The following is a 56,863-nucleotide window of genomic DNA, read 5'->3' as shown; positions in this document are numbered from 1 at the left end:
GTGGCGTCGGCGATCTCCGGGTCGGTCATGATCGTGGCCGGGTTGGAGTTGACCAGGATGACCCGCAGGCCCTCGGCCCGCAGGACACGGCAGGCCTGGGTGCCCGAGTAGTCGAACTCGGCCGCCTGCCCGATCACGATCGGGCCGGAGCCGATCACGAGGACGGATGAAAGGTCACTACGGCGCGGCATGCTCTGTTCCTCTTACTACTTGGCAGCCGGTGCGGGCTGGGCGGACATCAGGTCGACGAACTCGTCGAAGAGCTCGGCGGCGTCGTGGGGGCCCGCGGCGGCCTCCGGGTGGAACTGGACGCTGAACACGGGCCGGTCCAGCAGCCGCAGGCCCTCGACGACCTGGTCGTTGAGGCCGATGTGGCTGACCTCGGCCCGGCCGTAGGGGGTGTCGAAGGGCGCGTCGAGCGGGGCGTCCACGGCGAAGCCGTGGTTCTGGCTGGTGATCGCCACCTTCTTGGTGCGGGTGTCGATGACCGGCTGGTTGACGCCCCGGTGGCCGAAGGGCAGCTTGTAGGTGCCCAGGCCCAGGGAGCGGCCCAGGATCTGGTTGCCGAAGCAGATGCCGAAGAGCGGCTTCCCGGCGTCCAGCACCCCGCGCATGGCGTCGACCGAGCGGTCGGCGGTGGCGGGGTCGCCGGGGCCGTTGCTGAAGAAGACGCCGTCCGGGTCCAGCGCGAGGATGTCCTCGGCGGTGGCCGTGGCGGGCAGGACGGTGACCCTGCACCCGCGCTCCGCCAGCCGCTGGGGGGTCATGGCCTTGATGCCGAGGTCGACGGCGGCCACGTGGTAGCGGGTCTCGACGCCCTGGGGCGGCAGGACCTCGTAGGCGGTGTCGGTGCTGACCTCGACGGCCAGGTCGGAACCGGCCATGCGGGGCTGCTCCAGGATCCGGGCGTGCAGCGCCTTGGGGTCGGTCTCCACGCTGCTGACCGCCGCGCGCATGGCGCCCCGGTCGCGCAGGTGGCGGGTGAGGGCCCGGGTGCCGGTCAGCGCGATGCCGACCACGCCCTGGCGGCGCAGTTCCTCGTCGAGGGTGCGCCGGGCCCGCCAGTTGGAGGGGATGCGCGCGGGCTCGCGGACGACGTAGCCCGCGACCCAGATGCGGCCGGACTCGGGGTCGTCGTCGTTGACCCCGGTGTTGCCGATGTGCGGTGCGGTCATCACCACGATCTGGCGGTGGTACGAGGGGTCGGTGAGGGTCTCCTGGTAACCGGTCATACCGGTGTTGAAGACGGCCTCCCCGAAGGTCTCGCCGGTGGCGCCGAAGGAGCGGCCGTGGAACACACGACCGTCCTCAAGCACCAGGATCGCCGGACCGCCGGTCTCCTCGGACACGTTTTCCCCCTCTGCCGCACCAGGCGTGGCCTGCGCGTTCACTGCGTTCTGTGTGCTCAATTGATCTTCCCCTCCAGGACGGTGGGCACGCCGCGCAGGAACGTGGCGCGGACCTCGCCGGGCAGGGTCATGCCCCGGAAGGGGGTGTTGTCGCTCTTGGTCACCATGGCCGCGCCGTCGACGCCCACCGGCGACGCGGGGTCGTAGAGGACGACGTTGGCGGGCTCGCCCACGGCCAGCTCACGGCCGTGTCCGCTGACCCGGCCGATACGGGCGGGCGCGGTGGACATGCGGTCGGCGACCTCGGCCCAGGTGAGCAGGCCGGTGTCGACCATGGTGCGCTGCACGACGGCCAACGCGGTCTCCAGTCCGACCATTCCCATGGCGGCGTTGGACCACTCGGTCTCCTTCGCCTCCGCCGGGTGCGGGGCGTGGTCGGTGGCGACGATGTCGATCGTGCCGTCGGCCAGTCCCTCGCGCAGCGCCTCGACGTCCTCGGCGGTGCGCAGGGGCGGGTTGACCTTGTAGATCGGGTCGTAGCCCTCGACCAGGTCGTCGGTGAGGAGCAGGTGGTGCGGGGTGACCTCGGCGGTGACGTCGCAGCCGCGCGCCTTGGCCCAGCGGATGATGTCCACCGAGCCCTTGGTGGAGACGTGGCACACGTGCAGTCGCGAGCCGACGTGCTGGGCGAGCAGGCAGTCGCGGGCGATGATCGCCTCCTCCGCGACCGCGGGCCAGCCGGTCAGGCCGAGGCGGTCGGAGACGCACCCCTCGTTCATCTGCGCGCCCTCGGTCAGGCGCGGCTCCTGGGCGTGCTGGGCGATGACGCCGTCGAAGGCCTTGACGTACTCCAGCGCGCGCCGCATGAGCAGGGCGTCGGAGACGCAGATGCCGTCGTCGGAGAAGACCCGCACCCGCGCGGCGGAGTCGGCCATGGCGCCGATCTCGGAGAGCTGCTGTCCCGCGAGGCCGACGGTGACGGCTCCGACGGGGCGCACGTCGCAGTACCCGGCCTCGCGGCCCAGGCGCCAGACCTGCTCGACCACACCGGCGGTGTCGGCCACGGGGTCGGTGTTGGCCATGGCGTGCACGGACGTGTAGCCGCCCATGGCGGCCGAGCGGGAGCCCGAGGCGACGGTCTCGGCGTCCTCCCGGCCGGGTTCGCGCAGGTGGGTGTGGAGGTCCACGAGTCCGGGCAGGGCGACCAGGCCGGTGGCGTCCACGACCCGGGCGCCCTCGGGGGCCTCCAGGTCCGGGCCGATCGCGGCGATCTGGCCGTCGACGAACAGCAGGTCGACGGGCTCGCCGCCGAGCGGGCGGGCGCCCCTGATCAGGTGCGGTCCGGTGTTTTCGGGCATGAAGGTGTCGGCTTTCTCGTGTTTCGTGAAGTTCGTGGGCGGCCCGGGGCGCTTCTCGCACCGCGGGCCCGCTCCGGCTGCTCTCGCGTGTCCGGGCGTCCGGGCGCCGGTGGGGTTCCGCCCTTCCGGGCGGTCGGCCGCGGGCCGGGCGGAGCGGAGGCCGGGAGCGGGCACAGCGCTCCTAGGAGCCGCCGAGCAGCAGGTAGAGCACGGCCATGCGCAGGCTGACACCGTTGGCGACCTGCTCGGTGACGGTGCAGCGCGGGGAGTCCGCGACCTCGGCGGAGATCTCCATGCCCCGGACCATCGGACCGGGGTGCATGACGATCGCGTCGGAGGGCATCCGGCCCAGGCGCTCGCCGTCGAGCCCGTAGTTGCGGCTGTACTCGCGGACGGAGGGGAAGAAGGAGTCGCGCATGCGCTCCGCCTGGACCCTCAGCATCATGACCACGTCGGACTTGGGCAGGACGTCGTCGAGGTCGTAGGAGACCTCGCACGGCCAGGTGTGCACCGAGACCGGCAGCAGGGTGGGCGGCGCGACCAGGGTGACGTGCGCGCCCAGGGTGGTGAGCAGCAGCACGTTGGAGCGGGCGACCCGGCTGTGCAGGATGTCCCCGACCACAGCCACGCGCAGGCCGTCGAGACGGCCCAGGCGGTCGCGCATGGTGTAGGCGTCCAGCAGTGCCTGGGTGGGGTGTTCGTGGGTGCCGTCGCCCGCGTTGAGGACGGAGCCGTCCACCCAGTGGGCCAGGCGGTGGGCGGCGCCGGAGGCACCGTGCCTGATGACGACGGCGTCGGCGCCCATGGCCTGGAGGGTGAGCGCGGTGTCCTTGAGGCTCTCACCCTTGGAGACGCTGGAGCCCTTGGCCGAGAAGTTGATGACGTCGGCGGACAGGCGCTTGGCGGCCAGCTCGAAGGAGGTGCGGGTGCGGGTGGAGTCCTCGTAGAAGAGGTTGACCACGGTGCGTCCGCGCAGGGTGGGGAGCTTCTTGACGGAGCGGTCCCCGACCTGGGCCAGTTCGGCCGCGGTGTCCAGGATGAGCGTGGCCTCGTCGCGGCTGAGGTCGCCGGTGGAGAGCAGGTGGCGCATCAGGCGTCCCCTTCCTTGGTGTCGGCCGTGGTCGGGGCACCGGGGCGCGCGGGGGAACCGGGCCGCAGGCCTCCCTTGAGGGTGGTGGAGGGTGACGCGTCGGGAGAACCGGGCCGCAGGCCTCCCTTGAGGGTGGTGGAGGGTGACGCGTCGGAGGAACCGGGCCGCAGGCCTCCCTTGAGGGTGGTGGAGGGCGACGGGCGGGCGGGGCCGAGGAGCACGCCGTCCTGGCCGTCGGTCTCGGACAGCTGGACCGTGACGCTCTCGCGCAGGGAGGTGGGCAGGTTCTTGCCCACGTAGTCGGCGCGGATGGGGAGTTCGCGGTGGCCCCGGTCGACGAGGACGGCGAGCTGGACCGCGCGGGGGCGGCCGAGGTCTCCGAGGGCGTCGAGGGCGGCGCGGACGGTGCGGCCGGAGAAGAGGACGTCGTCGACGAGGACGACCACGCGGTCGTCGAGGCCCCCGGCGGGGATCGCGGTGCGGCCCAGGGCACGCGCCGGCGCCAGGTGCAGGTCGTCGCGGTACATCGTGATGTCGAGCGAGCCGTGGGGGACGCTGAGGTCCTCGACCCGCTCGATCCGGCGGGCCAGGCGCTCCGCGAGCGGTACGCCGCGTGAGGGGATGCCCAGGAGGGTGACGTTCTCGCCGCCCTTGGTGCGTTCGAGCACCTCGTGGGCGATGCGGGTCAGGGCCCGGTTGATCTCGTTGCCGTCGAGGACGGCTCTGGTGCCTTCGGGTACCTCGGGTGTCTCCGGTACCTCGGGTGAGGGGACACCAACATCCTCACCGCTGGTTGGTTTTCGCGCACGCAAAGTAGTGACCCCTTCCCTGCCTCACAGAACAGGTCGTTAAAGGATGTCGATCGGGGCCACGCTACCAGCGGGGACAGCGGGGCCCTCGGGCACGTTCCACGCTCCGAGACCAGCGATGTGATGCTGATCACAAAGACCGTCGAAGATTGCCCAGCTAAGAGTATCCGTATCATGACACTCCGGATTTGCACACCATTCGGGCGAAACGCGAAATTCCCTGTAGGAGCGGGCTTTCCGACCTCCAAACCCGCACCACTCGCCCCCACTCCTCCCAAAATGAGAGGCGTCTCACCTACGCACGGTTTGGCCACTGATTAGTCGCGTTTCACACCAACGGCTTGACCTGGACACCAGCACCCCTCTACCGTCACTGTCTGTAACCACTACCGGGTGGGGTTGCACCCCGTGACCATCCGCTGGACCGCTCAGGCGGCCCGCCGAGTACGAGCGGACGTCTCCCCACTCACGCCAGCCACCGTCACGGCCGGGAGCGACAAGAAGATGCCATCCGAATACGCCAAGTCCCTCGGTGCGCGACTGCGTGCCATCCGCACCCAGCAGGGCCTGTCCCTGCACGGGGTGGAGGAGAAGTCCCACGGACGCTGGAAGGCCGTCGTGGTGGGCTCCTACGAGCGCGGTGACCGCGCCGTCACCGTGCAGAAGCTGGCCGAACTGGCCGACTTCTACGGGGTGCCGATGTCGGAGCTGCTGCCCGGCGGCGCCGCGCCCACCCCGCTGGGCCCCACACCCAAGCTGGTGATCGACCTGGAGCGCATGCAGCAGCTCCCGCAGGAGAAGGCCGGTCCGCTCTCCCGCTACGTCGCCACCATCCAGAGTCAGCGGGGCGACTACAACGGGCGGGTGCTGTCCATCCGTCAGGAGGACCTGCGCTCACTCGCGGTCATCTACGACAAGTCGCCTGGCGACCTGACCGAGGAGCTCATCAACTGGGGCGTCCTCGACCCCGAGGCCCGTCGCGCCGTCGACGCCTTCTAGGAGTCTCCGGCTCCGGGACCTCCCGGAACGGGAGAAGGCCGGGTGTTCCCCCCAAGGGAACACCCGGCCTTCCGCGTGTCCGGACCCGGGCGGACCGGACACCACGTGGGAACGGACGCGGCCGGGCAGGGGCTTCCCCTCCCCGACCCGGCCGCGCCTGCCCCGCCGGACGAGCCGGCGGAGCGAATCGAACTCGTGTTCGACACAGGACAGTTAACACTCCCCCCGGGGCACTCGTCAAGGAGCGCCGCGCACAGCGGCACGGCGAGGACCAGCGGCGACCGGCGCTCACGCCCTAGTGTGGGGGCGTGTCAGCCCACACCGAGTTACGCGCACTCGCTCCCCCCGCGTTCACGCACGCCGTACCCGCCCTGCTGGAGGTCTACGAGGCGGCCATGCGGCCTCCGCCGGACCAGCTCCCCGGGCGGGCCGCCGTGATGACCTCCCACGCCGGTTACCCCGGGTTCGGTTCCGTGGTGGCCGTGGAGGGCGACCGGCCGCTCGGCTTCGCCTACGCCTTCCACGGCCACGAGGGCCAGTGGTGGCACGACGTCGTCACCGAGGCGCTGCGCCTGCACGGGCGGTCACGGCACGTGCGCCGGTACCTGGCCGACCCGCTGGAGATCGCGGAGGTCCACGTGCTTCCGGAGGCGCAGAACCGGGGGCTGGGCCGCTCCCTCCTGCACGCGCTGTGCGCGGGCAGGCCGGAGCGCACCGCGGTGCTGTCCACGCGTACGGGACCCACCGCGGCGCGCCACCTTTACCGTTCGTGCGGCTTCGTCGAGGTGCTGGAGTCCTTCTCGTTCCCCGGCACCCCCGACCAGCCCTTCTCGATCATGGCCGCGCGGCTTCCGCTCCTCGGACCCGGTTCCCGGCGACCTCGCGGTAGATCTCCCTGGTGGCCGTGGACTGGTTGAACGTGATGAAGTGGATGCCCGGGGCGCCCTCGGAGAGCAGCCGCTCGCACATGCGCTGGGCGTGCTCGATCCCGAAGGCGCGCACCGCCTCCTCGTCGTCACCGAACCGCTGGAAGCGCTCGGCCAGGGCCGCCGGGAACGGGGCGCCGGAGAGCTTCTCCGAGCGCGGGATGGAGGCGAGCTTCACCACCGGGAAGACCTCGGGGATGATCGGCACCTCGCAGCCGCGCGCGGCCACCCGGTCGCGCAGGCGCAGGTAGTCCTCGGCGTCGAAGAACATCTGGGTGATGGCGTAGTCGGCTCCGGCCTCGCACTTGCGCACGAAGTGGTCGGTGTCGGTCTCCACGTCGGCCGAGCGCGGGTGCTTGTAGGGGAAGGCCGCCACACCGACGCAGAAGTCACCGCTCTCCTTGAGGAGCCGGACCAGTTCCTCGGCGTAGGTGAGCCCGGCGGGGTGCTGGACCCACTCGCCGTCGGGGTCGCCGGGCGGGTCGCCGCGCACGGCCAGCATGTTCGACACGCCCGCGTCGGCCAGTCGGCCGATGAGGTGGCGCAGCTCCGCGACGGAGTGGTCCACCAGGGTCATGTGGGCGACCGGCATCAGCGTGGTGTCGGTCGCGATGCGCTCGGTGGTCTCCACCGTGAGGTCGCGGGTGCCGCCTCCGGCACCGTAGGTGACGGAGACGAAGGACGGGCCGAGGGCCTCGATCTCCCGGATCGCGCGCCAGAGTCGTTCCTGGGCCCTGGCGTTGCGGGGCGGGAAGAACTCGAAGGAGAACATCGGCTCGCCCGAGTCGAGGAGGTCGCGGATATGACGCGGCCTGGAAGCCGGGGTTCGGGGCGCCACGGGGCGGGTCGGTGCAGCCAACATGACTCCAACCTTAGGCGAGACCCCCTCGGAAGCGGATGCCGCGTCCCACTTTCTGAGACCGAAAGTGAAACTCCGCTCCATTTCCCAGTATGCGAGACAACAAATGACACACAGGTAAACACTGTCTCTCATTCTGGGCCCATCGGGTCTCACCCGACCTCTCACCTGGAACCGGATCCCCATCCCCCGATCCGGGGCATCCGCGCGCGGACCAGCCGCTAATGTGCAGGGTATGGCCGTCTCCTCAACTTCCTCAGCCTCCTCCGCCGTGTCCGTCATCCGCTCCGACGTGGACCGCGAACTCTCCTCCTTCTGCGCCTCGCACCGCGAACGGCTGCTGGAGATCGGAGAGGAACTGGCCCCGGCCATGGACTCCCTGGAGGTCATGGTCTCCTCGGGCAAGCGCCTGCGGCCCACCTTCGCCTACTGGGGGTGGCGCGGCGCGGGCGGCGCCGCCGGTGACGACCGCATGGTGCGCGCCGCCGCCTCCCTGGAGTTCCTCCAGGCCTGCGCCCTGGTCCACGACGACGTGATCGACAACAGCGACACCCGGCGCGGACGGCCCGCCACGCACAAGCGCATGGCCAAGCTCCACGCCGACCACGGCTGGAACGGTGACAGCGAGGGGTTCGGCGAGGGCGCGGCGATCCTCATCGGAGACCTCTGCCTGGCCTGGTCCGACGAGATGTACCAGGCCAGCGGCTTCTCCCCGGAGACGCTCCAGGCCGGAAGGCGCCCCTTCGACGCGATGCGCACGGAGGTGATGGCCGGGCAGTACCTGGACACCCTGGAGCAGGTACGGGGCACCGCCACCCGCGAGGCCGCCCTGCGCGTGATGCGCTACAAGGCCGCCAAGTACACGGTGGAGCGCCCGCTGCACCTGGGCGCCGCGCTGGCCGGGCGCCACGAGGCACTGGCCGGGGTCTACACCGACTACGGCATCCCCCTGGGCATCGCCTTCCAGCTCCGCGACGACGTGCTCGGGGTCTTCGGTGACCCGTCCACCACGGGCAAGCCCGCCGGTGACGACCTGCGCGAGGGCAAGCGCACCCTGGTCGTGGCCGAGACCCTGGCCCGGTCCGGCGCGGCCGACGCCGAGCGCTTCCGGAGCCTGCTGGGCACGCCCGACCTCACCGTGGACGCGGTGGAGTGGATGTGCGGCCTGATCGAGTCCTCGGGGGCGCTGGCCGCCTGTGAGTCGATGGTCTCCGAGTACGCGGACCAGGCGCTGGCCGCCCTGGAGGGCCCCGAGCTGGACGCCGGGGCCCGTGGCCCGCTCGGTGACCTGGTGGTGGCCGCCACGCGGCGCTCGCACTGAGCCCGGTCCGGTCCGGGTCCGGCCGACCCGTTCCGGCGCGCCCCCGAAGCCCCTAGGGGTCGACCCTGGTGACTTCGGGGGTTTTCTCATACTTGAAACCTGTTGCGACGTCTGTCTGGATCCGGGTTGAATCGGAGCTCACGATACATCTCGAACCCGGAGACCTCCCTTGTCCAGACAGACCCCCGTGGTCGGGCCGACCGGCACCACGGACCGGGCCCTCGCGCCCGACCTCGCACGCGGTTTCATGCTGTTGTTCATCGCGTTGGCCAACTCCGTCTGGTACCTCTGGGCGTCCCCCAGCGACGGCCTGACCGTGCACCCCGCACCCGAGGGAACCCTGGACGCGGTCGCCCAGTTCTTCACGGTCATGGCCGTGGACATGCGCAGCTACCCGATGTTCGCGTTCCTCTTCGGCTACGGCATGATGCAGCTGGCCCGGCGGCAGGAGGCCGCCGGCGCCGACGTGAAGAGCGTGAACGCCCTGCTGCGCCGCCGCAACCTGTGGCTGGTCGTCTTCGGTTTCGTCCACGCCATGCTGCTGTGGATGGGCGACATCCTGGGCGCCTACGGCGTGGCCGGGCTGGTCCTGGGCTGGCTGTTCTTCCGCCGCAAGGACGTGACCCTGGTCGTGTGGAGCGCGGTGCTCACCTTCCTGATGGCGGTGGGCAGCGCGCTCAGCCTCCTGGCCCTGCCGTTCGTCGGGGAGACCGAGGGCGGCACGGGCGGCCTCGACATGAACGAGATGGCGGGCAACATCGGTGACCCGTCCGTCCTGTCGGCCGCCGCGGACCGGCTGCTGAACTGGCCGCTGGTCAGCATCGGGCAGGGCCTGCTCGGCCTGGTCGTGCCCACCGCGATCCTGCTCGGTTTCTGGGCCGCGCGGCGCCGCTTCCTGGAGGAGCCTGGGCTGCACCTGCGGACGCTGCGCTGGGTGGCGGGGGTCGGCATCGGTGTCGGCTGGATCGGCGGTCTCCCCGAGGCCCTGGCACAGGTCGGCGTCCTCGGCCTCACCACGGACCAGGGCGTGATGCTCACCTTCCCGCACATGCTGACCGGCCTCTTCGGCGGCCTCGGGTACGTCGCCCTGATCGCCCTGGTCGCCCACGGCCTCCAGGAGCGGGGTCGGACCGGAGGGGTCGTGGTGACCGCCCTGACGGCCACCGGCAAGCGTTCCATGAGCGCCTACCTTGCGCAGTCCGTGCTGTGCGCGCCGATCCTGGCCGCCTGGGGCCTGGGGCTGGCCGCGTACATGACCTCGTGGACGATGTTCCTGTACGCGGTCGCGGTGTGGTTGGTGACGGTGGCGGGTGCCTACGCGCTGGAGCGCGCGGGACGCCGGGGACCGGCCGAGGTCCTGCTGCGCAGGCTGTCGTACCGGCGTTCGACCACGGCGGTCACGGCGCCCGCCGGGCCGCCCCCGGCCGACGAGCACCAAGAGCGCACCACCCCCTGACCGGGGGGCGCAAAAACGGGCGCGCCAATCAGCGACCGGTGGGCACTCGTACCCCAGGATGGGTTTCCATGGGCGACGATCACATGACAAACCACACCATAGGGGTGACCGGGGCCACCGGTGCGCTGGGCGGACGGGTGGCCGCCCGGATCGCGCGGCTCGGGTTGGCGCAGCGCCTCATCGTGCGCGACATCAACCGGGCGCCGGAGTACCCGGAGAGCAGCGCGGCGATGGCGGTCTACGAGGACACGGCCGCCTTCGAGAAGGCCTGTCGCGGCGTGGACACGCTCTTCCTGGTCTCGGCCACCGAGTCCGAGGACCGGGTGGAGGCCCACCTGAGCGCCGTGGACGGCGCGGTCCGCGCCGGGGTGTCGAGGATCGTGTACCTGTCGTTCCTGGGCGCGGGTCCGGCGTCCACGTTCACGTTCGCCCGTACGCACTTCTACACGGAGGCGCACATCCGGTCCACGGGTGTCCCGCACACGTTCCTGAGACCCAGCCTGTACCTGGACCTGCTGCCCCGCTGGGTGGACGAGGAGGGCGTCGTGCGCGGCCCCGCCGGTGAGGGCAGGATCGCGTGGGTCTCACGCGACGACGTGGCGGACGTGGCCACGGCGGTGCTGACCGACCCGGTGGTGGTGGCGGCCTCGGAGGAGGCGTCCTACGACGTGACCGGGCCCGAGGCGCTGTCGGTGGGCGCCACCGTGGAGAAGCTGGGCAGGCTGACCGGGCGGAGCGTCCGGTATGTGCCCGAGACCTGGGAGGAGGCCCTGGCGTCGCGCCGCCCGAGCGGGGCCGCCGAGTGGGAGATCGAGGGCTGGGCCTCCTCGTACGCGGCGATCGCCGCCGGGGAGATGGACGTGGTCTCGCCCGTCGTACCCGACCTGACCGGACATCCGGCGCAGTCCATCGAGGGCTTCCTGCGCCGCCACCCGAGCGCCCTCTCCCACGTCGCGGTCTGACCCGGCCCTCCCCCGCCACCGCCGTGCCCCGTGCGCGGCGGTCTCCCTTTTCCCGGGACGGCCCTTGACCTCAATATTGGTTGAGGACCAATTCTTGGTTCCTGCGGGGGACGGACCCCCGCACGAGGAGAGTGGTGGACATGCGCGCGGTACGAGTCGACCGGTTCGGCGGACCCGAGGCCCTGGTGGTCAGGGAACTCCCCGACCCCGAACCCGGCCCCGGCGAGGCGCTGGTCGAGGTCGGGGCGGCCAACGTCATCTACCTCGACACCCTGATCCGCAGTGGCGCGGCCCGGGACCACTTCCCCCAGACGCCGCCCTACGTCCCCGGGGGCAGCGTGGTGGGCCGGGTCGCCGCGGTCGGCCCCAGCGCGGACCCCGCGTGGGTCGGCGCCCAGGTCCTCACCCGGACCGACGACGGCGGATACGCCGACCGCGTGACGGTCCCGGCGGAGGGCCTGGTCCGGGTCCCCGCCGAGCTGCGTCCCCTCGACGCCCTGGCGCTCATGGTCGACGGCGCGACCGCGATGATGCTGGAGCGGGCCGCCCGCTTCACCCCGGACACCTGGGTCCTGGTCCTGGCCGCCACCGGCGGCGCGGGCAGCCTGGTCGTGCAGCTCGCCCGCCTCGCGGGGGCCCGGGTGATCGGCGCGGCCCGGGGCGCGGAGAAGCTGGCGCTGGCACGGTCCCTCGGCGCGGAGGAGGTCGTGGACTACGCGGAGCCGGGCTGGTTGGACCGGGTGCGCGAGCTCACCGGAGGCGCGGGGGCGGAGGTGGTGGTCGACGGGGTCGGCGGCGAGCTCGGGTCGGCGTCCTTCACGGCGGTGGCCGACGGCGGCCGGTTCCTCAGCTACGGAACGGCCGGTGGTTCCTTCGCGGAGTTCGACGCGGACGAGGCCGCTCGGCGCGGGATCACCGCCCTGGGCCTCAACGACATGCAGGCCCGACCGGGGACGGACCGGAGCGACCTGACCCGGCTGGCCCTGGAGGAGGCGCGGGCCGGGCACCTGCGGCCCCACGTGGGCCTGACCCTGCCGTTGGAGCGGGCCGCCGAGGCGCACGCCGCCCTGGAGGGCCGCCGCGTCCTGGGCAAGGTGCTGCTGGTCCCCTAGGTCGGGCCCGGCGCGTGGCGGTCGGGCCCGCGCGGCCTCACATCCGGGCACGGAGCACGTCGACCTCACAGCCCGGCGCGAACGGGTCGAAACCGTGCTCGACCAGCCAGCGCACCCCCAGGAGGCTGCGCAACGACCACCACGCCCGGACCACGTCGAGGTCGACGTCGGTGCCGTAACCGGCGACGACCGCGTCGAGGTGCCCCTCGTGTCCGAGGGTCAGGGTGGCGAGGTCGAACAGGGCGTCGCCCCGGCCCGCCTCGGACCAGTCGATGATGCCGGTGACCTCGTCGCCCTCGACGAAGACGTGCTCCCTCTGCAGGTCGCCGTGCGTGAACACCGGAGTGCGCGGCCGGATCGCGGCCTCGGCCACCCGGCGGTTGCGGCTGACCAGGTCGGCGGGCAGGACGCCGTTCGCCACGAGCAGTCCGCACTCGCGGTCGAGCTCCGCCGCCCACTCCTCGGGGTCCCGGCGGCGACGGCCGGGCCAGGGAGGTGGCGGTGCCTCGTGCAGTCTCCGGACGGCGGCGCCCGCCGCGGCCCACGCCGCCGACGACGCGGGCGACGGCTCACCGAGGCGGCCGAGCGCCGTCCCCGGGAGCGCGGCGATCGCGAGCACGGGCGGCCTGCGCCACAGGACCTCCGGGGTGGGGACCGGGGCGAGGGACATCGCCTCGACCTCGGCGTCGATGCGCGTCTGGTCGGCGTCCACCTTCAGGAACACGTCGCCTACACGCAGGGTCGCGCGCTCGGAGTGGGCGACGACCACTTCAACCTCATCCATGGTCGACCAGTGTCCCGGGGACGGTCGTCGGCGTCACCGGGTTTTCGCCGCGGTCAGGCGTCGCCGCGCCGCGCGGTCAGGCGGGCCCGGAGCGCGCTGGCCGCCGCTCGCGGATCCTCGGCCTCGGTGACGGCGCGCACCACGACCACGCGGGTGGCCCCGGCGTCCAGAACCCGGTCCACGTTGTCCAGGTCGATGCCGCCGATCGCGAACCAGGGCCGGTCGGTGCCGAGCGCGGCCGCGCGCTCGACCAGTTCGAGCCCGGCCGCCGGGCGGCCCGGCTTGGTGGGGGTCGCCCAGGTCGGGCCCACGCAGAAGTAGTCGCTCCCGGGCTCCTCCGCCGAACGGGCGGCGGCCTCGGGGTCGTTGTTGGAGCGGCCGACCAGCGGGTCGGCGCCGATGATGTCGCGGGCCAGGGGCACCGGCAGGTCGCGCTGGCCGAGGTGCAGGACGTCGGCGCGCACCGCGCGGGCGATGTCGGCGCGGTCGTTGACGGCGAGCAGGGCGCCGTGGCGTTCGCACGCCTCGCGCAGGACCTCCAGGGCGGCCAGTTCCTGGCGGGCCTCCAGGCCCTTCTCCCGGAGCTGGATGATGTCCACGCCCCCGGCCAGGGCAGCGTCCGCGAACTCCGCGAGATCACCGCTCTCGGTCCGGGCGTCGGTGCACAGGTACAGAAGGGATGCGTCCAGGCGCTCGCGCAGGCTGGTTCCGTGGCTCGTCCTCACGCGCCCCACCCTAACCAACGGCCCGGGGGACGTCACCGGGGCGGTGCGTCCCCGGGCCGTGGGCGGCTCAGAAGGCCATGCCCTGGGCCCGGCGGCGGACCTCGGTGCCCCGGTTCTCGCGCATGGCCTGGATCGGCGTGCCCGGCAGGGTGTCGTCCGGCGTGAACAGCCAGCGCAGGGCCTCCTCGGTGGAGAAACCGGCGTCGGTGAGCAGCACGATGGTGCCCGGCAGGCCCTTGACCAGGTCCGGGCCGTCCAGGAAGGCGGCGGGAATGGAGAGTTCGCCACCGCGCACCACGCCCATGAGGCGGTTCTCGCGGATGAGGGTCTTGATGCGGTTGGGGCTCACGCCCAGCGGCGCGGCCGCCTCACGCAGGGTCAGCCATTCGCCGACGAGTTCGTCGAGTTCACGATCGCTTTGTGTCACCCGTCCAATCTGCCACACCCGGCCGGGCCCCGGTGACCATCGCGCCGCTCCCGGGCCCCCTGCCTGGGAGATCCCCGCCACGACCGCCCTGGACGGGTTGTCCCAGGGCGTGTTTCTGTGGATGCTTTCGCCGGTGGCGGCAGAGCCGCCATCGATGCGAGCGGCCGTCGCCCCTACTGTGCACTGCTACGCAAGCTCCGCAGCCTCGCACAGCGGGGGCCCGGCAATCTCTCGCAAGCCGTGGAGCGAGAGGCAGCCCGGTGGTAACGCGAGGACACAGCGCCGAAGGCGTCCGTTGAGGGTGGTGGCGGGCGACGGGCGGGAGGAATGATCCAGAAAACACGGCCTAGGATGGGAGTGAAGAGAGACGTCCCGCGGGAGCCGGGTGGACCCGGCTGAGAGGGAGGCTCACCGCCTCCGACCGCACGAACCTGATCCGGGTCATTCCGGCGAAGGGAGTGGAACACGGCGCCGTGCGCACCGACGAGGTTCCCCCACAGAAGACGATTCATCCCACCAATGCGGTGGTCGTGGTCGGCGGCGGCGTCGTCGGCCGGGTCACCGCCTGGCGCGCCGCCCAGCGCGGCCTGGCCGTGACCCTGGTCGAACCCGACCCCGTCACCGCGCCCTCCGAGGCCCGCGCCTCCTCGACCGTCGCGGCGGGCATGCTCACCCCCGCCACCGAGGCGGTCTTCGGCGAGGAGGAGCTCATGGAGCTCGGGGTGCGCTCGGCGCGCCTCTACGACGACTTCGTCACCGAACTCCAGGAGGCTAGCGGCGTCGACGTCGGCCACCGCCGCACCGGGACGCTGCTGGTCGCCTTCGACCGCGACGACCTCGCGGTCCTCACCGACCTGCACGCGCTCCAGCAGCGCCTGGGCATCCCCACCGAGCGGCTCACCAGCCGCGAATGCCGACGCCTGGAACCCACGCTCGCGCCCGGCGTGCGCGGCGGGGTGCTGGCCCCCGAGGACCACTCCGTGAACCCGCGCGCGCTGCTCCTGGCCCTGGCCCGTGCCGGGGAACGCGCGGGCGTGCGCGAGGTCCCCGGGTACGCGGAGGAGATCGCCTCCCCCGGCACCCACGGGGCGCGCCTGGGCGTCCGCCTGGCCGACGGGACCGAACTGCCCGCCGAGCAGGTGGTGCTCGCCGCCGGGTGCTGGGGTGACCGGGTGCGGGTGCCCGAACCGGTGGTGCCGCCGCTGCGCCCGGTCAAGGGGCAGCTGCTGCGCGCCCGGGTGCCCGCCGGAGAACCCCCGCTCGTCAACCGCACCGTGCGCGGACTGGTGCGCGGCTTCCCCGTCTACCTGGTGCCCCGGGCCGACGGCGAGGTGATCGTCGGCGCCACCCAGGAGGAACTGGGCCACGACACCTCCCTGACGGTGGGCGGGCTCTGGCAGGTCCTGCGGGACGCGCGCGAGCTCGTCCCGGGGGTGAGCGAACTGGAGGTCGTCGAGACCTGCGTGGGGCTGCGGCCGGGCTCCCCCGACAACGAACCCCTCCTGGGCCCCACCCGGGTACCGGGACTACACCTGGCCGCCGGACACTTCCGACACGGGGTCCTGCTGGCCCCAGTGACCGGGGAGGTCATGGCCGAGGCCCTCACCACCGGCGCGCTGCCCCCGTACGCGCGCCGGTTCGCAGCCAGCAGATGGACGCGTGAGCAGACGTGGGAGTAGCAGTGGAACTGATCATCAACGGACAGGCCCAGGACAGCGCGGCGACCACCGTGGACGCGGTCGTGCGCGCCCTCACCGACGCCGGGGACGGCGCCGTGCCGGGCGGGATCGCCGTCGCGGTCAACGACGAGGTGGTGCGCCGCACCGCCTGGACGGACACCGAGCTCTCCGAGGGCGACCGCGTGGACGTGCTCACCGCCGTACAGGGAGGCTGAACATGACACAGACGTCCGAGTCCGTGAACACCGCGGCGCGGATCCCGGAGGACCCGCTGGTCATCGCCGGGGTCTCCTTCGGGTCCCGGCTCATCACCGGCACCGGCGGGGCACCCTCCCTGGAGGTCCTGGAGGACGCGCTCCTCGCGTCGGGGACCGAGCTCACCACCGTGGCGATGCGCCGGATCTCCCCGGCCACCCAGGGGTCGGTGTGGGACGTCCTGGAGCGCAACGGCATCCGCCCGCTGCCCAACACCGCCGGGTGCTTCACCGCCGTGGACGCCGTGCGCACCGCGAAACTCGGCCGCGAGGCCCTGGGCACCGACTGGGTCAAGCTGGAGGTGGTCGCCGACGAGCACACCCTCCTGCCCGACCCGGTGGAACTGCTGGACGCCGCCGAGGCGCTGGTCGACGACGGCTTCACGGTGCTGCCCTACACGAACGACGACCCGGTGCTGGCCCGCCGCCTGGAGCAGCTGGGCTGCGCCGCCGTGATGCCGCTGGCCGCGCCGATCGGTTCGGGCCTGGGCATCCGCAACCCGCACAACCTGGAGCTGATCGTCGAGCAGGCCGACGTCCCGGTGATCGTGGACGCGGGCATCGGTACCGCGAGCGACGCGGCCCTGGCGATGGAGCTCGGGTGCGACGCGGTGTTGTTGGCCACCGCCGTGACCCGCGCCCAGGAGCCGGTGCGGATGGCGGCGGCGATGCGCGACGCCGTGCGCGCCGGGCGCGGCGCCCGGCTGGCCGGGCGCATCCCGGTCCGCCGCCACGCCAGGGCCTCCAGCCCCGACGTGGTCTGAGGCTCCTGGGAGGGCGCCGCCACGGTGGGGCCGGAGGCCCGGACCTGGGGCGTCCTCCCGCGTCGACACACCGCCCGGACAGTCGGTGACGACACGCGAACAGGCCGTCACCACCGGGTTTGCTCCCGTCCCCTACCGTGGGAGGGTGCGCGTGCCGCGCGGCGGCACCGCACCCTCAGACCGCCCAGGCGCGGGCGCCCCGAACCGACCCTCCGGTCGGCCTCCACGACGGTGGACACGGGGGCCGCCGCGACCGTGAACCGCGGGGCAGACCTGACACCGGCTTCCGCTATCGTGTCGGATCGACACCAGGTGTCGGGTACGCGCCACCGGCAGCGAACGCCCGCGCTCCCCGCAGCAAGGACACAACTCCGCCGTGGACATGACGACTTCCGACCCGCTTGTAGGCGCGACGCTGGACCGTCGCTACTTCGTCGAGTCAAGGATCGCCGGTGGCGGCATGGCGACGGTCTACGTCGCCCACGACCTGAGGCTCGACCGACGGCTGGCCCTCAAGGTCATGCACCCCTCCCTGGCCCAGGACCCGACCTTCGTCCAGCGCTTCATCAACGAGGCCCACTCGGTCGCCAAGCTCTCCCACCCCAACGTCGTGCAGGTCTTCGACCAGGGTGAGGACCAGGGGCACGTCTTCCTTGCCATGGAGTACGTCCCGGGCCAGACCCTGCGCGACATCCTCAAGGCGCACGGACGCCTGGCCCCCAAGCAGGCCCTGAACTTCATGGCCTCGGTGCTGGCCGCGCTGGGCGCCGCCCACCAGGCCGGGATGGTGCACCGCGACGTCAAGCCCGAGAACGTCCTGATCAGCAAGGACGGCCGGGTCAAGGTGGCCGACTTCGGTCTGGCCCGCGCGGTGGAACAGTCCAACCAGGGTCTGACCCGCACCGGCACGCTCATGGGCACCGCCGCCTACCTGGCGCCCGAGCAGATCGAGAAGGGCACCGCCGACGCGCGCAGCGACGTGTACGCGGCCGGGATCATGCTCTACGAACTGCTCACCGGCGGCCAGCCGCACACCGGCGAGACCCCGATCGCGATCGCCTACCAGCACGTGAACGAGGACGTCCCGCGCCCCTCCCACTTCCTGCCGAACCTGCCGCCCGAGGTGGACGGCCTGGTCACCAAGGCCACCGAGCGCGACCCGCGGTACCGCCCGAGCAACGCGGGCCAGTACCTGGCCAAGGTCCTGGAGGTCCTGCGGACGCTGCCGGACTCGGTGACGGGCTCGGCCGCGCCGCTGGCCCCCGTGGCCCCGCAGGCCAACTCCGCCGCCACCATGACCGCGCCCCAGCTCATCGCCGGGGGCGCCGGTCCGGGTACCGAGAACGCCACCATGGTCGTCGACATGAACGGCGGCGGTCTGGGCCGGGACGACTACGACGACGGTTACGACGACTACCCCGAGGGTCGGTCGCGGTTCTCCCGCAACCGCCTCCTGGTGGTCGGGGCGATCGTGACGGCCCTGGTCGTGGGCGTGGCGGGCTGGTGGTTCCTGCTCGGCCGCTACGAGGCGGTCCCGGACGTGATCGGGCTGTCCCCCGAGGCCGCCAGCGAGCAGATCCGCGGCGCGGGACTGGTCGTGGAGCTCTCCGACGACAGGGTGTACAGCGACGACGCCGCCGCAGGTGAGGTCGGTGGGACCGACCCGGAGGTGGACTCGCGGCTGTCCCCCGGTGACACGGTGACGGTGTTCTTGTCCAAGGGCCCGCAGAACGTCTCCATGCCCGACCTCGTGGGCGACGACGTCGCCAACGCCCTCAAGGCGCTGGAGGACCTCGGCTTCGACGACGAGAGCATCGTCCAGGAGGAGCAGGACTCCCCGGACAACGACCCCGGCGAGGTGCTGGCCACCAGCCCCGAGGCCGGGACGGAGGCCGACCGCGAGGGAACGGTGACCATCACCGTCAGCAGCGGGATCCCCGTGCCCAGCCTGGCCGGGGAGAAGCGCGAGGACGCCGAGAAGACCCTCGACGACCTGGGCCTGTCGGCCGAGATCGTCGAGGAGGAGAGCGAGAACATCGACAAGGGCCTGGTGATCAGCCAGACCCCCGACACCGGCACCAACGTCGGCCCCGGGGCCACCGTGACACTGACCGTGTCCAGCGGTCCGCCCGAGGTCGACGTCCCGGACGTGGTGGGCGACTCCGTCCGCGACGCCCGCAAGGAGCTGGAGGACGCCGGGTTCGAGGTCGAGGTCGAGCGGATCTTCGGCGGCCGCGTGGTGGCGCACCAGTCGCACACCGGCACCGCTCCCGAGGGCACCAAGATCAAGCTCACCGCCACACCCGGCGGGATCGACCTGGGCGACCTCGACGAGGACGACGACTGACCCGGACTCCGCGCCCGCCGCGCGGACCCGGCTGACCGCCGAACACGCCCTAGTAGTGTCGGCGGCATGAGCGGCGACGAGATCCGGGTGATGGTCGTGGACGACCATCCCATGTGGCGTGACGCGGTGGCACGGGACCTGGCCGAGGCCGGGCTCCAGGTGGTGGGGACCGCGGGCGACGGCGCCAAGGCGCTGCGGATCGCCCCGGCGGCCCGGCCCACCCTGGCCGTGGTGGACCTGCACCTACCCGACACCAACGGTGTGGAGCTGACGGCCGCCCTGGTGGCGCTCCCCGAACCCCCACGGGTGCTGGTGCTCTCCGCCAGCGGCGAGAGCGACGACGTGCTGGCGGCGGTCAAGGCCGGGGCCACCGGCTACCTCGTGAAGTCGGCCGGGCGCGAGGAGCTCCTGGACGCCGTCCGCCGGGTGCACACCGGCGAGGCCGTCTACACCCCGGGACTGGCCGGACTGGTGCTCGGTGAGTACCGGCGGCTGTCCGCCGAGGACGACCGCGCGGCCGACGGCCGGGAGCGGGCACCCGAGCTGACCCCCCGTGAGACCGAGGTGCTGCGGCTGGTCGCCAAGGGGCTGGCCTACAAGCAGATCGCCCGCCGCCTCACCATCTCCCACCGCACGGTCCAGAACCATGTCCAGAACACCCTGACCAAACTGCACCTGCACAACCGGGTGGAGCTGGTGCGCTACGCCATCGACCAGGGCCTGGACGAATGACCCGGTGACCCTGCGGCGGCCGGAACGCGGGGTTTCGGATGGTGTCGAGGGGGCGGGGTTGGCCTGGCCCACCCCCGCCCACTATGGTCTAGACCATAGGGCGCCAGCGCCCTGAACACCCACCAACGTCGAGGAGAATTCGTATGCGAGTCGGGGTGCTGACCGGTGGTGGAGACTGCCCTGGTCTGAACGCGGTCATCCGCGCCGTGGTCCGCAAGGGCATCAAGGACTACGGGTACGAGTTCGTGGGCTTCCGGGACGGCTGGCGCGGCCCCCTGGAGGGCGACACCATGCCCCTGGACATCGCCGCCGTACGCGGCATCCTCCCCCGTGGCGGCACGATCCTGGGTTCCTCCCGCACCAACCTCATGAAGATCGAGGGCGGCGTCGAACGGGTCAAGGACAACATGGCCGGTCTGGGCGTGGACGCGCTGGTGGCCATCGGCGGCGAGGACACCCTGGGTGTCGCCCGCCAGCTGCACGACCGCGGCGTCAACGTGGTCGGCGTGCCCAAGACCATCGACAACGACCTCAACGCCACGGACTACACGTTCGGGTTCGACACGGCGGTCAACATCGCCATGGAGGCGATCGACCGCCTGCACACCACGGCGGAGTCGCACCACCGCGCCCTGGTCGTGGAGGTCATGGGCCGCCACGCCGGGTGGATCGCCCTGCACTCGGGCATGGCCGCGGGCGCCAACGTCATCCTCATCCCCGAGCGCCCCTTCGACATGGACGTGGTCGTCAAGCACGTCGAGAGCCGCTTCGAGACCCAGTACGCGCCCATCATCGTGGTCGCGGAGGGCGCGCACCCCAAGGCGGGGCAGCTGGAGCTGGCCACCGGCGAGAAGGACTCCTTCGGCCACGTGCGCCTGGGCGGCATCGGCCAGAACCTGGCCGAGGAGATCGAGCGCCGCACCGGCAAGGAGGCCCGTTCGGTCGTGCTGGGCCACGTCCAGCGCGGCGGCACCCCCACCGCCTTCGACCGCGTGCTCGCCACCCGCCTGGGCGTGAACGCCATCGAGGCCGTGCACGACAAGACCTTCGGCAAGATGGTCGGCCTCCAGGGCACCGACATCGTGCGGGTGGACCTGGCCGAGGCCACCGACACCCTCAAGACCGTGCCCACGGAGCGCTACGAGGAGGCCGAGGTCTTCTTCGGATAGCCTCTCCCGCGCCGCGTACCGGGCCCCTCCCCCACGTCGGGGAGGGGCCCGGCCGTGTCCGGAGTCTCATCCGAGGACCGCGTGCTCCGGGAATGGACCGAGCGGTCCGGGGATTGTTCGATACTGGAAGGCATCGTTCCGTCCCCAGTCCCAGGCATCACCCTCCGGAGGTAGCACCATGTCCGCGTCGCTGGAGTCCGCGCCGCTCCCCGTAACCGAGGTCGGAGCCGACGCCGGGCTCGGCGAGCTCTGCGTGCTCATGAAGCTCGGCGAGATCGTTCTCAAGGGCTCCAACCGCAAGCTGTTCGAGCGCCGTCTGCACAACAACATCCGCTCCTCCGTGCGCGACCTGGGCGACATCCGCCTCTCCCAGCGCGGCGCGGGCGTGATCATCGTGCGCAAGCCCGGGGCCTCCGACCTGGAGATCGCGGAGATCGCGGACCGCATGGCCAACGTCATGGGCGTGGTCTGGGTGCACCTGGTCCGCCGTGTGGCCAAGGACCTGGACGCCATCACCGACATCGGCGTGCGCTCCCTGGCGGGCCGTGAGGGCACCTTCGCGGTGCGCGCCCGGCGCCGCGACAAGCGCTTCGAGATGAACTCCGGTGAACTGGCCGGGTACCTCGGTTCCAAGATCATCGAGGCGCACGGCTACAAGGTGAACCTCAAGCGCCCCGACAACACGCTCCACGTCGAGGTCGACAAGGACGAGGCGTTCGTCTTCACCGACGGGATCCCGGGCCAGGGCGGGCTGCCCGCCGGGATGAGCGGGCGCGGCCTGGTGCTGATGTCCGGCGGCATCGACTCCCCCGTCGCCGCCCACCGGATGATCCGGCGCGGGCTCAAGGTGGACTTCCTGCACTTCTCCGGGATGCCCTTCACCGGCCCGGAGTCCATCTACAAGGCCTACAGCCTGGTCCGCCAGCTGGACCGCTACCAGGTGGGTTCGCGCCTGTTCGTGGTCCCCTTCGGCAAGGCCCAGCAGCAGCTGAAGAGCTCCGGCATCGAACGGCTCCAGATCGTCGCCCAGCGGCGTCTGATGCTCAAGACCGCCGAGGCCCTGGCCGACGACCTCAAGGCGGAGTGCCTGATCACGGGTGACGCGCTGGGCCAGGTCTCCAGCCAGACGATGACCAACATCACCGCCCTGGACGACGCGGTGGACCTGCCGATCCTGCGGCCCCTCATCGGTATGGACAAGACCGAGATCATGGACCAGGCCCGGAGGATCGGGACGCTGGCGATCTCGGAGCTGCCCGACGAGGACTGCTGCACGATGCTGACCCCCCGCCAGGTCGAGACCGCCGCGAAGATCGGTGACCTGCGCCAGATCGAGAAGCGCCTGGACGCCGAGGAACTGGCCGAGCACCTGGTGACCACCGCCCAGCTGCACCGCCCCAGCTTCCTGGGCGAGGCCGCGCCCGCGCAGGTCGCGCCCTCCACCGCCAGGGCCGTCACCCCGGCCGTGTAGGACCGGACGGGCCCCCTCGGGCCCGTGAACGACGGTGCCCCGGACGCTCGTGAGCGTCCGGGGCACCGTCGTGTCAACCCCGGGCCGGTGGCTCAGGGGTCGCCGTTCAGCTGCCGGCGAGTTCGCGCGCGGGCGCGGGGGTGAGGGTGCGGCCGCTCAGGGTGGCCAGGGTGCCCGCCAGGTCGCGGAGCTCGGCCAGGTCCTCCTCCAGCAGCGCCTGGGGGCCGTCGCACAGCGCGGTCTCCGGGCTCGGGTGCACGTCCACGATCACGCCGTCGGCGCCGATCGCGATGGCCGCGCGGGAGAGCGGCAGGACCAGGTCGCGCTTGCCGCCGGAGTGCGACGGGTCCACGATCACGGGCAGGTGGGTCAGGCTCTGCGCGACCGGGACGGCGCTGATGTCCAGGGTGTTGCGGGTGGCCTTCTCGAAGGTGCGGATACCGCGCTCGCACAGGACGATGTCGAGGTTGCCGCGCTGCGCGACGTACTCGGCCGCCATCAACCACTCCTCGATGGTGGCGCTCATGCCGCGCTTGAGCAGGACCGGCTTCCCGGCGTCCCCGACCGCCTGGAGCAGGGCGAAGTTCTGCATGTTGCGGGTGCCGACCTGGAGCATGTCCGCGTAGGAGGCGACCAGCTCGACGTCGGCGGCGTCCACGACCTCGGTGACGATCGGCAGGCCGGTCTTCTCGCGCACGTCGGCGAGGATCTTCAGGCCCTCCTCGCCCAGGCCCTGGAAGGCGTACGGGGAGGTGCGGGGCTTGTAGGCGCCGCCACGCAGGAGCGCGGCCCCGGCTGCCCTGGCCATGAGGGCGGCCTCCAGGGTCTGTTCGGGGGTCTCGACGGCGCAGGGCCCGGCGATGACGGTCATGTTGTCGCCGCCGATCGGGACGCCGCGCACGCTGACCACGGTGCGGCTGTCGTGGTTCTCCCGGCTGACGAGCTTGTACGGCGCCGAGATGCGGAGCACGTCGCTCACCCCGGGCTTGGCGGCCAGGCCGAGGTCCTGGAAGCGTTCGACGTCTCCGACCAGGCCGATGATGGTGCGGCTGACGCCGCGTGTCACGTACGCCTCGCCTCCGGCGGAGGTGACCAGCTGGACGAGGGCGTCGATGTTGTCGGCGGTGGCGCCCGGCGCCATAACGATGACCATGTGGTTGTCCCTGTGTGTCGTTCGGGTGGCTGAGCCGCGCGGTGGTCGCGCCGAGGCCGGGGGCTTCGACCCTGGGCGAAAACAAAGGAGCCCCGGGCCGTTACCGGCCCGGGGCTCCTGGAAGGTCGTCTGTGTCAGCGCAGCGCTTCACAGGCGACCGGGGAGATGGGCCGGTAGCCATAGAAGCGCCAAAAGTTCTGCTGCATGGCAGCGACTATAGCGCAAGGTGAGCACTCCCCCACACAACCGGGGGGAGTGACGTGGCTCTCTCGGGCGCCTGGCAGGATGACAGGACGCCGTCGTCCGCCCCGGTGCGGGGGGACGTACCAGGGCCCGCGGGGCCGGAGCGAAGGGACGGGGAACGGGTTGTCCGAGGGCGACGAGGCCGGGGGCACGGGCGAGGACCAGCGACCACGGCTGCCTCCGGGGCAGGCGGCCCGGTACGAGCACAGACCCCTGCACTACGGCCGGGTGCCGACCTTCCGACCGCAGCGGTGGGACTTCCGCGTGTTCGGCGCGACCGAGTCGCTGGGCACCTACCGGTGGACGTGGGAGGAGTTCGGCGCCCTGCCCCGCAGGGACGTGGTCCGCGACTTCCACTGCGTGATGCGGTTCAGCGTGCCCGACGTCCCCTGGGGCGGGGTCCCCGCCACCGACCTCGTCCGGCTCGCCCCTCCCTCCCCCGAGGTCACACACGTGATGGCCTGGGGTGAGTACGGCTACAGCGCCAACCTGCGGGTGGACGACTTCCTCGACGACGGAGTGCTGCTCGCCACGCACCGCGACGGGGTGCCCCTCGCCCCGGAGCACGGCTTCCCCGTGCGCCTGGTGGTGCCGCACCTGTACGGCTGGAAGAGCGTGAAGTGGCTGCGGTCCGTGGAGTACATGGTGGGTGACCGCCGGGGGTTCTGGGAGGAGCGCGGCTACCACAACCGGGCCGACCCCTGGAACGAGGAGCGCTTCTCCCACCAGGAGGACCCCGGGGACGGACCGCCGCTCCACTGACCCCGGACCGGCCTCCTGAGGGTCAGTCCCGGGGGACGGACATCTCGATCTCGGTGCCCTCCCCCGGCTCCGAGTAGAGGTCCGTGGTGCCGCCGAGGTCGCGGACCCGGCCGACGACGGACTGGGCGACGCCGAGGCGGCCGTCCTCACGGGCCCGTTCCAGGCGCCCGGGAGGGATGCCGGGGCCCTCGTCGCGCACGGTCACGGTGACCGCGTGCCCCTCGTCCTCCACCAGCACCCAGGCCCTGGTCCCGGGCGGGCAGTGGCGTTCCACGTTGTCGAGGGCGGCGGACACGGCGGCGGCGAGTTCGGCTGCCGTGTCCCCCGGCAGCAGCACCGGGGTGGCGGGCGCCGAGACCGAGACGCGCACGGACTCCAGACGGCGCAGAGCCTCCCGCAGGTCCGCCGGGGAGCCCGGGGCCGCCTCTGTTCCGGGCCCGGGCGGCACGGAAGCCGCCGCGTCCAGGCCGTCGGTGAGCAGCGACCGCAGCCGCACCTCCTGTTCACCGGCCATCCGGCCCAGTTCGGCGGCCTGGCCGCCGATCTCGTCGCCGCGGCGGCGCACCAGGGCCAGGACCTGGAGGACCGAGTCGTGGATGGAGCGCGCGAGCTGTTCGCGCTCCCGGATGCGCGCCTCCATGGTCACCGCCTGGGCGAAGCGCTCCTCGGCCTGCTCCGCGACCCGTGCCATGTAGCCCACGGCCAGGCAGGCCAGCAGGAGCAGCGCCACGCCGCGTACGGTGGCGGCGGTGATGTTGGCGTCCATCAGCAGGCGCAGGGTGATGTCCGCGACACCGTAGGCCAGGGCGACCGTGGCGGCTCCGCGCCGTCCCCAGATGACGCTGGCCGAGAGCGCGGCCCCCGCGAACCAGTACGAGCTCAGCGGGGGCGCCTGGGTGAGGTAGTGGGGGACGGCCGCCAGTCCCGTGGCGAACATGCAGCCGAAGGCCACGGCGAGGTCGGCCACCAGCAGGCGCGAGGTGCGCCAGGCCGGATGCGCGTAGGCGTAGGTCGTCAGCACGGTCCAGCAGGCCATGACGACCAGCACCGCCCAGGCGACCCAGGGTCTGGACAGGTACTCGTGGTGCTGGGCGAGCGGCACCAGGGCGTAGACCAGAGCGACGGCGCGGAAGAGGGCGATGGTGCGCCAGAAGGGGACGTCGAAGCCCAGGGGTCAGACCACCGCCCCGTTGTCGGGACCGTTGTCTCCGGGGGGCCGCGCGTCGGTCATGCGCAGGATGAGCACGACGAAGCTGGTCAGGAAGGCCGCGACGGCCAGGAACATGATCCCGTTCGGCAGGGTGAAACCCAGGAACGCGGCGCCGAAGAGCAGCACCGGACCGCCCAGGAGACCGATCCAGGCCGCGATGCCCACCCGGTCGCCCTGGAGCAGGGGTGGCGGCGGCGGGGGCTCGTAGTGGCCCTCCAGTTCCGCCTCGGCCCGGCGGCGGTCCTCCTCGCGGGACTCGTCGTCGTCCTCGCCCGGGTCCCGGGGCAGGTTGGCGAGGATGTCCCCGAGCCGGGTCTGGTGCTCGTCCGGGGCGCTGAGGTTCTCGACGTCGGGCCAGGCGACCCGGCCGCGCTGCTCGGTGGTGCCCTCGGTGTCGTCGTAGAACCGCGCGACCAGGTCGTTCCAGACGTCGTCCTCGTCCTTGGAGCGCGTCCGGGGCGTCTCGGGGTCGACGTCGGCCGGGGGTCCGTCGAGCAGGTCGCCGCCGGTGGACGTGTCGTCGCCCTCGTGCGCGGCTGCGGGTTCCTGCTTCTCCTCGCCCTCGGCCTCCGGTCTGACCTCGACACGCGGGGCCAGCAGGTCCGGCCCGGTGTCCCGGTCGCTGAGGTCGGGCAGCTCGGAGCCGAGCACGCGCTCGGCGGCACCGCGCTCCTCGGCGTCGACGTAGAGGTGGTCGGTGGGCGGGTCCTCCACCTGGCCGCCGGTGGGCTCCAGGACGTCCTCCGCCAGGGGAACCGCGTAGGCGGCGATCCCGCTGCGCCGGAGCGCCTCCAGCATGAGGTCCGCGTGGGAGGGCGCGAGCAGGATCAGCGGAACGTAGGCGTCGGCGAACAGGCCGTTGCCCCGACGTTGCGTCATCGGTCGGATCCTTCCCCGCTTCTACTGCGCTCGCGTACGAACGCGAGGCTTCCTTCGAAGATGGTGGCGGCGTCGTGGTCGAGCGTCGCGACGTGGTAGCTGTCGTGGAGCAGGTGGATCGTCAGCCGCGTGTTGACCGCCCTCCTAGCGAGGATACGCAGACTGTCCGGTCCGACGACGTGGTCCTGGGGGCTCCGGTAGGCCAGAACCGGCGCCCGCAAACCGGACATGCCGTCCTGAACCGCGCGCCACAGCTTCGGGAGTGTCGCGGCCGCGGCGGTGGGTACCCGGTCGTACCCGCCCTCGGAGGCGGTCTCCAGGGCGACGTCGCTGGACAGGCCCGGGGTGGAGGGCATCAGGCGGGCGGCGAGGTGGCGGATCGGGGCGATGACCGGGAGCCTGCGGTCCTCCACGGTCAGGGAGGGGTTGACGAGGACCACCCCCCGGACGACGTCGGGGTGTTCCTGGGCCAGGCGCAAGGTGAGCGCCCCGCCCATGGACAGGCCCATGACGTACACCTGCTCGCACCGGCCCGCAAGGTCGAGCAGTGCCGCCTCCACCTCCGCGTACCAGTCGTCGCTGGTGGTGGTGGCCATGTCCTGCCAGGTGGTGCCGTGTCCGGGCAGGCGCGGGAGTTCGACGGTCAGCCCCGCCTCGGCCAGGTACTCGGCCCAGGGGCGCATCGAGTGCGGCGAACCGGTGAACCCGTGGCAGAGCAGGACTCCGACGCCCGAACCCGTGTGGCTGAAGGGGTCCGCCCCCGGGATGAGGGGGATGGCGCTGGTCGGTCTCACAGGTCTGCTCCCGGGATCGTTCGGCGGGGAACCGGTTGGGACGGCGGCCCCAGCCGTGAGGCTAGTCGCTCGGGCGAGCGTTTGTCATCGAGTGAACGGTAGCGTTCTCCTGCCCGAACTCCGGGAGCGCCCGGCGTGTTCCCGGGCGTCCGAGGGCGGACCTGCCGCGACGCCCGCACCGGTCGTGAGTATCCTCGACAGTGCCCCCGCGGCGCGTCCCCTCCTGACCCGCGACGAACGGCACGGTCCGTTCCGGACGCTTTTGGTGGAGACCCGCACGTGGTGGGAAGATGACGTTCGTCAGCCTCCCCGTGTCCGCGGCGGAGGCGTTCCGGACAATGTCAGCCGAGCGGGACAGTGAGACGTGGCAGGCCCTGCCCAGTGCTCCCCGCGTATGCAGGGGTGATCTGAAGCAATGTTCTACTGGGTGGTCAAGGCGATCCTGGGGCCGATTCTGGCCGTGTTGTGGCAACCCCGCGCGGAGGGCGTGGAGAACGTTCCCCGGCGCGGTCCGGCCGTCATGGTCAGCAACCACCTGTCGTTCTCCGACCACTTCTTCGGTCCGCTGCCGCTGCCGCGCAGGATCACCTTCCTCGCCAAGGCCGAGTACTTCACCGGCACCGGCGTGAAGGGGTTCCTCAGCCGGGCGTTCTTCACCGGCGTGGGCCAGATCCCCATCGACCGCTCCGGCGGCAAGGCGAGCGAGGCGGCCCTGCGCACCGGGCTGCGCGTCCTCAAGCGCGGTGACCTGCTGGGCATCTACCCCGAGGGCACCCGCTCCCCCGACGGCAAGCTCTACCGGGGTCGCACCGGGGTGGCCCGGCTCGCCCTGGAGGCCAAGGCCCCGGTCGTGCCGATGGCGATGATCAACCTGGAGAAGATCATGCCCCCCGGGCGCACCGTTCCCAAGCTGGGCGTGCGTCCCAAGGTGGTCTTCGGCAAGCCGCTCGACTTCTCCCGGTACTACGGGATGGAGAAGGACCAGCGGGTCCTGCGGGCGATCACCGACGAGATCATGTACGCCCTCATGGAGCTCTCCGGCCAGGAGTACGTGGACCGCTACGCGCAGGCGGTCAAGGCCGAGATCGAGGCGGAGGAGAAGGAGGCCAGGCGCGAGCAGCAGGCCGGCGCCAAGGACGAGCGCCGGACCCGCCGCGCCGAGCGCAGGGCCGACCGTGCGGCCCGCAAGGAGGCGAAGCGCGAGGAGAAGCGGGCCCGGAAGGCCTCCGACCGGGCCGACGCCGAACAGGCCGAGACGCCGCGCGACGACGCCGCGTAGCGTCGGACCGCCGGAAGGGGGCGGCCACCGGGGGTTCCCGGTGGCCGCCCCCTTCCCGTGGGTCTCAGTGCCGGGCGAGGTCGCCCGCGCCGACGATGCCCGCCTCGCCGCCGAGTTCGGCGACGCGCACCTCGGCCAGACGGCGGCCCGGGCGGCCGGAGACGTGCCGCGCGAAGGAGGCGCGGACCGGGTCGAGGAGGATGTCGCCCGCGTCGGAGACCCCGCCGCCGAGGACGAAGCACTCGGGGTCCAGGATCGCGGCCAGGTCGGCCAGGCCGAGCCCGGCCCAGTCCCCGACGATCCGGAAGCACTCCAGGGCGGCCGGGTCGCCCTCCATCGCGGCGCGGGTGATGACCTCGCCCTCGACCCGCTCCACGAGGCCGTCGGCGAGCTTGAGCATGCGCTCGCCCCTCTGGGGGTCGGTGCGGGCCAGGTCCTGCGCCTCGGCCACCAGGGCCCGGCCGCTGGCGTACTGCTCCCAGCAGCCGTGGTTGCCGCAGGCGCAGCGGCGGCCGTGCGGGACCATGCGGTAGTGGCCGACCTCGGCGGCCACGCCGTGGCGGCCCCGGTGCAGGGCGCCGCCGAGGACGAGACCGCCGCCGATCCCGGTGCCCAGGGTCACGCAGACGATGTGGTCGCTGCCGCGCCCCGCGCCGAACCGGGCCTCGGCCCAGGCGGCGGCGTTGGCGTCGTTCTCGATGACCACGGGGAGGTCGACGTGGCGCCGCACGCGCTCCTTGAGGGGTTCGTCGAGCAGGCCGAGGTTGACGGCGACCTGGACGGTGGCGCGGTCCTCGTCGACGAAACCGGCCACGCCCACGCCCACCGCGCCGACCCCGGGCCGGCGCTCACGGAGCTCCCGCACCGCCCGTCCCACGACCTCGGCCAGGCCGCTCGGGTCGTGGGACGGGGTGGGGTACTTGACCTTGTCCAGGATCTGCCCGTCGTGGTCGACGACACCGGCGGCGACCTTGGTTCCGCCGATGTCTACGCCAATGGTCAGCATGGGGGCAGCTCCTTCTACTTACGCCCGAACTCTGACATAAGTCTCAAGGTTCATGGCAGAGGGTTTTCAAATGGTGTAAACCATTCGATTAAACCAGGCTCGGGCGTCGCCGCACACCCCGAGAGCGACCACTGTCCGGTTCGCCCCGATCCCCCACCGTGACCTGCGAATCCGCCCCGCCCTAGGCGCTCCCACCAGGCTCGGAGGCCTCCTCCGCACCCTCCGGCGACTCACGGCGGGCACGCGCGTCCCGCTCGCGGTCGTCCCGCTCCCGCGCCTCCCTCTCCTCACGCTCCCGGGCGGCCTCCTCCCGCCCCTGCTCGAAGGAGCGCTCCACCACTCCCCAGGTGCGTCCCACGGCGTCCGCGAAGGACAGCCCGGCCCGTCCGAGGTGCCCCGCGACCTCCGGGGCGCTCCTGCGCACGATCTCGACGAACTCCTCCAGCGGGGGGCGCTGCTCCCGCGTCTCCACACGGATCGCCTCCTCCCACACGTCGGCCTTGGCCGGAGGGTTGGTGACCGCGCTGACCCCCCGCTTGACCCCGGCGACCAGGAGCTTGCGCTGGAGGCTGTCCACGAGGCGCAGGGCGTCGTCGATGAGGTCCGGGCTGTCGGGGCGTCCGCCGCCCGTCCGTTCCGAGCGCCCGGTGTTGTTGTCGGTCATGTCCGTGAGCCTCCTGTAGGTGCGTCTGGCATCACGGTAACCGCCCCGCCCCGGGGCCGACAGGCGCCCCGGGGGAGGTTCAGGGAAGAGCCAGGGGCGCCCGGGGGTCGTGCCCGGGGATGACCCCGGGGGCCCGTCACGTTACGGAAACCGGGAGGAGACAGGCGGGCCCTCGGGCACGGAGCCAACGGGACATCCGTCCGTTTCGGGGGGAAACGACGCGAACCTCACCGGATGTGCACGAAGAACCCGCCGCGCGGTAGTCTCGGCTCCGCGCGAGCAGTTACCGGGATCACCCGCTTGACCTGCGCACTCCCGGGCGGCCCGACGAGAGGCGACCCGCCCTCCGACGGGCGCGATCACGCCGACAACATCACAGGGGAAGGCCCGGCCCGACCACTCACGGCCACCGGCGGACACGCGACGAACAGCGCGTTCGCCCCGCGAGGCGCGTCAAGCTCGGATCACCGTTGGATACCGAACGGCAACCTGTCCTACTCACGAGTAGGATGGTGTTGTTACGGTCGTCACGTCCCCACCACCAAGAACCCGTACACGTCCAGGAGCATCACGTGCGCGAATACAGCTCTCCCGCGAAGGCTGAGATCTCCGACGACGCGCGGCTGACCGACACGCTCTTTGCGCGCGCGGCCAGCGAGCCGCAGGCCGTCGCCGCCCGTCGCCAGGAGGAGGCCGGGGCCGGCCAGTGGCGCGACGTGACCGTCGAGCGCCTCCACGGCGACATCGTCGGATACGCCAAGGCCCTGATCAACGCGGGCATCGGGCAGGGCGACCGCGTCGCCCTCATGTCGCGCACCCGCTACGAGTGGACCGCGGTCGACTACGCGGTCTGGGCGGTCGGCGCCGTCACCGTACCGATCTACGAGACCTCCTCCGCCGAGCAGATCGAGTGGATCCTCTCCGACTCCGGCGCCAAGGCCGCGTTCGTCGAGACCGAGGACCACGCCAAGCGCGTCGAGGGCATCCGGGCCAACACCCCCGAGCTCGCCCACCTGTGGCGCTTCGACGGCGACGACCTCACGGCGCTCACCGCCACCGGCGCCGACGTCTCCGACGAGGACCTGGAGACCCGCCGCACCGCGGTGGGGGCCGACGACCTCGCCACCCTCATCTACACCTCCGGCACCACCGGCCGCCCCAAGGGTTGCGAGCTCACCCACCGCAACTTCCTCTTCATCGCCCACTCCGCGCTGGAGGGCCCGGCCAAGCCGATCATCCTGGGCCACGAGGGCACCCCCTCCACCCTGCTCTTCCTCCCCCTCGCGCACGTCTTCGCGCGCTTCGTCCAGGTCATGGTCATCGAGGGCAAGGCCGTCCTGGGCCACTACCCCAGCACCGGCCCGGACCTGATCGACCAGTTCTCGGTCTTCAAGCCCACCTTCCTCCTCGCGGTCCCCCGCGTCTTCGAGAAGGTCTTCACCAAGGCCCAGCAGAAGGCCGAGGGCGAGGGCAAGGGCAAGATCTTCAACGCCGCCGCCGACACCGCCATCGAGTACAGCAAGGCGCTGGCCACGGGGAACGTCCCGTTCACCCTCAAGCTCAAGCACGGTCTGTTCAAGAAGCTGGTCTACGGCAAGATCACGGACCGCCTCGGCGGCGAGGCCCACTACGCGGTCTCCGGCGGCTCCGCCCTGGGCGACCGCCTCGGGCACTTCTTCCGCGGCGTCGGCCTGACCATCATCGAGGGCTACGGTCTCACCGAGACCACCGCCCCGACCTCGGTCAACAGCCCCGGCTTCAACAAGATCGGCACCGTCGGCCAGCCCATGCCCGGCACGACCGTGCGCATCGCGGACGACGGCGAGATCCTGCTCAAGGGCGACCACATCATGGTCGGCTACTGGCAGAACGAGAAGGCCACCAAGGAGGCCTACGAGGACGGTTTCTACCGCACCGGTGACCTCGGCTCCCTCGACGCGGACGGCTTCCTCAGCATCACCGGCCGCAAGAAGGAGATCATCGTGACCGCGGGCGGCAAGAACGTCGCCCCGGCCGTCCTGGAGGACCGCATCCGCTCCCACGCCCTGGTCAGCCAGTGCATGGTCGTGGGTGACAACCGCAAGTTCATCGCGGCCCTGGTCACGATCGACCCGGAGTCCTTCGAGCTGTGGAAGGACGCCAACGGCAAGACCGGCGAGATCTCCGACCTCACCGCCGACGCCGACCTCAACGCCGCCATCCAGGGCGCCGTGGACGACGCCAACAAGGCGGTCTCCAAGGCCGAGGGCATCAAGAAGTTCAAGATCCTGCCGAGCGACTTCACCGAGGAGGGCGGCCAGATGACCGCCTCCCTGAAGGTCAAGCGGCACGTCGTCAGCAAGCAGTGGAGCAAGGAGATCGACGACATCTACGCGGGCTGAGCCCGACGCTCCCGATGACTGAGGGGGCCGACCGCCACGCGCGGTCGGCCCCCTTCGTCGTGCGCTGACGGCCCCGGAGCGGCGGGCCCACACCCGGGCCGCGCGACCGCCCTCCGCGCCCCGCCACACGCCTCTGAGCGGCGCGCCCGGCGCCTCCGGCGGAGAACACGGGGCCCCTCCGGTGGAAACACGACGGACCCGGCCGCGCGATGCGGCCGGGTCCGTCGTGCGACAGGTGGACCCTAGTGGGCCTTGTCGTCCCCGTGAGAGGAGTGGTGCAGGTGGTGGCCGGTGTGGGCCTCCACGCCCTCGAAGGACACGTTGTCCTTCGTGTACCAGTGGGCGAGCGCGCGGCGCAGCTTGCCCGTCGGCTTGCGGGCCGCCGGGTTCTCCACGCCGTTGTCGTCGGTCGCGTCCTCTTCCAGAGCGGTCGAGGTGATGACCGGCTTGCTCTCCAGCACGTGGGTGGTCTCGTCGGAGTTCTCCTTGTGAACCTCGATGAACTCACCGCTGGGCAGCTGCTGGATGATGCCGCTCTCGTAACCGTGCTCCAGGGTCTCCCGGTCACGGCGCTGGAGACCGAGGCAGATCCGCTTGGTCACGATGTAGCCCACGATCGGACCGGCGATGACCAGCACACGGAAGATGTACGTGGTCAGGTACAGGTCGATCGAGAAGGTCTCCGACAGGATGTCGTTCGACCCGGCGAGCCAGAGCACACCGTAGAAGACGATGCCCGCGACACCGAGACCGGTGCGGACCGGGGCGTTGCGAGGACGGTCCGCGACGTTGTGGGCCCGCTTGTCGCCGGTGATCCACTGCTCCACGAACGGCCAGGCGCCCATGGCGCCGAAGATCAGGCCCGGTACCACCAGACCCGGGACCAGGACCGCCGTCATGACCGGGTAGCCGGCGCCGATCGGGATCGTGAAGTCCAGGGTGTTCGGGAAGATACGCAGCGAACCCTCCATGAAGCCCATGTACCAGTCCGGCTGGAGACCGGAGGTGATGGACGTCGGAGTGAACGGACCGAACAGGTGGATCGGGTTGATCTGCACGAACGCGCTCAGACCGGCGATCACGGCGAACGTGAAGAAGAAGAACCCGCCCGCCTTGACCGCGAACGCCGGGAACATGGGTGTTCCCACCACGGTCTTGTCGGTTCGGCCCTGCCCTGGATACTGCGTGTGCTTCTGGTGCCAGAGGATCATGAAGTGCGCGACGATGAGCCCCAGCAGCAGGGCCGGGATCAGCAGCACGTGCAACATGTACAGGCGCGTGATGATGTCCTCGCCGGGGAACTCCCCGCCGAAGAGGAACATCGACACGTACGAGCCGACCAGCGGCAGCGCCAGCATCACGCCCTGGAGGATGCGGACACCCATGCCCGAGGGCAGGTCGTCCGGCAGCGAGTAGCCGAAGAGGCCCTCGACCATGGCCAGGGTGAAGATGGCGACACCGATGAGCCAGTTGATCTCACGCGGCTTGCGGAACGCGCCGGTGAAGAACACGCGGAGCGCGTGCACCACCAGCGAGGCCACGAAGATCAGCGCGGCCCAGTGGTGGATCTGTCGAACGAGGAACCCGCCACGGACGTCGAAGTCGATGTAGAGGGTCGAGGCGAACGCCTCACTCATGGGAACGCCCTGGAGGCGCTCGTAGGAGCCGTCGTAGACGACCTCGATCATGCTCGGCTTGAACCACAGCGTGAGGAACACACCGCTGACGAGCAGGATGATGAACGAGTACAGCGCGATCTCGCCCAGCATGAACGACCAGTGGTTCGGGAAGACCTTGCGAAGGTTCTTCTCACCGGTCTTGGCCAGGTGGAAGCGGTCGTCGATGAAGTTTCCGACGCCGCGCAGCGCCTTGGGAGCTTGCGTGGTCTTACTCATCGACTAGTCCTTCCTGTATTCCCAGAACGTCGGCCCGGTCGGCTCGTTGAAGTCGCCCTTGGCGATGAGGTAGCCCTCGTCGTCGACGCCGATCGGCAGCTGGGGCAGGGGACGGTGCGCGGGACCGAAGACCACCTTGGCGCCGTCCGAGGCGTCGAACGTCGACTGGTGGCACGGGCACAGGATGCGGTGCGTGGTGCGCTCGTAGAGCGCGGCGGGGCAACCCACGTGCGTGCAGATCTTCGAGTACGCCACGATGCCCTCGTGGGTCCAGTTGAGGCGGGTCTCGTCGCTGCCCTCGCGGACCGCGTCGTTCATCCCGCCCTTCCAGTCGTCCTCCGGCATCTTGATGAGCAGGATGACGGACTTGGCCTGGTCGGTGAGGCTGATCCCGTGCGGGTACCGGTCGTCGTCCAGGGCGGGGAGGGCGGAGATCATCCCGTACGGGTCGTTCTCCAGGTCCTCGGCCCTGATCTTGCGGTGGGTGCCCTCGACGTACATGTGCATGCCGTCGACCCACGGGGTCTTCTTCATCTGCTCGCCCGGCAGGGGGCCGGTGTCGCGCAGCAGCACGATCGGCGCGATGCCCAGCGGCAGCATGGCCGCGATGAGCGTACGGCGCATCAGCGGACGCTTGGTGAAGCCGCTCTCGTCCGCGCTCTTCATGAAGAAGTCGCTGAACGAGCCCTTCTCCTCCGGGTTGGAGGGGAGGTCCTCGTACGGCGACGCCACCTCGTAGTGCGGCATCACGTTGCGCGCCCAGACCGTCATACCGGCGCCGATACCGAACATGGCGATGGTGAGCGTTCCACCAAGCAGCATGTTCGAGTACTGGCCGATCTGCGGGTCGGCGATCGCGGGTCCCGCCGCCGTGGGCGGGAACAGGAAGTACGAGACGATGAAACCCATACCGCCGAGGAAGGCGATGATGAACCACACCGAGGCGAGCTTCTCGCCGCGGCGCTGCTTCTCCTCCGAGTGCTGGTGAGTCTCCGAGGCCAGGTACGGCCCGTTGTGCTCGCTCTCAGCCTTGGCGGAGGTCTCGGACACCACGTCGGTGGTGTCCGTCGGGGTGCCGACGACGCGCTCCTTGGCGTCGTCCCCCGGGTTGTTGTCGTTGTTGTTCTCAGTCATGGGCACGCTGCTTCGCGGTGATCCAGATCGCGCAGGCGATGATCAGGGAGAGACCGACGGTCCACCCGATGAAGCCCTCAGCCACCTGGCCGACTCGGTCCAGGTCGAAGATGCCGCCGGCGTTGGGTTCCGCCTGGAGCGTCTTGACGTAGGAGATGAGCTCCTGCTTCTCCTCGGGGGAGATGGCGCCGTCGCTGAACATCGGCATGGCGCCGGGCCCGCTGACCATGGCCTCGTAGATCTCACGCGGAGACGAGTCATGGATCTGGGGGGCCCAACGGCCGTCGGTGAGGGCGCCGCCGCCACCGGACCAGCTGTGGCAGTGCGCACAGTTGGTCAGGTAGAGCTTCATGCCCATGTCGGTGTTGCTGGCGCCCTCGATGTAGGCGTCGTACTCGTCCTCGTACTCGGAGAGGGCCTCTTCGTAGGCCTTCTCGTCGTCGAAGTCGGCACGCTGCGGAGCGGCGTCGGGCACCTCGGTGGGCACCTCGGCTCCGGCACCGTTGGTCCTGATCTGCGCGTTGTAGTACGCGATCAGGTCCGCCAGATCCTGCTCGGACATGGCCATCGGCTTGCGCGGCATCTGGCTGTCCGGGTCCATCGACGGCATACGACCGGTGCTGACCTGGAAGTCCAGGGCCGCGGGGCCGACCTCGCGGAGGTCGGGACCGTTCAGGGCGGAACCCGAACCGTCCAGGCCGTGGCAGGAGGCACAGGTCTGGTCGAAGATGGTCTTGCCCTGGGCGATGTCCACGTCGTCCGCGGACGGCGCCTCAGCGGCAAGGGTCTGCGCCTGCGCCTGGTCCGAGGTGGGGGCCAGTCCGGCGTACCCCACCCCGAACAGGGCTAGCGCGAGGATGACGACGACATACCCCGCCAGGGGATGCCGTCGCCGCGCGGTAATCCATTTCACGGTTTCCCCGTTTCGGGTTACTGGATGAAGTAGATGGTTACGAACAAAGCGACCCAGACGACGTCGACGAAGTGCCAGTAGTAGGACACGACGATCGCACTGGTCGCCTGCTGGTGAGTGAAGCGCTTCGCGGCGTACGTGCGTCCCAGCATGATGAGGAACGCGATCAAACCACCGATGACGTGGAGTCCGTGGAAGCCCGTGGTCAGGTAGAACATCGACCCGTAGGCGCTCGACTGGAGAGTCAGGCCCTCGTGGAAGATGAGCTCGTAGTACTCATACGCCTGTCCAAGGATGAAGAACAGGCCCATGAAGAACGTGATGAAGAACCACATGCGCAGCTTCTTGACGTCGCCGCGCTCCGCGGCCCAGACGCCGAACTGCGCGGTGAAGCTGGAGGCCACCAGGACGAAGGTGATCGTCGAGGCCCAGGGCACGTTGAGGTGGACGTCCGCCCACTCGCCGAGCTCGGGGTTCCCGTTGGTCACCGATCGGATGGTGAAGTACATCGCGAACAGCGCGGCGAAGAACATGAGTTCGTTGGCAAGCCAAACGATGGTGCCAACACTCACCAGGTCAGGACGCTTTGCCACACCATGAGCTGATGCGGTTGCTGATTTTGGGTTCGCGGTTGCTGTCGCCACGGGAGCATTATTACGGCTTCTCGCGAAGGTCCGTACTCGACCCCCCGTAAGGAGGCGGATCGGTCCCGGTATCGACCGGTCTTACGGCCCGGGACGGCGCTCGCACCGTGACTCCGGCGTTACTGTAGCCGCCCGCCCACCCAGTGTCGGCCTCAGGGCCGCCCGCCAGCGCTCAAAAGCGCGATCCGGCGCGGTTGAGGCGATCCGTACCCGGCCGGAAGGCGCTTCAACCGCCTCCAGCCAACGCCAAGGTATCGAAACGGTCACTGTTGGACAACGCCGCGCCCGGGGCGGGTTAGCGCGGGCCCGTGCGACCCTGGCATCCTGTGGTGTCGAAGGTCTCAACCCCTTCACCGGTCCGCAGGCTCCCCCAGGGGCCGGGCGGCCCCGAGGCAATACAGTCATAGGCAGAGAGCCAACGAACGCCACGGTCGCACCCCCCACGGCGGCGGCCGCGGTCAGACGCGATGGGACGGTTGCGCGATGGTGGTCAGCGGTACGGACACGGGTGCCAGGATGCGCGTGCTGGTCTACAGCGACAAGGCGGACACCCGCGAGCAGGTGCGGACGGCCATCGGCCGCCGCCCCGCCGCCGATGTCCCCAAGGTCGAGTTCGTCGAGTGCGCGACCGCGCCCGGCGTCCTGCGCAAGCTGGAGTCCAAGGACCCGGCCGAGCGCGTCGACGTGGCCGTCTTCGACGGCGAGGCGGCCCCCACCGGCGGGATGGGCCTGTGCCGCCAGGTCAAGGACGAGATCTACCGCTGCCCGCCGGTGCTCCTGCTGGTGGGTCGGCGAGACGACGGCTGGCTGGCGACCTGGTCGCAGGCCGACCAGGTGGTGAGCCACCCGATCGACCCGGTCGCGCTGGCCGAGTCGCTGGCCGAGCTCATGCGCCAGCGCGTCGCGGCGCTCAGCGGCTGAACCCGTGGGGTGTGACGAGATGACCGACAGGACGAACGGCGACAGGGACCTGCGCCGTCGCATCGTGGTGGGCGGAGCCCTCAACCATGGCGCCGACATCGGGCGATGGCGTGGCCACGCCACGCCCCTCCCTGTCCCCCGGAGCCGTTGAGGGGGCGGGCCCGTGCGCCCGCCCCGGCTCCTCCGCCCGTTCTCCCAGGAGTCCCAGTACATGAACGTCCACGTCACACCCGAACCCGACCAGGCCGCCTCCGCCGTGGCGGAGCGGACCTGGTCCAACCTGATCACCGCCCTGTTGGGCGGGGTCTCCCTCAGCGCCGCCGACACCGCGTGGGCGATGCACGAGATCATGTCGGGCTCGGCCACCGACGCGCAGATCGCGGGCTTCGCCGTGGCCCTGCGCGCCAAGGGCGAGAGCGTGTCCGAGGTGACCGGTCTGGCCCAGGGCATGCTCGACAACGCGGTCCGGATCAGTGTCGAGGGCCCGACCCTGGACATCGTCGGGACCGGCGGCGACCGGGCCCACACGGTGAACGTGTCCACGATGGCGGCGATCGTCGCCTCGGCCGCGGGCGCGCGCGTGGTCAAGCACGGCAACCGGGCGGCCTCCTCCTCGTGCGGCACCGCCGACGTGTTGGAACGGCTCGGCGTGGTCCTGGACCTGCCGCCGGAGCTGACCGTGCGGGTGGCCCGGGAGGCGGGCGTCACCTTCTGCTTCGCCCCGCTCTTCCACCCCTCGCTGCGGTACGCCGCCAAGCCGCGCCGCGAGCTCGCGGTGCCGACCGTCTTCAACTTCCTGGGTCCGCTGACCAACCCCGCCCAGCCGACCGCCTCCGCGATCGGCGTGTTCGACGAGCGCATGTGCGAGGTCATCGCCGGGGTGTTCGCCCGCCGGGGCTCCTCCGCGCTGGTGTTCCGGGGCGACGACGGCCTGGACGAACTGACGACGGCCACCACGTCCACGGTCTGGGTGGTCGAGGGCGGTCGGGCGCGGCGCGAGCGCCTGGACCCGGCCGACCTGGGCATCGCGCGGTCGGGACCGGACGCCCTGCGCGGCGGGGACGTGGAGTTCAACGCGCAGGCGGTGCGGGACCTGGTCGCGGGACGCCCGGGCCCGGTGCGCGACGCCGTGCTGCTCAACGCCGGTGCCGCGCTGGCCGCCGTGGACGGGGTGGGCGACTCCCTGACCGACGCGGTGCGCGCGGGGTACGCCCGGGCTGCCGAGGCCGTGGACAGCGGTGCGGCCGAGCGCCGCCTGGCCTCCTGGGTGGAGACCAGCCAGGGACTGGCCAAGACCCTGTAGGGCCTTCCGGGGCCGGTCCCGGAGGCGGCGACCGGCCCCGCCCGGCTACCAGCCGATGGCGAAGGCCGACTCCAGGTCGTGCTTGGAGTAGGTCTGGAACGAGATGTGGGTGTCGGAGGAGATCACGCCGGGGACCTTGTTGACGTGGCCGGGGATCACGTCGGCGAGGTCCTCGTGGCGGCGTACCCGGACCATGGCGATCAGGTCCACCCCGCCGGTGACGGAGTAGACCTCGCTGACCCCCTCGATCGCGGCGATCGCCTCGGCGACCTCGGGGATGCGGTGGACGTCGGCCTTGATCATGACGATCGCGGTGATCACTGTGCCTCCTGGGCGGTTCGGTGCGGGACGCGGCGCCGGGCGCTAGTAGGCGTCGGAGAGCCGTGTCCCCGAGCGCCAGCGCAACCGGTGCACCACCAGTCCCGCGATCACCCCCGCGATGAACCCGTAGACGTGTGCCGCGTAGGCCACGTTGGTGCCAGCGCCAGGGGCGGTCGAGGATGTGACGTAGAGAAGATACTGAAGTGCGAAGTAGCTTCCCACCACGGCCCACCCGGGCAGACGCATCGGGATGACGCCGAACACCAGTGTGGTGACCCTGCTGCGGAACTGCACCACCAGGTAGGCGCCGAGGACGCCCGAGATCGCCCCGGAGGCGCCGACCATCGGGACGGTGCCGTCGGAGTCGACCAGGGCGAAGCCGAGGGCGGCCACGATCCCGGTGCCCAGGTAGAGGGCGAGGAAGCGGAGCTTGCCGATGCGGTCCTCGACGACCGGCCCGAAGACGAACAGGTAGACCATGTTCCCGAGCAGGTGCATCGCGCCCGCGTGCAGGAACATCGAGCTGAACACGGAGAACCAGACGGACTTGCCCGCGATCCCCTCGCACGTGGGGCTCAGCGGTCCGGCCAGGTCGACCCGGCCCAGCAGTTCGTCGGGGATGGCTCCCCAGCGCATGAAGTAGTCGTCGATCGCGCAGTAGCGGCCGACCGCGTCCGCCGGGTACCAGACGGCGGTGGCCGACTGGGGCGAGACGAGGTAGACGAGGACGTTGACCGCGATCAGTCCGAAGGCGACGACGGGTGCGCGTCGGACGGGGTAGTCGTCATTGAGCGGAAGCGCGGCCATGCGCCCAGTGTGTCATCCCGGTGTGCGCTTCGGCGCTCCGCAACGGGCATGTCCACTCACCTTCCATCTCGACCAGCCGGGTCCCGGGGCGTTCGAGCCAGTCCAGGAGCAGCTCCGTCTCCCCCGCGGTGGCGTTGGGGACGGGGCCGAACCCCGCCGGGACGCGCTCGGCGGTGGCGGTGAGGGAGTGCAGGAAGGCGGTGGGGTCGGTGCCGGGGCGCAGGACGGCGCTGGCGGCCAGTCGGCCGTGGCGGACCACCACGGTCTCCCACCCGGTGGCCCCCGGTCCGGTGGCGACCAGGTGCGGGACGGCGGCGATCGCGGCGAGGCGCTGGGCGCGGCGGGCCCCGCGCAGGAAGGCGGAGAGGCGGTCGCGCAGCGCCGCCGCCTCCTCGTAGCGGAGGTCGGCGGAGAGTTCACCGATGCGCCCGGTGATCGCGTCCACGACCACCGCGGGGTCGCCGGTCATCGCGGTGCGGGCCGCGTCGGCGTGCGCGGTGTAGTCGGCCAGCGACTCCGTTCCGTCGCAGGGGGCGCCGCACCGTCCCAGTTGGGCGAGGACGCACGGCTTCACCCCGCTGGGGGCCACCCTGCGGTGGGTGTCCCCCGTGCTCCGCCCGCCACCGCGCACCTCCTCGACGGTGAACGTGTGGGTGCACTGGCGCAGCGGGAGCGCGTGCAGGATCGCCTCCCGGGCCTCCTCGGCCGCCCGGGTTGAGGGGTAGGGGCCCAGGTAGGGGGCGCCGTCGTCCTTGATCACCCGCACCACGGACAGGCGCGGCAGGGGGCCGGGGGTGAGCGTGACCCAGGCGGCGCGCTCGGGGTTGCGGGAGCGGCGGTTGAACGGCGGTTTGCGCTCCGCGATGATGCGCAGCTCGCGGACGGACGCCTCCAGTTCGGTGGTGCACACGATGGGCATCACCCCCTCGACCAGCCCGGCCATCTCCCGGATGCGCCTGCGGGACTCGGCGGCGGTGAAGTAGGTGGCGACCCGGCGGCGCAGGTTGTTGCTCTTGCCGACGTACAGGCTCTCGCCCCGGGCGTCGGTGAACACGTACACGCCGGGGCGTTCGGGCAGGTCCTCAGCGAGGTGGCGGCGGGCCCGCTGGGCGCGGCTGGGGGGCTTGTTGACCGCGCGCAGCTCCTCCAGGCTGGTCACGCCGAGCGGCGCGAGCCGGGCCAACAGGCCGTTGAGCACGTCGACGGTGGCGCGGGCGTCGTCCAGGGCCCGGTGGTTGGGGGTGGTCGGGGCGCCGAAGTAGGCGGCCAGGGTGCCCAGGCGGTGGTTGTGGACCTCGGGCCGGACCAGGACCGCCCGGGCCAGGCGCAGGGTGTCCACGACCGGGTAGCCGGGCCACTCGACGCCCTCGCGCTCGCAGGCGGCCTTGAGGAAGCCGGTGTCGAAGGCGGCGTTGTGCGCCACCAGCACGGTGTCGGGTTCGGCGGCCAGGAAGGCCAGCAGGTCCGGCAGCGCCCGGGTGATGGGCGGGGCGGTGGCCACCATCGACTGGGTGATGCCGGTCAGCAGGGTGATGTTGGCCGGGATGAGCACGCCCGGGTCGACCAGCGTGGTGAACTCGTCGGTCACCCGTCCGTCGCGGACGCGGACCGCGCCGATCTCGGTGATCCGGGAGCGGGAGGCGCTGGTCCCGGTGGTCTCCAGGTCGACGACGACGAAGGACACCCCGGCCAGCGGCGTGCCCAGGTCCCCGATGCTGGTTTGGACGCCCTCGGGCGCCGCTGACTGTCGAACCACGCGGTCAGGGTAGTCGGGGCCCACGACCAAACACCTCCGGGCTACGGTCAGACCCGCCCGACATGGAAAGATGTGGGTCGTGGGACGGCAGAGGCCGCCGCCCCGTGAAGCACGACGCAAGGAGGAACCGTGGGGATCGCGATGCCGGGTGACAGTGAGCGTTGGCGATGCACCGGGTGCGGGAACCTCACGCGGTTCGACGTGACCCGGACCGTCCGCTCCCAGGACTTCGTGCATCAGGAGCTGTCCGGCGTCGGCGCGGTCGAGGAGCGCACGGTGCTCTCCGAGACGGTCGAGCGGGTGAGGTGCCGCTGGTGCGGCGCCACCGACAGCGTGGAGATCGTCCCCCGTCCTGACGCCGACTCGTCGGTCTCCGACGCATCGGCGGAGAGCCCGACGGGTCGGGCATGAGCGCCCGCCCGGACACGGGCGGCACCGGTGACGAGGGCCGTGACCGCGCCCCTGACGCACTGGACCAGAAGGCGCACGAGGCGTCGGCGCCCTCGGAGGAGGGCGGGGAGCGGCTGCGCCGTCCCCTGCCCGAGCCGGTACGCGCCCGGGTCGTCGAGTACGGGTCCGACGTGCTCGGCGGCATGCGCGCCTCCGACCTCCCCCCGGTGCTGCGCCGGGTCGCCAAGTTCGAGCCCCGTCGCCGGGCGCGGCTGGCCGGACCGCAGATCGCCGCGCAGTTGGAGAACGACCCCGGGTTCCGGGACCTGGTCGCCGCGCGGGTCGAGCAGGTCTGGCCCGAGCTGGCCGAGGGCATGCGCGCCGGGGTGGTGCCGCCCGCCGCCGACCCGGTGGCGGTGGCCGCCAGCGCCTACCTCCTGCGCCCCAAGGGATGGCCGGAGATCATCGAGGGCGTCCACGAGGAGCTGGAGCGCCAGACCAGCGCCCGGGAGGTGGGCGAGGCCGCCGAGGCCCTCGACGACGTCCGCCGACGCCTGGAGGAGACCCAGCAGGGGCACCAGGCGGAGCTGGAGCGGCTGCGCGGGCAGATCGGTGCGCAGCGCACCGAGATCGCGGAGCTGCGCCGCAAGGTGCACAACGAGCGCCAGCGGGCGCGGAAGGCGGTGGCCGAGGCCGAGCGGGCGGTGACGGAGACCGCCGACCGGCGGCACGAGAACGAGAGCCAGGTCAGCGCGCTGGAGGTGGAGAACCGCAGGCTGCGGTCGCGCCTGGCGGACGCCGAGGCCCAGGTGGAGAACGCCCGCCGCGCGGTGCGCACCGGCCGCAACGCCGACGAGGCCCGGTTGAGGGTGCTGCTGGACGTGCTGGTGGACGCCTCCCACGGTCTGCGCCGGGAGCTCGCGCTGCCGACGTCCCTGGACAGCCCCGCCGACCTGGTGGCGGAGGCCCAGGAGGAGCACCGCCGGGTGTCGCTGGGCGGTCTGCCCGACGACGCCCCCGGTCTGCTGGAGCACCTGCTGACGGTCCCCCGGGTGCACCTGCTGCTGGACGGCTACAACGTCACCAAGACCGGGTACGGGACCCTGCCGCTGGCCGACCAGCGCACGCGGCTGCTCACCTCCCTGGAGGGACTGGCGAGCCGGACCAAGGCGGAGATCACCTGCGTCTTCGACGGCGCCGACGTGGAGGCGCCGCCGGTGACGACCAGCCGCCGGGTGCGCGTGCTCTTCAGCGCTCCCGGGGAGACCGCCGACGCGCTGATCGTGCGTCTGGTGCGGGCCGAGCCGCCCGGCCGACCGATCGCGGTGGTCACCTCCGACAAGGAGATCGTCACCGCCGTCAGGCGGGCGGGGGCGCGCGCCGTGCCCTCCGTGGTCTTCCTGCGCCACCTGGAGGCCCACTCCTGAGCGGACCCGGGCCCCGGTGCGCCGCCTCCGCCGTCCCCCCGGCTGAGAGCCTCACCACGCGCGTGGGCGCGCCGGGCCCGGCGCCCCTCCCCCTCCCACCTGGCCGGTCCGGGCCCGGCGGGCCGGTGCGGCCGGGGTCCCCGGCACGATAGTCACGGTGCCGTGGTTGAGGCGCGCAGGCCCTTCCGCTAGGTTCTTGCAGGAACGTGAGTGCCCCGTCGGACAGTAGGCCACCCTTGCGCCTCCCCACACCGGCCGGGACCCGCACACTCTCGTGAGGCCCGTTCCCACACGCGGGCCCCCTGATCCTTCAGTCTCCCAGCACCCCGTGCGGACTTCCCAACCTCAAGGAGCGTGGACCGCCATGAAGAACCCCGGTGGTCGGCGTACGGCTCGCCGAATCGCTACGACCGGTCTCGGCGTGGTCGCCGCCGGTACCTTCCTCGCCCCCGGCATCGCCCACGCGGAGCCGACCCAGGAGGAGGTCGAGGACCGCATCGAGGAGCTGAACCAGGAAGCCTCCACAGCGGTCGAGAACTTCAACCAGGCCGAAGAGGACTACGACGCGGCCAAAGCCGCGTACGACGAGCTCGACGGCCAGGTCGGTGACGAGCAGGAGCGCTACGACGGGCTGCGGGAGAAGGTCCAGCAGTTCGCCAGCGCCACCTACCAGGGCGGCGACCTCAACTCCACCGCCAACGTCCTGACCTCCGACGGCCCCGAGGCGCTGCTGGAGCAGAACGCGGACCTCAACTACCTGTCGGACACCCAGCAGACCCAGCTGGACGACTTCGGGGAGTCCGCCGAGCGCCTGTTCGCGCTCAAGGACGAGGCCGAGAAGGCCCTCGAGGAGGCCGAGAAGGCCAAGGACGAGGCCGAGGAGGCCAAGGACGACGTCGAGGAGAAGATCGAGGAGCAGCAGGAGATCCTGGCGCAGTTCCCCGACTCCGACGCCTCGGCCGAGGGCGGCGACGACAGCGGCGGCCAGAGCCACGGGGGCAGCGGCAACGCCTCGTCGGCCCTGGACTTCGCCTACTCCAAGGTGGGGCTCCCCTACGTGTGGGGCGGCACCGGCCCCAACGGGTACGACTGCTCCGGCCTGGTCCAGGCGTCCTGGCGCGCGGCCGGCGTCGACCTGCCCCGCACCACGTACGGGCAGGCCGACGTGGGCACCCGCATCTACGACATGAGCGCCGTCCAGCCGGGCGATATCCTGTTCTTCTTCGGCGACCTGGGGCACAACGGCCTCTACGCCGGGAACGGGCAGATGGTCCACGCCCCGAGCAGCGGCCGCAACCTGGAGGTCGTCGGCCTGGCCGCCTACTGGGGCGGTCAGTTCCAGTTCGCCGTCCGGCCCTGATCCACGCGTGACCCGTGAGGCCGCCGTCCCCGCCGGGACGGCGGCCTCTCGTGTGCATCGGCCCACGCCCGTCCCACCGATCCCCCTTTAGGGTCAGGAACCCTGATTTCGGACACTCCTCGTCTTCCAGCGGAATGTCACGAAACAGTTGAGAGCCCCCCGAGCGATGCACTAGTGTTCGACGCCGAGCGCGGTTGCTCCTCATTCACCACCCCCCCGGTGGTGACAGCCGCGCCCGGGTCGGGCACACCCCCACACCGTTTCGGCCACCCTCTCTGGCCCGAGGTTCCCCACCCGGTGCAGTCCCTTGTTCCCCGTATCGCCTGGGACAAGGGGAGAAAGGTGTTTCAGTGTCTGCATCCCGTGGCGAACGCCAACGTCGAACCGCGGTCATCGCCTCCCTCGCCGTCGGTGCCTTCCTCCTCCCCGCCGCCGTGGCCCACGCCGAGCCCACGTCCGAGGACGTCCAGGAGGAGATCGAACGCCTCGAAGAGGAGTTCATCGAGCTCAACGCGACCTTCAACGAGGCCAAGGAGACCCACGAGGCGGCCGAGGAGAAGCTCGACGGCATCCTCTCCGACATCGAGACCGCCGAGAAGAAGGTCGACTCGCTCAGCGGCGGCGTACGCGCCCTGGCCAACACCACCTACACGGGCGTGGACCTGACCTCTCCCGCCCAGCTGATCGGGGCCACCGGCCCCGAGGAGGCCCTGGAGCACCAGGCCGACCTCACCTACCTGTCCGAGCAGCACCAGGAGAGCCTCGCCCAGTACCTGGAGGAGCTCGAACACCTGGAGGGCCTGCGCGGCGAGGCCGAGTCCACCGAGGAGGCCGCGGCCGACGCCCTGGACGAGGCCGAGGAGGCCACGGAGGCGGCGGAGGAGGCGATCAGCGAGCAGGAGGAGATCCTGTCCGAGCTGACCGCCGAGGAACAGGCCGCCGCCACCGAGAACGTCAGCACCGAGACCGGCGGCGGTGGCGGTGGAGGCGGCAGCAGCAGCGGAGGGGGCGGCGGCGCCGACTACACCGGCCCGGCCACCGGCAACGCCCAGACCGTGCTGAGCTTCGCCTACCAGCAGGTCGGCAAGCCCTACGTCTGGGGCGGCACCGGACCCAACGGGTACGACTGCTCCGGCCTGACCCAGGCCGCCTGGGCCCAGGCGGGCGTGAACCTGCCGCGCACCACCTACGACCAGATCAACGCCGGTCAGCGCGTCTCCTGGGAGAACATGCAGCCCGGTGACCTGATCTTCTTCTACGGCCCCAACCCGAGCCACGTGGGTCTGTACGCGGGCGACGGCGTGATGGTGCACGCCTCCACGTCCGCCCGCCCCATCGGTACGGTGCAGCTGAGCGACTACTACCGGTCCAACTTCGTCGCGGCGGTCCGGCCCTAGGACACGCCACCGCGCACCCGCGGCCGGACGACCGGCGGAGGGCCCCTGGGAAACCACCCCGTTTCCCGGGGGCCCTTCCCGTGTCCGGGCGCCTAGACTCGCTCAGGTGTCGCGAACCCTGATCATCACCAACGACTTCCCTCCGCGCCCGGGCGGGATCGAGTCCTTCGTGCACGAGCTGGCCCGGCGCCGCCCCCCGGGGTCGGTGCTGGTCTACTGCTCCTCCCCCGCCGCCGAGGACCTGCGCGCCGACCCGTACTTCGACCTGCACCAGCCGTTCCCCGTCGTGCGCGACTCGGCCTCGGTACTGCTCCCCACGCCGGGGGTGGCCCGGCGGTCCCGGGTCATCGCGGAGATGGAGGAGTGCGACTCCGTGCTCTACGGGGCCGCCGCCCCCCTGGGCCTGCTCGCCGCCGGGCTGCGCTCCCGGGTGCGGCGCCAGGTGGCGCTCACCCACGGACACGAGACCGGCTGGACCGTGGTCCCCGGAGCGAGTTCGGCGCTGCGGCGGATCGGTGACGGCGTCGACACCGTCACCTACCTGGGCGAGTACACCCGGAGGCGGCTGGCCCGCTCGCTCTCCCCCGCCGCCACCGCCCGGATGCGGCGTCTGGCCCCCGGGGTCGACACCGAGCGCTTCCGTCCCGGCTACGGCGGCGAGGAGGTCCGCCGGGAGCTGGGCCTGGGTTCGCGCCCGGTGGTCGTGTGCGTGTCCCGGATGGTGCCGCGCAAGGGGCAGGACACCCTGCTGCGGGCCTGGCCCCGCGTGCTGGCCGACGTGCCCGACGCGGTCCTGCTGTTCGTCGGGGACGGCCCCCTCGCGCCCCGGCTGCGCTCGGCGGCCAGCGGCACGGACTCGGTGCGCTTCACCGGTCCCGTCCCCGCCGACCGGCTCCCCGCCCACTACGACGCCGGCGACGTCTTCGCCATGCCCTGCCGCACCCGCCGGGGCGGTCTGGACGTGGAGGGCCTGGGCATGGTCTACCTGGAGGCGTCCGCCACCGGACTGCCGGTGGTCGCCGGGGCCTCCGGCGGCGCCCCGGACGCGGTCCTGGAGGGCGAGACGGGGCACGTGGTCGACGGGTCGGTGCCCGGACCGACCGCCCGGGCCCTCATCCGGCTCCTGAGGGACCCCGACCGCGCCGCCCAGATGGGCGCACGCGGCCGGGAGTGGGTGGCCGCCGAGTGGTCCTGGGACCGCACCCTCGAACGCCTGGACGGCCTTCTCAGCGGCGCGGAGCCGGTCCGGGACTGACCGGACGCCCTCCGCGCCGACGCCCTGCCTCCTAGAGGCCCTCGCCGTGGACGGACCCGGGGGTGCCGGAGCCGTCCGTGCTCTGGGGCTCACCGGTGACGCTGTGGGACAGCCACTCCTCCCAAGAGCGCTGGTAGAAGCCCCACCCGTTGTCCCACTCCAGGTCGCGGTCGGTGCCGGTGGTCTCCAGGATGTCGCCCATGAGCGTCTGGTTGTGGTACCAGCGGGCGTCCTCCACGGACATGTTCGTGCAGCCGTTGGAGGTGTTGGCGCCGCCGAGGTTCCCCGCGTTCCAGGGGGCGGCGTGGGTGAACTCGCCGCTGTTGGAGGTGCGGACCGCCCAGTCCACGTCCAGCCGGTAGTAGCCGGGCGATCCCTCCGGGATGCCCACGGTCGCGGAGTCCATGACCAGCGACTGGTACTTCTCCATGGTCAGGTGGGTCCCGGAGGTCGTGGTGTTGAAGCGCTCGTCGGCGGACCCGTTGCTGACCGGGATGGTGCGGACGGTCTCGCCGTCGATCGACACGCTCATCTCGTGGTCGGGGACGTGCATCGTGGAGACCAGCTCGCGCCCCACCTCGAACTCGATGCGGTGGTTCTCCACGCCGTAGACCCCCTCGGAGGACTCCACCCCCGCGAGTCTGAGGTCCACGGTGACCTGCTGGTAGGGGTCCCAGTACTCCTTGGGCCGGAAGACCGCCATCTCGTCGGTGACCCAGTTCCAGGCGCCCTCGGTCTCCTCCTCGGCCGTGACCTGGATGGAGTTCTCCACCTGCGCCTTGTTGGTGACGGGCACGTCGAAGTTGACGATGACGGGCATGCCCACCCCGACCACGTCACCGCTGCTCGGGAAGTTGGAGGCGAGTTCGAGGCGGTGACCGGGCTCCGACTCCAGGGTGGTGAACTCCGAGACCACCTCGGACTCCTCCCCCTCCTCGTCGGCGGCGGTCACCACGACACTGACGGAGGCCCCGGGACGCAGGTTCCAGTCACTGACCCAGGCGTCCCCGGCCTCGTTGAGCGTGCCCGTGACGGGGAAGGGGTCCTCGGCCTCCTGGCCCTGTCCGCCCTCCTCGGCGGTGTCCCCGTCCTCGGTGCTCTGCTCGATCCGCACGTCGGTGATGGCGCCGTCCACGGCCTCGACCCGGACCGGGGTGTTCGGCGGGACCCCGGTGGCGCCCGGCGCGGGGGTGATCGCCACCTCCGGCCCCCGCTCGACCTCCTCGGGGGCCGAGGTGCCCCCGGGACCGTCCCCTCCCCCGGAGGTGCACGCCGACGCGAGGATCACGAGGACTGCCGCCGCCGCGGCCGTTCGGGAAGGGGCGGTTCGTCGCTTCACGCCAAGGACCTCCAGCGTCCGTACGGGGCCCGGACGCGAGCGGAGCGAGCGCACCGGCGCGACGCCGACAGGGCCTGGATGCGTCGTGACCTGCGGAGCAGTCGTCACGTGGGGGCCACCGAAAAAGAGTACCCCGGTGCCCGGAGGTCGTCTGGGACGACCGGTCCGGCCACCGGGGCGGTGACACGCACATCCTACCCCGCGTAGTGGTCATCTCTCGAAGAGTGACGACCCTGCGGGGTGCGCACGTCAGTGCTGGAACTCCTTGCGGTAGTACTCGAAGACCCAGCCCAGCGAGGTGAGGATGACGGCGAAGAAGCCGATGAACACCATCCACCAGCCGATCGCCACGCCGACCGCCGTGAAGGCGACGGCCATCGCGACGAACATCGGCCACCAGCTGTGCGGGCTGAAGAACCCGTACTCGCCGGCGTTCTCGGCGATCTCGCCGTCGAGCCGCTCCTCGGCCGGGAGGCCGTGGTGGTGCTCGCTGTGGCGGGCCGACTGCCAGAGCCAGAAGCCGATCATCCAGCCGAAGCCGATGGAGACCACGAGGGCGGTGGTACCCGCCCACTCGATCTCACCGGTCTCCAGGAGGGACCAGTAGATGTACAGCGCGGCGGCCAGACCGAAGAAGGTCGAGATACCCATGAACAGGTAGGCCTGCATCTTCATGTGCTCTACCCCCTACTTCTTCTCGGCACCGGCGGCGACGGCACCGGGTGCGGCCGCGTGCGGGTGGTTGAGGTCGAAGGCCGGACGCTCGGACCGGATGCGGGGCAGCGACGTGAAGTTGTGTCGCGGCGGCGGGCACGAGGTGGCCCACTCCAGCGAGCAGCCGTAGCCCCACGGGTCGTCCACGGTGACCAGCGGCGCCTTCTTCGCGGTGACGTAGATGTTCCAGAAGAAGATCAGCGTCGAGGCGGCCAGCACGAACGACGAGATCGAGGAGATCTGGTTCAGCTCGGTGAAGCCGTCCGTGGCCAGGTAGTCCGCGTAACGACGCGGGAAGCCCATCGCGCCCAGCCAGTGCTGCACCAGGAACGTGCCGTGGAAGCCCAGGAAGAGCAGCCAGAAGTGGAACTTGCCCAGCTTCTCGTTGAGCATCCGCCCGGTGAACTTGGGCCACCAGAAGTAGAAGCCCGCGAACATCGCGAACACCACGGTGCCGAACACCACGTAGTGGAAGTGCGCCACCACGAAGTAGGAGTCGGTGACGTGGAAGTCGATCGGCGGCGAGGCCAGCAGCACACCGGTCAGACCACCGAAGAGGAAGGTGACCAGGAAGCCGATCGTGAACAGCATCGGCGTCTCGAAGGTGAGCTGCCCGCGCCACATCGTCCCGATCCAGTTGAAGAACTTCACACCGGTCGGAACCGCGATGAGGAACGTCATGAACGAGAAGAAGGGCAGGAGCACGGCGCCGGTCGGGAACATGTGGTGGGCCCACACGGTCACGGACAGGCCGGCGATGGCGATGGTCGCCGCCACCAGGCTCTTGTAGCCGAAGATCGGCTTGCGGCTGAAGACCGGGAGGATCTCCGTCGCGATGCCGAAGAACGGCAGCGCGATGATGTACACCTCGGGGTGGCCGAAGAACCAGAACAGGTGCTGCCACAGGATGGCGCCACCGTGCTCGGCGTTGAAGACCTGCGTACCGACCATGCGGTCGGCGCCCAGGGCGATCAGCGCGGCGGTCAGGACCGGGAACGCGATGAGCACCAGGACGCTGGTGAGCAGGGTGTTCCAGGTGAAGATCGGCATGCGGAACATCGTCATACCGGGCGCGCGCATGCACAGGCCGGTGGTGATGAAGTTGACCGCACCGAGGATCGTGCCCAGACCGGAGACGGCCAGACCCAGGATCCACAGGTCACCGCCGAGGCCCGGCGAGCGGACCGCGTCGGAGAGCGGGGTGTAGGCGAACCAGCCGAAGCTGGCCGCGCCGCCCGGGGTCAGGAAGCCGCTGATCGCGATGAGGCTGCCGAAGAGGAACAGGTAGTAGCCGAACAGGTTGATCCTGGGGAAGGCCACATCGGGGGCGCCGATCTGCAACGGCATGAGGATGTTCGAGAACCCGACGAACAGCGGGGTCGCGAACATCAGCAGCATGATCGTGCCGTGCATCGTGAAGAGCTGGTTGAACTGCTCGTTGGACATGTACTGCATGCCCGGGGTGAACAGCTCCAGGCGCATCAGGAGCGCCAGCACTCCTCCGAAGAGGAAGAACGCGAAGGAGGTGATCAGGTACATGTACCCGATGACCTTGTGGTCGGTCGACGTCAGCCAGTTGACGATGATCGACCCTTTGCGTGACGGTGCCTGACCGTCAGTGCGGGGTTCGGTTGCCGTCGTGGTCATTTACTCGTCATTCTCCTCGGACTCGGTCGCCTCGGCGCCCGTGCCCTCAGCGTCGGTGCCGTCGGCACCCGTGCCCTCGGCGTCGTCGGTCGCGGCGCCCTCGGACTCGGCGGCTTCGGCGGCTTCCAGAGCAGCGGCCTCGTCGGCCTCCGCGGCCTCCGCGGCCTTGGTCTCCTGCTCGGCGGCCCAGGCGTCGTACTCGTCCTGCGGGAGGACCTCGACGTTGAAGAGCATGCGGGTGTGGTCCACACCGCACAGCTCGGCGCAACGCCCGACGTACTCGCCCTCGGAACCTTCATTGAGGTTGACCTGGAAGGAGTTGTCACGGCCCGGGACGACGTCCATCTTGAACCCGAAGGACGGGATCCAGAAGGAGTGGATGACGTCGGGAGAGTGGAGGTCGAAGTGGACGACCGCGCCCTCGGGGAGGACCAGGGTCGTCTGGGTGTCACGGTTGGCGGTGCCGTCCGGGTTGGGGATACCAACCTCGGAGAAGAGCACGTCGCCACCGTTCTCCTTGGTGTCGTCCATGTAGTTGAACTGCCAGGCCCATTGGAAGGCCACGACCTCTACGTGGACGTCGGCGGGCTCTTCGGTGTCGAGCAGGTAGGCCTGGTCTCGCGCGGTGAAGAAGAAGAGCACCGAGATGACGACGATCGGCAGAACGGTGTACAGCGCTTCGATGGGCATGTTGTACCGCACCTGCGGCGGCAACTGCTCAGAGCGCTTGCGGTGGAAGAGGATTGTCCAGATGAACAGTCCCCACACAAGGACGCCGACCGCGAACGCCGCCACCCACGAGCCCTGCCAGAGCGAGAGAACACGCTCGGCCTGCTCGGTGATCGGCTCCGGCATGCCCAAACGAGTGAGATCGTTCGACGCGCAGCCGGTCGCGGCCAGCCCCAGCACGGCGAGCGCGGCGCCGCGTGGTGCCCATCGGCGCAGAGTTGAGCGCCGATTTTTTTGGCGGGTCGGACTCACGGATTGCCTTCCCAGCGGTGAAGCCCGTGGATTCTCCACGGGCGGCCTAAGTATCCAAAGCTTGTCAGGGGGAAACATTATCGCGAACCGCCCAGCGTGCCGTTCATGGGCTTGCCTGGTCAGCGTGTTGCCAGACGCGCCCTCTCGAAACGTTCGGCGGCCCCACGGAGCCGGGCCAGGTCGCCCCCGAGGGAGGTCCTCCCGGCTGGCTACGAGGCGCGGCCCGGCGATCCCCCGGGCCCTCGTTCGCTCACGTGCGCATCTCCGTTCGGGGCGGTGGTGCGCGCGATCGCGGGACGAGGCCAAGGCGAGCGTATCGCTGGGTTTACGACACCCTTAACCGGGTGCGCCTTTTGGCGCGCGCCGGGTCAAGATTGGGCCACAGGACGACAACCGAATGGGGGTGGACGTGCCCGAGCGACCGACTGCTCAGCAGCCTCTGGTCACCGTGGAGGCGGTGGGGCTCAAGTGCCCGATCCCGATCATCATGCTGGCCGCCCGACTGCACGAAGTGCCTATCGGGGCGGTCATCGCGGTCACCGCGGACGATCCCGCGGCGAGCGCGGACATACCGTCCTGGTGTCGGATGAAGATGCACGAGTTCGTCGTCGAGCGGCCGCTGGCGCGGGGTAGCGCTTTTCACATCCGGCGGATGTACTGACCCCGACGACGCGACCGGAACACCGGACCGGACTTTCGGTCCCGTTGCGATAACGATTCACGCCGCCCGGTTTCCGGGGGCGGCGTGAGTACCCGATCCCCCTCCCTCTGCCCCCCGACGGGGGCCGGAGGAGGGAGGTACCGGACAAGGCGAAGGCCGCGCGGACACGGGGTCCACGCGGCCTCTCCCACACTGCGGTTCCGCCCCCGAGGAGGGGAACCGCGACCGCGGGAACCGTCTAGCGAGCGTAGTACTCGACGACGAGCTGCTCGTCGAAGGGCACGGGGATCTGCTCACGCTTGGGGCGGTCGACGACCGCGATGCGCAGGTCCTTGTGGCTCACGGCGAGGTAACCGGCGATCTTGTCGTCGGCGTGGATGCCCTCGGCGGCCTCGACGAACGGGACCATCGAGCGGGACTTCTCCCGAACGCTGATGATCTGGCCCGGCTTGACCTGGTACGACGGGATGTCGACCTTCTTGCCGTCCACGGTGATGTGACCGTGGTTGATGAACTGACGCGCGGCGTAGATCGAGGCGGCCAGACCGGCGCGCAGCACGACCGTGGCCAGACGCAGCTCGAGCTCGCCGAGCATCTCCTCACCGGTACGGCCGGGACGCTTCTTGGCGTTCTCGTAGATCCTGACCAGCTGCTTCTCGGTCAGGTCGTAGTACCAGCGCACCTTCTGCTTCTCCGCCATCCGAACGGCGTAGTCGCTGCTGTTGCGTCGGACGCGACGACCGTGCTCGCCGGGCGGGTACGGACGCTTCTCGAAGTAGCTGACCGCCTTACGGGTCAGCGGGGTGCCGGCGCGCCGGGACAACCGCACCTTCGGTCCGGTGTAGCGCATGCGAAGTCCTTTCAGGGTGAATCAGGGAATCCCAGGTAAGGCTGGCCTAGATCTGGGAGGCGCTCAGGGCGCCCGAGCCCCGGTGTCCCGCGGTGCGGGTCGGAAGCGGGTTCCCCACCGCCGCGCGTGACCCGGCGCGAGCGGTTCGGGCGAATGACCCGGCACGCGTTTCAACGCACCGGGCGGGCACGGGGAGTCCCCGTGCGGGTCACAGCCATCCACTTTACGGGCTCCGGGGTACCACCCCGACCAGAGTGCGTGCTTTTCCGGCCGGGGAGGACCCGGGTCACACGAAGGGGCGGACCTCGTCGGCGGCCTCGGCGCCGTAGGAGCGCTCCAGACGCTCTAGCAGTGAGGCGCCGGTCAGCGTGTACTCCTGGGGGCCGTCGGCCTCCAGGCAGTGCACGGCGGTGGCGTTGCCGACCTGGGCCGCGCGCTCCAGGGACAGGCCCCAGGAGTGGGCGGACAGGAAACCGGCGCGGAAGGCGTCGCCCATGCCGGTGGGGTCGACGAGCTCGTCCACGGCCGCCGAGGGCACGTGGACGCTCGGCTCGCCCTCGCGGTCGATCCGGGCGCCCTTGGCCCCGAGGGTGGTCACGCGCGTGCCGACGAGGGACAGGATCTCGGCGTCGGACCACCCGGTCTTCTGCTCGGCCAGGGCCTTCTCGTACTCGTTGGTGAACAGGAAGGCGGCGCCCTCGATGAGGGTGCGCACCTCCGGGCCCTCCATACGGGCCAGCTGCTGCGAGGGGTCGGCGGCGAAGGGGATGGAGCGGGTCCGGCACTCCTCGCTGTGGCGGACCATCGCCGCCGGGTCGTCGGCGCCGATCAGGACGAGGTCGAGGCCGCCGACGCGGTCGGAGATCGGCTGGAGCTCGATGTTGCGGGCCTCGGCCATCGCGCCCGTGTAGAAGGAGGCGATCTGGTTCTGGTCCAGGTCCGTGGTGCAGACGAACCGGGCGGTGTGACGCAACTCGGAGATGTGCACCGCCGAGGTGTCGACGCCGTGGCGGTCGAGCCAGGAGCGGTACTCCTCGAAGTCGGCGCCGGCGGCACCGACCAGGACCGGGCTCAGACCGAACCCGCCCATGCCGAAACAGATGTTGGCCGCGACGCCGCCGCGGCGAACGTCCAGCTCGTCGATGAGGAAGGAGAGGGACAACTGCTGGATCTGCTCAGGGATGATCTGCTCTGCGAACCGACCCTGGAAGGTCATCAGGTGGTCGGTGGCGATGGATCCGGCAACCGCGATACGCACGGGACGTGGGCTCCTTGCTGGCGAGGTGGATCGCTCGTGGACGATCCGGCGAGCTGTTCAGGGCATGCCGGGGACGTGCCCGTCGGGACCAGCCAAGGGTACCCAGAGGGGGAGGGCGAACGCTCGTCCGCGTCCGCCCTCCCCCTGTGGTTCCGAGAACCTGAGCGCTCCCTCGGGGAGCCGGGGACTCCTAGTTGAAGGAGTCACCGCAGGCGCAGGAGCCGGTCGCGTTGGGGTTGTCGATGGTGAACCCCTGCTTCTCGATGGTGTCCACGAAGTCGATGGTGGCGCCGATGAGGTAGGCGGCGCTGCGGCGGTCGGTGACGACCTCGACACCGTCGAAGTCGGCGATGACGTCGCCGTCGAGGTCGCGCTCGTCGAAGTAGAGCTGGTAACGCAGCCCCGAGCAACCACCGGGCTGGACGCCCACGCGCAGGCGCAGGTCGTCCCGGCCCTCCTGGTCAAGGAGCGTCCGAACCTTGTCGGCCGCACCATCGGTGAGGATGACTCCCTGCGCGGTGGCCTCGCTCTGAACCGTCATGTTGTAAAGCTCCTCTGGAAAGGGGTTGCGGCCGTCTGGCGACCCCGGTCGCTTACCGGATCGGCCCGCGTCGGCGGGTCCAGTCCTCTTCAACGGGTCCCAACGTCGGAGGCCGGTGTGGCATTCCGTCGTGTGGCCGCTGTGTTCGCGCTGGCACCTCGGCCGCACGGTGCACGTGTGGCCTCGGTGACGCACGGGTGTGCTCGTACCTCCAAGGGTAATTTGTCCCGGCCCCGGATGCCATCTCCGGACGGCCCCGCCTCAGAGGCCCGGGGCGCCGTAGACCGGGAACCAGCGGGAACGGTCCTTCTCCATCGGCAGGTCGTCCCCCACGGCCGCCTCCACCTGGAGCTCCAGCGCGTTGTCGCGGCGCTGGCCGCCCTGG

The 56,863-nt window shown here is 71.1% G+C and carries 53 protein-coding genes, 1 pseudogene and 1 riboswitch (2 of these 55 only partly in view); of the genes and pseudogenes, 24 read left to right on the top strand and 30 right to left on the bottom strand.

The features are described 5' to 3' along the window. The 5 genes and pseudogenes from carB to pyrR all read right to left on the bottom strand — a co-directional run. Positions 1 to 191: the beginning of a carbamoyl-phosphate synthase large subunit gene (carB, locus tag AC0VYL_RS09205; RefSeq protein WP_475482870.1), read on the bottom strand. The gene continues 3,118 nt to the left of window position 1, outside the view; 191 of the gene's 3,309 nt are visible here — the first part of the coding sequence; its start codon is at positions 189 to 191; the stop codon falls past the left edge of the window. A gap of 15 nt (positions 192 to 206) precedes the next feature. After that, complete coding sequence (carA, locus tag AC0VYL_RS09200; RefSeq protein ID WP_475461262.1) at positions 207 to 1,349, bottom strand: glutamine-hydrolyzing carbamoyl-phosphate synthase small subunit; 1,143 nt, start codon at positions 1,347 to 1,349, stop codon at positions 207 to 209. A 56-nt stretch (positions 1,350 to 1,405) separates the two neighbouring features. Continuing rightward, positions 1,406 to 2,707: a dihydroorotase gene (locus AC0VYL_RS09195; protein ID WP_475482869.1), complete on the bottom strand. Its 1,302-nt coding sequence runs from the start codon at positions 2,705 to 2,707 to the stop codon at positions 1,406 to 1,408. Positions 2,708 to 2,888: 181 nt separating this feature from the next. Further along, positions 2,889 to 3,797 carry an aspartate carbamoyltransferase catalytic subunit gene (locus AC0VYL_RS09190; RefSeq protein ID WP_378742506.1) on the bottom strand — a complete coding sequence of 303 codons (909 nt, stop codon included), beginning with the start codon at positions 3,795 to 3,797 and terminating at the stop codon, positions 2,889 to 2,891. A gap of 173 nt (positions 3,798 to 3,970) precedes the next feature. Continuing rightward, positions 3,971 to 4,609: pseudogene (gene pyrR, locus AC0VYL_RS09185) on the bottom strand (bifunctional pyr operon transcriptional regulator/uracil phosphoribosyltransferase PyrR); the annotation flags it as partial. A 501-nt stretch (positions 4,610 to 5,110) separates the two neighbouring features. Between pyrR and bldD the strand changes: the two are divergent. Further along, positions 5,111 to 5,605, top strand: coding sequence for a transcriptional regulator BldD (bldD, locus tag AC0VYL_RS09180; RefSeq protein WP_013154123.1), 495 nt, complete (start codon positions 5,111 to 5,113; stop codon positions 5,603 to 5,605). A gap of 308 nt (positions 5,606 to 5,913) precedes the next feature. Next, a complete protein-coding gene (locus tag AC0VYL_RS09175; RefSeq protein ID WP_475461256.1) occupies positions 5,914 to 6,522 on the top strand; it encodes an N-acetyltransferase family protein in 609 nt (202 codons plus the stop codon). Here AC0VYL_RS09175 and metF read toward each other — a convergent pair. Next, complete coding sequence (gene metF / locus AC0VYL_RS09170; protein ID WP_475462982.1) at positions 6,440 to 7,369, bottom strand: methylenetetrahydrofolate reductase [NAD(P)H]; 930 nt, start codon at positions 7,367 to 7,369, stop codon at positions 6,440 to 6,442. The two genes, AC0VYL_RS09175 and metF, sit on opposite strands and share 83 nt — an antisense overlap. 256 nt (positions 7,370 to 7,625) lie before the next feature. Here metF and AC0VYL_RS09165 point away from each other — a divergent pair, with 256 nt between their 5' ends. The 4 genes from AC0VYL_RS09165 to AC0VYL_RS09150 all read left to right on the top strand — a co-directional run bounded on the left by AC0VYL_RS09165 (position 7,626) and on the right by AC0VYL_RS09150 (position 12,241). Next, positions 7,626 to 8,711, top strand: coding sequence for a polyprenyl synthetase family protein (locus AC0VYL_RS09165; RefSeq protein ID WP_475482868.1), 1,086 nt, complete (start codon positions 7,626 to 7,628; stop codon positions 8,709 to 8,711). 169 nt (positions 8,712 to 8,880) lie between these two features. Then, positions 8,881 to 10,167 (top strand): DUF418 domain-containing protein, encoded by a 1,287-nt coding sequence (locus AC0VYL_RS09160; protein ID WP_475461252.1) that lies wholly within the window; start codon positions 8,881 to 8,883, stop codon positions 10,165 to 10,167. Between the two features lie 68 nt (positions 10,168 to 10,235). Continuing rightward, entirely contained in the window at positions 10,236 to 11,129 is an 894-nt protein-coding gene (locus tag AC0VYL_RS09155; protein ID WP_475461248.1) for an SDR family oxidoreductase, read from the top strand. A gap of 140 nt (positions 11,130 to 11,269) precedes the next feature. Continuing rightward, positions 11,270 to 12,241 carry a zinc-binding dehydrogenase gene (locus AC0VYL_RS09150; RefSeq protein WP_475461245.1) on the top strand — a complete coding sequence of 324 codons (972 nt, stop codon included), beginning with the start codon at positions 11,270 to 11,272 and terminating at the stop codon, positions 12,239 to 12,241. 37 nt (positions 12,242 to 12,278) lie between these two features. On the opposite strand, the gene AC0VYL_RS09145 is transcribed toward AC0VYL_RS09150, so the two are convergent. The 3 genes from AC0VYL_RS09145 to AC0VYL_RS09135 form a co-directional block, all read right to left on the bottom strand. Continuing rightward, positions 12,279 to 13,025, bottom strand: coding sequence for a phosphotransferase (locus AC0VYL_RS09145; RefSeq protein ID WP_475482867.1), 747 nt, complete (start codon positions 13,023 to 13,025; stop codon positions 12,279 to 12,281). A 53-nt stretch (positions 13,026 to 13,078) separates the two neighbouring features. Next, positions 13,079 to 13,750 carry a thiamine phosphate synthase gene (gene thiE / locus AC0VYL_RS09140; RefSeq protein WP_475482866.1) on the bottom strand — a complete coding sequence of 224 codons (672 nt, stop codon included), beginning with the start codon at positions 13,748 to 13,750 and terminating at the stop codon, positions 13,079 to 13,081. Between the two features lie 67 nt (positions 13,751 to 13,817). Continuing rightward, positions 13,818 to 14,177 carry an Rv2175c family DNA-binding protein gene (locus AC0VYL_RS09135; protein WP_475461237.1) on the bottom strand — a complete coding sequence of 120 codons (360 nt, stop codon included), beginning with the start codon at positions 14,175 to 14,177 and terminating at the stop codon, positions 13,818 to 13,820. A gap of 364 nt (positions 14,178 to 14,541) precedes the next feature. Beyond that, positions 14,542 to 14,652, top strand: a riboswitch (TPP riboswitch). On the opposite strand from AC0VYL_RS09135, the gene thiO reads away from it, so the two are divergent. From thiO to thiI, 7 genes are all read left to right on the top strand, one after another. Continuing rightward, positions 14,651 to 15,856: a glycine oxidase ThiO gene (gene thiO / locus AC0VYL_RS09130; protein ID WP_475461234.1), complete on the top strand. Its 1,206-nt coding sequence runs from the start codon at positions 14,651 to 14,653 to the stop codon at positions 15,854 to 15,856. Its footprint overlaps the riboswitch before it by 2 nt. Positions 15,857 to 15,858: 2 nt before the next feature. After that, complete coding sequence (thiS, locus tag AC0VYL_RS09125) at positions 15,859 to 16,071, top strand: sulfur carrier protein ThiS (RefSeq protein ID WP_475482865.1); 213 nt, start codon at positions 15,859 to 15,861, stop codon at positions 16,069 to 16,071. Between the two features lie 2 nt (positions 16,072 to 16,073). Further along, positions 16,074 to 16,874, top strand: a complete 801-nt coding sequence (locus AC0VYL_RS09120; RefSeq protein ID WP_475482864.1) for a thiazole synthase — start codon at positions 16,074 to 16,076, stop codon at positions 16,872 to 16,874. Between the two features lie 376 nt (positions 16,875 to 17,250). Continuing rightward, positions 17,251 to 19,221 carry a Stk1 family PASTA domain-containing Ser/Thr kinase gene (pknB, locus tag AC0VYL_RS09115; RefSeq protein WP_475461226.1) on the top strand — a complete coding sequence of 657 codons (1,971 nt, stop codon included), beginning with the start codon at positions 17,251 to 17,253 and terminating at the stop codon, positions 19,219 to 19,221. A 66-nt stretch (positions 19,222 to 19,287) separates the two neighbouring features. Further along, a complete protein-coding gene (locus AC0VYL_RS09110; RefSeq protein WP_475461223.1) occupies positions 19,288 to 19,953 on the top strand; it encodes a response regulator in 666 nt (221 codons plus the stop codon). Positions 19,954 to 20,096: 143 nt separating this feature from the next. After that, positions 20,097 to 21,122 (top strand): 6-phosphofructokinase, encoded by a 1,026-nt coding sequence (locus AC0VYL_RS09105; protein ID WP_475461220.1) that lies wholly within the window; start codon positions 20,097 to 20,099, stop codon positions 21,120 to 21,122. A gap of 178 nt (positions 21,123 to 21,300) precedes the next feature. Beyond that, positions 21,301 to 22,593, top strand: coding sequence for a tRNA uracil 4-sulfurtransferase ThiI (thiI, locus tag AC0VYL_RS09100; protein WP_475461218.1), 1,293 nt, complete (start codon positions 21,301 to 21,303; stop codon positions 22,591 to 22,593). Positions 22,594 to 22,699: 106 nt separating this feature from the next. Here the strand turns inward: thiI and aroF are convergent, their stop codons facing one another. Continuing rightward, positions 22,700 to 23,746: a 3-deoxy-7-phosphoheptulonate synthase gene (aroF, locus tag AC0VYL_RS09095; RefSeq protein WP_475461215.1), complete on the bottom strand. Its 1,047-nt coding sequence runs from the start codon at positions 23,744 to 23,746 to the stop codon at positions 22,700 to 22,702. A gap of 366 nt (positions 23,747 to 24,112) precedes the next feature. On the opposite strand from aroF, the gene AC0VYL_RS09090 reads away from it, so the two are divergent. After that, positions 24,113 to 24,751, top strand: a complete 639-nt coding sequence (locus AC0VYL_RS09090; RefSeq protein WP_475461213.1) for a molybdopterin-dependent oxidoreductase — start codon at positions 24,113 to 24,115, stop codon at positions 24,749 to 24,751. A gap of 22 nt (positions 24,752 to 24,773) precedes the next feature. Here AC0VYL_RS09090 and macS read toward each other — a convergent pair whose 3' ends face one another. The 3 genes from macS to AC0VYL_RS09075 form a co-directional block, all read right to left on the bottom strand. Then, positions 24,774 to 25,853 (bottom strand): MacS family sensor histidine kinase, encoded by a 1,080-nt coding sequence (gene macS / locus AC0VYL_RS09085; RefSeq protein WP_475461210.1) that lies wholly within the window; start codon positions 25,851 to 25,853, stop codon positions 24,774 to 24,776. Positions 25,854 to 25,925: 72 nt separating this feature from the next. Beyond that, a complete protein-coding gene (locus tag AC0VYL_RS09080) occupies positions 25,926 to 26,840 on the bottom strand; it encodes a hypothetical protein (protein WP_475482863.1) in 915 nt (304 codons plus the stop codon). Beyond that, a complete protein-coding gene (locus AC0VYL_RS09075) occupies positions 26,837 to 27,634 on the bottom strand; it encodes an alpha/beta hydrolase (protein WP_475461205.1) in 798 nt (265 codons plus the stop codon). The genes AC0VYL_RS09080 and AC0VYL_RS09075 overlap by 4 nt, the downstream gene beginning before the upstream one ends. 415 nt (positions 27,635 to 28,049) lie before the next feature. On the opposite strand from AC0VYL_RS09075, the gene AC0VYL_RS09070 reads away from it, so the two are divergent. Then, a complete protein-coding gene (locus tag AC0VYL_RS09070; RefSeq protein WP_475461203.1) occupies positions 28,050 to 28,913 on the top strand; it encodes a lysophospholipid acyltransferase family protein in 864 nt (287 codons plus the stop codon). A gap of 64 nt (positions 28,914 to 28,977) precedes the next feature. Here the strand turns inward: AC0VYL_RS09070 and AC0VYL_RS09065 are convergent, their stop codons facing one another. After that, complete coding sequence (locus AC0VYL_RS09065) at positions 28,978 to 29,919, bottom strand: ROK family glucokinase (RefSeq protein WP_475461200.1); 942 nt, start codon at positions 29,917 to 29,919, stop codon at positions 28,978 to 28,980. Between the two features lie 181 nt (positions 29,920 to 30,100). After that, entirely contained in the window at positions 30,101 to 30,583 is a 483-nt protein-coding gene (locus tag AC0VYL_RS09060; protein WP_475482862.1) for a hypothetical protein, read from the bottom strand. A 572-nt stretch (positions 30,584 to 31,155) separates the two neighbouring features. On the opposite strand from AC0VYL_RS09060, the gene AC0VYL_RS09055 reads away from it, so the two are divergent. After that, entirely contained in the window at positions 31,156 to 32,964 is a 1,809-nt protein-coding gene (locus AC0VYL_RS09055) for an AMP-dependent synthetase/ligase (RefSeq protein WP_475461194.1), read from the top strand. A 242-nt stretch (positions 32,965 to 33,206) separates the two neighbouring features. On the opposite strand, the gene qcrB is transcribed toward AC0VYL_RS09055, so the two are convergent. The 4 genes from qcrB to ctaE are packed head-to-tail and all read right to left on the bottom strand — an operon-like array spanning position 33,207 to position 37,499. Beyond that, positions 33,207 to 34,859 carry a cytochrome bc1 complex cytochrome b subunit gene (gene qcrB / locus AC0VYL_RS09050; protein WP_475461191.1) on the bottom strand — a complete coding sequence of 551 codons (1,653 nt, stop codon included), beginning with the start codon at positions 34,857 to 34,859 and terminating at the stop codon, positions 33,207 to 33,209. Between the two features lie 3 nt (positions 34,860 to 34,862). Beyond that, a complete protein-coding gene (gene qcrA / locus AC0VYL_RS09045) occupies positions 34,863 to 35,993 on the bottom strand; it encodes a cytochrome bc1 complex Rieske iron-sulfur subunit (protein WP_475461189.1) in 1,131 nt (376 codons plus the stop codon). Continuing rightward, positions 35,986 to 36,906 (bottom strand): cytochrome bc1 complex diheme cytochrome c subunit, encoded by a 921-nt coding sequence (gene qcrC, locus AC0VYL_RS09040; RefSeq protein ID WP_475461187.1) that lies wholly within the window; start codon positions 36,904 to 36,906, stop codon positions 35,986 to 35,988. Before qcrC ends, qcrA begins: the two co-directional genes overlap by 8 nt. Before the next feature lie 17 nt (positions 36,907 to 36,923). After that, on the bottom strand, positions 36,924 to 37,499 hold the full coding sequence (gene ctaE, locus AC0VYL_RS09035; protein WP_475482861.1) for an aa3-type cytochrome oxidase subunit III: 576 nt from the start codon (positions 37,497 to 37,499) through the stop codon (positions 36,924 to 36,926). Between the two features lie 534 nt (positions 37,500 to 38,033). Here ctaE and AC0VYL_RS09030 point away from each other — a divergent pair. Both AC0VYL_RS09030 and trpD read left to right on the top strand, forming a co-directional pair. Next, a complete protein-coding gene (locus AC0VYL_RS09030; protein ID WP_475461184.1) occupies positions 38,034 to 38,471 on the top strand; it encodes a hypothetical protein in 438 nt (145 codons plus the stop codon). 211 nt (positions 38,472 to 38,682) lie between these two features. Beyond that, a complete protein-coding gene (gene trpD, locus AC0VYL_RS09025; RefSeq protein WP_475461180.1) occupies positions 38,683 to 39,774 on the top strand; it encodes an anthranilate phosphoribosyltransferase in 1,092 nt (363 codons plus the stop codon). 45 nt (positions 39,775 to 39,819) lie between these two features. Here trpD and AC0VYL_RS09020 read toward each other — a convergent pair whose 3' ends face one another. From AC0VYL_RS09020 to AC0VYL_RS09010, 3 genes are read right to left on the bottom strand one after another with little or no spacing between them, the layout of a single operon-like run. Further along, entirely contained in the window at positions 39,820 to 40,095 is a 276-nt protein-coding gene (locus tag AC0VYL_RS09020; RefSeq protein ID WP_475461178.1) for an Lrp/AsnC family transcriptional regulator, read from the bottom strand. A gap of 42 nt (positions 40,096 to 40,137) precedes the next feature. After that, on the bottom strand, positions 40,138 to 40,902 hold the full coding sequence (locus AC0VYL_RS09015; RefSeq protein ID WP_475482860.1) for a rhomboid family intramembrane serine protease: 765 nt from the start codon (positions 40,900 to 40,902) through the stop codon (positions 40,138 to 40,140). Beyond that, on the bottom strand, positions 40,880 to 42,658 hold the full coding sequence (locus tag AC0VYL_RS09010; RefSeq protein ID WP_475482859.1) for a DEDD exonuclease domain-containing protein: 1,779 nt from the start codon (positions 42,656 to 42,658) through the stop codon (positions 40,880 to 40,882). Before AC0VYL_RS09010 ends, AC0VYL_RS09015 begins: the two co-directional genes overlap by 23 nt. A 129-nt stretch (positions 42,659 to 42,787) precedes the next feature. Here AC0VYL_RS09010 and AC0VYL_RS09005 point away from each other — a divergent pair, with 129 nt between their 5' ends. The 5 genes from AC0VYL_RS09005 to AC0VYL_RS08985 all read left to right on the top strand — a co-directional run bounded on the left by AC0VYL_RS09005 (position 42,788) and on the right by AC0VYL_RS08985 (position 48,487). Continuing rightward, the gene (locus tag AC0VYL_RS09005) at positions 42,788 to 43,069 is read left to right on the top strand and encodes a hypothetical protein (protein WP_475461170.1); all 282 of its coding nucleotides are present in this window, start codon (positions 42,788 to 42,790) and stop codon (positions 43,067 to 43,069) included. Continuing rightward, positions 43,066 to 44,475, top strand: a complete 1,410-nt coding sequence (locus tag AC0VYL_RS09000) for an NYN domain-containing protein (RefSeq protein WP_475461167.1) — start codon at positions 43,066 to 43,068, stop codon at positions 44,473 to 44,475. Before AC0VYL_RS09005 ends, AC0VYL_RS09000 begins: the two co-directional genes overlap by 4 nt. A 364-nt stretch (positions 44,476 to 44,839) precedes the next feature. Then, on the top strand, positions 44,840 to 45,835 hold the full coding sequence (locus AC0VYL_RS08995; protein ID WP_475461164.1) for a C40 family peptidase: 996 nt from the start codon (positions 44,840 to 44,842) through the stop codon (positions 45,833 to 45,835). A gap of 350 nt (positions 45,836 to 46,185) precedes the next feature. Then, a complete protein-coding gene (locus AC0VYL_RS08990) occupies positions 46,186 to 47,232 on the top strand; it encodes a C40 family peptidase (protein WP_475461161.1) in 1,047 nt (348 codons plus the stop codon). 106 nt (positions 47,233 to 47,338) lie between these two features. Continuing rightward, positions 47,339 to 48,487, top strand: coding sequence for a glycosyltransferase family 4 protein (locus AC0VYL_RS08985; protein WP_475482858.1), 1,149 nt, complete (start codon positions 47,339 to 47,341; stop codon positions 48,485 to 48,487). A 31-nt stretch (positions 48,488 to 48,518) separates the two neighbouring features. On the opposite strand, the gene AC0VYL_RS08980 is transcribed toward AC0VYL_RS08985, so the two are convergent. The 4 genes from AC0VYL_RS08980 to ctaC form a co-directional block, all read right to left on the bottom strand. Continuing rightward, positions 48,519 to 49,826 carry a L,D-transpeptidase gene (locus AC0VYL_RS08980; RefSeq protein WP_475482857.1) on the bottom strand — a complete coding sequence of 436 codons (1,308 nt, stop codon included), beginning with the start codon at positions 49,824 to 49,826 and terminating at the stop codon, positions 48,519 to 48,521. Between the two features lie 249 nt (positions 49,827 to 50,075). After that, positions 50,076 to 50,501, bottom strand: coding sequence for a cytochrome c oxidase subunit 4 (locus AC0VYL_RS08975; RefSeq protein WP_357768088.1), 426 nt, complete (start codon positions 50,499 to 50,501; stop codon positions 50,076 to 50,078). Positions 50,502 to 50,513: 12 nt separating this feature from the next. Next, positions 50,514 to 52,187, bottom strand: a complete 1,674-nt coding sequence (ctaD, locus tag AC0VYL_RS08970) for an aa3-type cytochrome oxidase subunit I (RefSeq protein WP_475461152.1) — start codon at positions 52,185 to 52,187, stop codon at positions 50,514 to 50,516. Then, a complete protein-coding gene (ctaC, locus tag AC0VYL_RS08965; protein ID WP_475461149.1) occupies positions 52,188 to 53,168 on the bottom strand; it encodes an aa3-type cytochrome oxidase subunit II in 981 nt (326 codons plus the stop codon). It lies immediately after the preceding gene. A gap of 403 nt (positions 53,169 to 53,571) precedes the next feature. Between ctaC and AC0VYL_RS08960 the strand changes: the two genes are divergently transcribed. Next, positions 53,572 to 53,829 carry a sulfurtransferase TusA family protein gene (locus AC0VYL_RS08960; protein ID WP_475461146.1) on the top strand — a complete coding sequence of 86 codons (258 nt, stop codon included), beginning with the start codon at positions 53,572 to 53,574 and terminating at the stop codon, positions 53,827 to 53,829. Positions 53,830 to 54,067: 238 nt separating this feature from the next. Here the strand turns inward: AC0VYL_RS08960 and rpsD are convergent, their stop codons facing one another. The 4 genes from rpsD to pspAB form a co-directional block, all read right to left on the bottom strand. Further along, on the bottom strand, positions 54,068 to 54,679 hold the full coding sequence (gene rpsD, locus AC0VYL_RS08955; RefSeq protein WP_017546511.1) for a 30S ribosomal protein S4: 612 nt from the start codon (positions 54,677 to 54,679) through the stop codon (positions 54,068 to 54,070). A 286-nt stretch (positions 54,680 to 54,965) separates the two neighbouring features. Beyond that, entirely contained in the window at positions 54,966 to 55,937 is a 972-nt protein-coding gene (locus AC0VYL_RS08950) for a carbohydrate kinase family protein (RefSeq protein WP_475461142.1), read from the bottom strand. A 190-nt stretch (positions 55,938 to 56,127) separates the two neighbouring features. Beyond that, positions 56,128 to 56,478: a HesB/IscA family protein gene (locus tag AC0VYL_RS08945; RefSeq protein WP_378742598.1), complete on the bottom strand. Its 351-nt coding sequence runs from the start codon at positions 56,476 to 56,478 to the stop codon at positions 56,128 to 56,130. A gap of 261 nt (positions 56,479 to 56,739) precedes the next feature. Further along, on the bottom strand, positions 56,740 to 56,863 hold the 3' end of the coding sequence (gene pspAB / locus AC0VYL_RS08940; protein ID WP_475482856.1) for a PspA-associated protein PspAB. It continues 497 nt past the right edge of the window; only the last 124 of its 621 coding nucleotides appear in the window; the start codon falls outside the window, past its right edge; its stop codon occupies positions 56,740 to 56,742.

The organism is Nocardiopsis sp. iso_238, from assembly GCF_056173325.1.
Note: the sequence above shows the minus strand (reverse complement) of the source record. Positions and strands in the feature narration are given on the sequence as shown.

Bases quoted from the DNA above. Each gene is read 5' to 3' on its own strand.
- AC0VYL_RS09110 (WP_475461223.1), top strand. From the start codon at position 19,288: ATGAGCGGCGACGAGATCCGGGTGATGGTCGTGGACGACCATCCCATG.
- AC0VYL_RS09065 (WP_475461200.1), bottom strand. From the start codon at position 29,919: ATGCTGACCATTGGCGTAGACATCGGCGGAACCAAGGTCGCCGCCGGT.
- qcrA (WP_475461189.1), bottom strand. From the start codon at position 35,993: ATGACTGAGAACAACAACGACAACAACCCGGGGGACGACGCCAAGGAG.
- AC0VYL_RS09015 (WP_475482860.1), bottom strand. From the start codon at position 40,902: ATGGCCGCGCTTCCGCTCAATGACGACTACCCCGTCCGACGCGCACCC.
- AC0VYL_RS09030 (WP_475461184.1), top strand. From the start codon at position 38,034: ATGGTGGTCAGCGGTACGGACACGGGTGCCAGGATGCGCGTGCTGGTC.
- AC0VYL_RS09105 (WP_475461220.1), top strand. From the start codon at position 20,097: ATGCGAGTCGGGGTGCTGACCGGTGGTGGAGACTGCCCTGGTCTGAAC.
- ctaD (WP_475461152.1), bottom strand. From the start codon at position 52,187: ATGACCACGACGGCAACCGAACCCCGCACTGACGGTCAGGCACCGTCA.
- AC0VYL_RS09150 (WP_475461245.1), top strand. From the start codon at position 11,270: ATGCGCGCGGTACGAGTCGACCGGTTCGGCGGACCCGAGGCCCTGGTG.
- qcrB (WP_475461191.1), bottom strand. From the start codon at position 34,859: ATGAGTAAGACCACGCAAGCTCCCAAGGCGCTGCGCGGCGTCGGAAAC.
- AC0VYL_RS09155 (WP_475461248.1), top strand. From the start codon at position 10,236: ATGGGCGACGATCACATGACAAACCACACCATAGGGGTGACCGGGGCC.
- AC0VYL_RS09060 (WP_475482862.1), bottom strand. From the start codon at position 30,583: ATGACCGACAACAACACCGGGCGCTCGGAACGGACGGGCGGCGGACGC.
- AC0VYL_RS08945 (WP_378742598.1), bottom strand. From the start codon at position 56,478: ATGACGGTTCAGAGCGAGGCCACCGCGCAGGGAGTCATCCTCACCGAT.
- AC0VYL_RS08995 (WP_475461164.1), top strand. From the start codon at position 44,840: ATGAAGAACCCCGGTGGTCGGCGTACGGCTCGCCGAATCGCTACGACC.
- AC0VYL_RS09190 (WP_378742506.1), bottom strand. From the start codon at position 3,797: ATGCGCCACCTGCTCTCCACCGGCGACCTCAGCCGCGACGAGGCCACG.
- AC0VYL_RS09195 (WP_475482869.1), bottom strand. From the start codon at position 2,707: ATGCCCGAAAACACCGGACCGCACCTGATCAGGGGCGCCCGCCCGCTC.
- bldD (WP_013154123.1), top strand. From the start codon at position 5,111: ATGCCATCCGAATACGCCAAGTCCCTCGGTGCGCGACTGCGTGCCATC.
- thiI (WP_475461218.1), top strand. From the start codon at position 21,301: ATGTCCGCGTCGCTGGAGTCCGCGCCGCTCCCCGTAACCGAGGTCGGA.
- AC0VYL_RS09000 (WP_475461167.1), top strand. From the start codon at position 43,066: ATGAGCGCCCGCCCGGACACGGGCGGCACCGGTGACGAGGGCCGTGAC.
- AC0VYL_RS09080 (WP_475482863.1), bottom strand. From the start codon at position 26,840: ATGACGCAACGTCGGGGCAACGGCCTGTTCGCCGACGCCTACGTTCCG.
- AC0VYL_RS08975 (WP_357768088.1), bottom strand. From the start codon at position 50,501: ATGAAGATGCAGGCCTACCTGTTCATGGGTATCTCGACCTTCTTCGGT.
- AC0VYL_RS09070 (WP_475461203.1), top strand. From the start codon at position 28,050: ATGTTCTACTGGGTGGTCAAGGCGATCCTGGGGCCGATTCTGGCCGTG.
- AC0VYL_RS09145 (WP_475482867.1), bottom strand. From the start codon at position 13,025: ATGGATGAGGTTGAAGTGGTCGTCGCCCACTCCGAGCGCGCGACCCTG.
- rpsD (WP_017546511.1), bottom strand. From the start codon at position 54,679: ATGCGCTACACCGGACCGAAGGTGCGGTTGTCCCGGCGCGCCGGCACC.
- trpD (WP_475461180.1), top strand. From the start codon at position 38,683: ATGAACGTCCACGTCACACCCGAACCCGACCAGGCCGCCTCCGCCGTG.
- aroF (WP_475461215.1), bottom strand. From the start codon at position 23,746: ATGGTCATCGTTATGGCGCCGGGCGCCACCGCCGACAACATCGACGCC.
- AC0VYL_RS09120 (WP_475482864.1), top strand. From the start codon at position 16,074: ATGACACAGACGTCCGAGTCCGTGAACACCGCGGCGCGGATCCCGGAG.
- AC0VYL_RS09165 (WP_475482868.1), top strand. From the start codon at position 7,626: ATGGCCGTCTCCTCAACTTCCTCAGCCTCCTCCGCCGTGTCCGTCATC.